Below are 57,671 nucleotides of genomic sequence, written 5' to 3' on the forward strand. Positions count from 1 at the left end.
GTTCGTCAAGCAGCTGGTTGATGCGGTGCTGGATCTCTCCAATTTGCCGTTCGACCGTCTTCTTCACGAACACATGCTGCAGCTTGCTAGCCGTATCCTTTTGTTCGTATACGATTCGCGTCTCGTCTCCCTTGTTCTCCACGATCTTGGTAACTGAACCATCCTCGTAAAAATAAGTGATCGTAAATCCAGCAAATACCCGATTCACAATCGCTTCTCCACGGAAAGTAGACATAAGCTTCTGCATAATTTGAGTAAGTATTGGATGCCGCAGTCGGCAAGATGTCGCACAGACATACCGACTCCCTTGCTTTTCAAACAAGAAAGTAATCTCATCGCCCTTTCCGTCCTCAAGAACCACTTCTTGAGATCCATTTTCCAATACTTTAACATGCCAGCCTATCGGCTGTCCGACTAAAGATTGCAGTAACCGGGTCAACTGAGCTTCTGTCAACTGCATTCGGGCTTTCACATACTCTGTGGCTAATCGTCTAGCCATAAATATCTCCTCAATTCCTTCATGCTTAATGTGCATGCAATCATTATACTACAGCCGTTAACTCAATTCCTGTTTACCGGCCTTGATAATTGAGTAGATTCTTCAAAAAAACGGAACAATTCCGAATTCCGCTCAAATAATCACCGTTTTATTTACGCTCAATCCGTTCCTCCACGTATTTCCATGCAGTGTTGCGAATTGTTTTGCATGCTTGTCCTACGCTATACATGAGAATAAGCCGTTATTCCGCCGTTTCTTGCTCCACCTGCTCGCCAGTTCCAGCAGCTTCAACGATCACTTCCCACAACTCATCTCTGCCTGCTCCTGTCTCAGAAGAGAACATAATTAATTTGTGATCAGGACGCATCAGCAGCGATTTGCGGATCTCTTTGAGATGGGATGCCCATTTGCTGCGCGGCAGTTTATCTGCCTTCGTGGCGACCACACACAATGGAATGTTGTAATGGGACAACCAGTCATACATTAGAATATCATCCTTGCTCGGCGGATGGCGGAGATCAACTACCTGTAGTGCAAGCTTAAGCGGCTCACGGTCCTGGAAGTAGGCCTCAATCATTCGTCCCCACTCCTGACGCTGTGTCTTGGACACTTTGGCGAAGCCATAACCCGGCACGTCTACGAAGTAGTAAGCATCATTAATCCGGTAATAGTTCAAATGCTGCGTCTTGCCCGGCTGAGAGCTGGTACGCGCGAGATTACGGCGTTGAATGAGACGATTGATGAGTGATGACTTACCGACATTAGAGCGCCCTGCGAGTGCGATTTCCGGCAAACCATCTTCTGGATATTGAGCAGGTCCAACTGCGCTAATAATAAAGTCTGCTTGAGTAATTTTCATGTATGCTTTCACCTCGAATGATATGAATAACTGCGTTAACAGCATAATTGATTTATTGCATGAACAACAGCGGGCGCCTAAAACAGCGCCCGCTGTATAGATGCTATATTGAACTGTCCTGATCCTCCAGAATCGCATGCTCCAGCACTTCATCCAGATGCTCCACAGGCACAAAGGTCAGCTCTTGACGCACACTCTCTGGAATCTCTTCCACATCGCGCACATTATCGCGAGGGAATACAACCTTCTTAATTCCAGCTCGATGCGCCGCTATAACCTTCTCCTTCAAGCCGCCGATCGGCAATACTCTGCCGCGCAGAGTAATCTCCCCCGTCATCGCGACTTCCTTCGATACATAGCGCTTCGTCAGAGCAGATACTAGCGCGGTAGCCATCGCTATGCCTGCAGACGGACCATCCTTCGGAATAGCGCCCTCCGGCACATGAATATGCACATCCAGCTTCTCATGGAAGCTAGGATCAAGATGCCATTGCTCGGCTTTTGCCCTTACATAGCTGAAGGCCGCCTGAGCGGACTCTTTCATCACGTCTCCCAGCTTGCCGGTAAGCAGCAGCTTGCCGGAACCTGGAACGACGCTTACCTCAATGCTGAGCGTATCCCCGCCGACTTCCGTCCAAGCTAAGCCGGTCACCATGCCAATCTGATCATCCTTCTCCGATTGGCCATAACGATAGCGCGGAATGCCCAGATACGATTCCACCTCATCCGCCGATACCGTCACCTGCTCGACTTTTTCAGATACGATTCGTCTCGCCGCCTTACGGCATAATGCCGCTAAGCGCTGCTCAAGCTGCCGCACGCCAGCTTCACGGGTATACAGACGAATGACCTTGCGAATCGCTTCCTCATCCAACTGTACCTGCTGTTCCTCCAGCCCATGATCACGCTTCTGCTTCGGCAGCAAGTGTCGAACCGCGATCTGCAGCTTCTCCAGCTCCGTATAGCCGGACAATGGAAGAAGCTCCATCCGATCTAAGAGCGGCCGAGGGATATTATGAACCGCATTCGCTGTCGTTACAAACATCACGCGTGACAGATCGACCGGAAGCTCGATGTAATGATCGCTGAACGAATTGTTCTGCTCCGGATCCAGTACTTCCAGCAAGGCTGAAGCAGGATCGCCTCTAAAGTCAGCCGCCATCTTGTCGATCTCATCCAACAGCATCACCGGATTCACCGTGCCAGCTGTCTTCAAGCCTTGCACGATCCGTCCTGGCATCGCTCCCACATAAGTGCGGCGATGACCGCGAATTTCCGCTTCATCCCTCACACCGCCGAGCGAAATACGGACAAACTGTCGTCCTAGCGACTTGGCGATCGATCTCGCCAACGAGGTCTTACCGACACCCGGAGGTCCAACTAGACATAGAATGGGTCCTTTCATGCGCTTCACCAGCTGTTGCACAGCCAAGTATTCCAGCACACGTTCCTTGGGCTTCTCCAGGCTGTAATGATCCGCTTCCAGAACAGCTTCTGCCTTAGCCAGATCCAGATCATCCTCTGAGCTCTTGCTCCACGGCACGGATAATAACCAATCAATATAATTGCGAACAACGGAGCTCTCCGCTGAATTAGGCGGCATCTTCTCCAGTCGATCAATTTCCTTCGCAAGCTTCTCTTTCACCTTATCAGGAGCTTCAAGCTCCTGCACCTGCTGACGGAGCTCATCCATCTCGCCAGTTCGGCCTTCTTTATCACCGAGCTCCTTCTGGATCGCCTTCATCTGCTCGCGCAAATAGTATTCCTTCTGCGTCTTCTCAATCTGCTTCTTGACCTGCGAATTGATCTTGCGCTCAAGCTCCAGCACTTCGCTCTCATTGTTCAAGAGCGACAACAGCAGGGATAATCGTTCCTTCACGTTCTTCGTTTCAAGAACCTGCTGTTTATCCTTTATCTTAAGCGGGAGATGACTCGCAACGACATCAGCAAATCGTCCAGGCTCCTCAATATCGGATACCGTCGCCAAGGTTTCCGGTGTTACCTTCTTGGATAACGTGACATAGCTCTCAAACTGAGCGAGCAATGTCCGCATCAACGCTTCTATCTCTGCAGTCTTGTCATTGATATCATCAATCACTTGAACTTGCACTTCAAAGAATTCCTCGTTCGATACGTATTCCATTATCTCCGCACGCGATACTCCTTCCACCAATACGCGTATCGTACTGTTCGGAAGCCGCAGCATCTGGCGCACCTTCGCCATCGTACCGACTTGGTATATATCTTCTGTAGTCGGTTCCTCTACGCTAGTTTCCGATTGTGAGCAGAGCAGCAGCATCTGATCTTCCATCATCGCATGCTCTAACGCCTTCACGGATTTGTCGCGGCCGACATCCAGATGAAGCACCATGCTTGGATAGACGAGCAGTCCTCTAAGCGGAAGCAGAGGCAAGGTCCGTCCCTTTGCAAGTTTAAGCCCCATGGATATGGCACCCCCAAGCTATCTAGATAGATGTCTATTTCAATTTCTACTATATATTCACCAATTGTACCAAATTGAGTGACTCAACGCCAATGAGCAATCCCGCCGTTAATCAGCGGGACTTGCTTCGGAAGCGTCAGCGTGCATAAGCGGCATAGAAGCGCCTGAAGTACGTTCAAACGGTTTAGGCAGCTCCAGCGATTCTTCCTGCCATTGCGAACCGAACGTGTGACGCAGCACTTCATCAAAATACTCAACGGGAACAACCTGCAGTCCTTCTAAGCCCGCAAATATTTCCTGCCAATTTTCCTTCGGAATAATGACCTTCTTCGCCCCAGCCTGGAATGCGGCCTCCACCTTCGCCAGCACGCCTCCAACCGGCTTTACACGACCATGTACGCTCATCTCACCCGTTATAGCGAGCTCGTGATCCACCGGCCAATGATTGATGGCGGACGCAATCGCTACGGCCATGGCTATACCAGCCGAAGGGCCATCTACAGGAGAACCGCCTGGGAAATTGATGTGCAGATCGAAATTAGCCGTTTCAAAGCCGCTGTTTCGCAGCACGGTGAGCACATTTTCAATAGAACCCTTCGCCATGCTCTTCCGACGCAGCGTGCGTGATCCACCGCCCAATTCCTCTTCCTCAACCACACCTGTAATCGTATATTTGCCTTGACCGTTCTTTACACGGATCGCGGATACTTCAATCTCCAGCAGAGCACCCATGTTAGGTCCATACACCGCCAGTCCGTTCACTAGACCGACTTGAGGCTCGCTTCCTACCTTCCGATCCGGACGAGGTGAGATCTGACTGCTGTTGATGACCCATTCCACATCTGCCGCACCAATACTCGAACGTCCCTCTGACAGCGCCAATCCGACCGCCAACTGAATGATATTAACGGCCTCACGTCCGTTCGTCGCATACTTCTTCAGTACGCTGACCGATTCCGGTGAAGGCGGGAATCCAATCTTCTTGATCGCATGCTCGGCAATCGTTTCGATTTCTTCTGCTAGCAGCGGTCTAAAAAATATCTCCATGCAACGAGAACGCAGAGCTGGTGATATTTCCTGAGGTGAGCGCGTAGTTGCCCCTACCAGACGAAAGTCAGCAGGCAGGCCGTTCTGGAAAATATCATGGATATACGTCGGAATATGTGTATCCTCCGAATTATAATAAGCGCTCTCCAGGTACACTTTGCGGTCCTCCAGCACTTTAAGCAGCTTATTCATCTGGATAGGATGCAGTTCGCCTATCTCATCGATAAACAGAATGCCGCCGTGCGCCTTTGTCACTGCGCCCGGCTTCGGCTGCGGAATGCCGGCAACCCCCATCGCGCCTGCTCCTTGATAGATCGGATCGTGCACGGAACCGATGAGCGGATCCGCTATGCCTCGCTCGTCGAATCGCGCCGTTGTCGCATCGATCTCCGTGAACTTCGCCTCCTGCGTGAATGGCGAGCTTGGGTTCTTCTTCGCCTCCTCGAGAATAACGCGGGCGGCCGCAGTCTTGCCCACTCCCGGCGGGCCGTAGACGATAACGTGCTGCGGATTAGCGCTGCAAAGCGCAGCCTTTAGAGCGCGCAGGCCATCGCGCTGACCGACGATGTCATTCATCGTCACGGGGCGCGTCTTCTCGGCGAGCGGCTTCGTGAGTGTGATCGAGCGCATCTTGCGCAGCTTATCCATTTCCTTGCGCGATTCACGGTCAACCGCGCTGCGATTAGACTTCTGACTACGCAGCAGGTTCCAGAAGTATATACCGATCACGATCGCAAAGAAAGCGTTGATCAGCATTAAGATCATACTTAAATTCATAATTGTTCATCCTCCCGAAGGGTACCTTATCCATTTACTTTCTCTTCAAAAGCACTATAGGCACAAAAAATCCGGCAAAGTTTAATACTTGGTAGTATTGCCCTTAGCCGGATTCCTTATAAGCAGGTTACAAACAATTAGCCTGACTGCTCAATAATTTCATATTCAGTTTAGTTATTCGGACGATCCCAACATTCTACATTTTTCAGACCAGGAACGGAATCCTTATAAAATTGCGGCTCTTTCCCTTGCTTCCGCTGTTCCCGATAATCCTTAAGAGCTGCAAATGCAAACTTCCCGAGGAACAAGATCGCTACCAAATTGATCACGGCCATTAAGCCCATGAACAAGTCAGCCATATTCCATACGAGTGAAATTTTCGCTACCGAGCCAAACATAACCATGGCAACAACGCCGATTCGATAGACCGTCAGCCAGCCTTTCTTCTTCGTTATAAATTCAATGTTGCTCTGACCATAGTAATAGTTACCGATCAGGGAACTGAACGCAAACAGGAAGATGGCAATGCCGATGAAATATTGTGCCCAATCGCCTATTTCTGCTGCAAGTGCTTGCTGCGTCAATTGAATTCCATTCATTTCGCCGGTTGTAGGAACACCAGAGAACAAAATGATAAACGCTGTCGCGCTGCACACGAGAAGGGTATCTACAAATACGCCAAAGGATTGAATCAAGCCTTGTTTAACAGGGTGGCTTACAGTTGCTGTCGCAGCAGCATTCGGTGCGCTACCCATACCTGCCTCATTCGAGAACAAGCCTCGCTTAACACCGTTCATCACAGCGGCACCGATACCACCAGCCACCGCTTCCTCGAATCCAAACGCATTGCTGAAAATGAGACTGAACACTTCAGGAATCTGTTCATAGTTCATAATCATAACTACTACCGCAATCCCGATGTATCCAAGTGCCATAACTGGAACAACCACTGACGATACTTTCGCTATTCGCTGAACACCGCCGAAGATCGTCAGAATGACCATTATGGAAAGAATGATACCTATCGTCACAGGATTAATATCAAACAAATCGCCAAACGATGCACTCACTGTATTTGCCTGCACAGAGTTGAATACGAAGCCAAAGCTGAAGGTGATCAATAGAGCAAAGATAATTCCCAACCAGCGAGCATTGAGTGCTTTTTCCATGTAATAAGCTGGTCCGCCGCGGAACGTTTCACCGTCTCGAACCTTGTAAATTTGCGCGAGTGTAGATTCGATAAAGGAAGAAGCGGCGCCAATAATCGCAATAAGCCACATCCAGAACACAGCACCAGGTCCCCCTAGTGTAATCGCAATCGCAACGCCCGCTAGGTTTCCGGTACCAACTCGTGATGCCGTACTCATCGCAAATGCCTGGAATGAGGAAACGCCTTTCTTATTCTTCTTCTCTGATGGTTCTGTCGTATCGTCATCATCTTTTTTAGTGTCACGACCCAGAAGGATTCGGAACGTTTCGCCAATCGCCGTTAGCTGGACAAACCCCGTTCGGAACGAGAACCATACTCCCGCAACAATCAAAACAACAATAAGCATCAAGTACATCTTATCATTGAATAATAAGATGAAATCATTAAGTTTATCCATCATGCATTGCACCCTTTCTAGTAGTTAGTTATCGCATTTATGGTGTAATGTCATGTTTCCTTACATAACACATTTTTTGATTGTACCTTATCTTTGTGGAAAGTGAAAGTTTTTGCCCTATTGAAACTTAATTAAGTTCATAATACCAGTGATAATTTTTTTTGATCGTTATGTAAAATTTTCTAAATCGCCAATTGAAACCGTGTTCAATTGGCATTTTTTCTTGTATTATGGAAATAATGTTCAATTCTTGTCGTATGACGATCATTCGAGTCGTATCCTTTACAAATAGATCCGACGCTCATGAGGAGGAAGTTTCGTGTATAAGCAGGGAACAACAACTTGGAGATGGGTCTGGATGCGGGGACCAAACCAGCCCGCTGTTCAGTTTTCTATCTCTCCTCGAATCGCCATCAGCGCGATTATTCTGTTGGTCTGTCTTATAATATCGCTCATAACAGGGCTTATCATGTATGTTCAGCATAATCGTGAACTCACAGAGATTAATGCAGCCCTGCAATCACAGATAGAGCAGCAGCAAACTGCAATCGCCGCTTTAGAAGCCGATCTAACTGTACTGAATCAAGAATCTGCTCTCATGCAGAGTCAAATGGATAAGGTCTCTAAGCTGGAACAACAGCTGCAGCAATATATCCAGTTATCTGCAGACAGTGTCGCTGCCAAGCTTGCTCTTCCTACGGAAGTTCAATCAACCGAATCCAGCGAGAAACCAAGACTGCATTCCTTACGTATAAACCCAACTACTCTATCTCAAGAGCAGGATTCAGTTGGAGGTGAATTCGTTTCACCGCCTGCTCCCACAGGTTCTCAAGCACCTCATTCATCAACTGATGACATGCTGCAGCAGCTCGATCATATGATGACGACCATTCTACGATGGGATAAGGATATACCCGAGCTGTTAATACAAGCTGAGGTCATAAAGAAGGAGCTGAATGCAATACCAACCTTATGGCCAACTACAGCCACGCGCATCACATCGACATTTGGGACTAGGGATGATCCATTTAATCGAAGAGAAGCGTTTCATAACGGCCTAGATATCGGAGGCTCTATAGGCGAGTCAGTGCTGGCAGCCGCAGATGGGACTGTCATAGAAGCAGGGTACGATTATGCCAGAGGAAATTACATCATTATTCGTCATACTGCGAATATAACAACACGATACTTGCATCTGTCCGAGATTCTGGTCGAGAACGATCAAGCTGTGAAGATGGGAACCCAGATTGGCAAGCTGGGGAATTCGGGCCGCAGCACAGGACCTCACCTGCATTTTGAAATTCATAAGCTCGATATGCCATTGGATCCCTTGTCAATGCTCGTTTCCCCCTAATATTTCATAGTTCATAGGAGTAGGAGGATGTCCATGTTTAATAAGAATACGACCAACAAACGCCCTCCCGGCACAGACACTATTGTTGGACAAGCCAGCCGCTTTGAAGGCAAGCTTCATTGCGAAACGGATCTGCATATTGAAGGGAAGATTGTCGGAGATATCACTTGTACGAGAGATGTTATGATCGGGGACACCGGCTCTGTGTCGTCCAATATACAAGCAGCTAATCTTATTGTAGCCGGCGAACTTAACGGCAACGTGAACGTAAGCGGGAGCTGCGTTATTGAGCCTACTGGCAGACTTAACGGCGATGTCGTGAGCGCTACTTTCATTATTAAAGAGGGCGGAACCTTCAACGGAACAAGCCACATGGATAAGAAGCATGCCTCAGGCGGTCAATCCAAACCTGAACCAGCCGCTTCAACCAGCGTCTAAGCTGGAACAGCAAAAAACCTCCAGTCTCACCGCTTCTAAGCAAGCGTGACTGGAGGTTCTTTATTGATATTAACTTATCATGACGATTCGTACTTCAAGATCTCAACTTATTGATGCAGATGCTGCTTGCGCCCAGGAATCTCACCCGTACGCTCGTACACCTCTACAATGTTGTCGATTTCCTTCTTCAACTCGTTCAGCAGCTCAGCCTCCGGCACTTTGCGGATCATCTGACCGTATCGGAACAGCAATCCTTCTCCGCGAGCGCCCGCAATGCCGATATCAGCTTCGCGCGCCTCACCAGGTCCGTTAACAGCGCATCCGAGAACCGATACCTTGATCGGAACTTTGACGTTAGCAATGTATGCCTCAACCTCGTTAGCGATGGAGAACAGGTCAATATCCAAGCGACCGCAAGTCGGACAAGATACCAGAGTCGCAGCATTCGTGATCAAGCCAAATGACTTCAGCAGTTCACGCGCAACCTTTATTTCTTCAACAGGGTCAGCGCTCAAGCTAATGCGCATCGTCGACCCGATGCCCATCGATAACAGCGCGCCGAGACCTGCCGCACTCTTAACTGTGCCGGAGAACAGCGTGCCGGCTTCAGTAATACCCAAGTGCAGCGGATAAGGAATTACCTCAGCTGCTTTCGTATAAGCTGCGATTGCCATCGGCACGTCTGAAGCTTTCAAGGATACGATGATATCGTGAAAATCAAGCTCCTCTAATATGCCGATATGGAACAAGGCACTCTCCACCATCGCCTCTGGAGTCGGATACCCGTACTTCTCCAGCAGATGGTTTTCGAGCGAGCCTGCATTAACACCGATACGAATCGGAATACCTCGCTCCTTACAAGCTTTTACAACCGCTTCAATCTTCTCGCGCTTACCGATATTGCCCGGATTGATCCGAACTTTATCGATTCCGTTCTCAATTGCCTTCAACGCAAGTCGATAATCGAAGTGAATATCTGCAACAAGCGGGATATGAATCTGCTTCTTGATCTCCTTGATCGCTTCAGCAGCTTCTGGATTGTTGACAGTTACACGAACTAATTGGCATCCAGCTTCTTCAAGGCGGAGAATTTCCGCTACTGTAGCTGCAACATCAGCGGTCTTCGTCGTACACATACTTTGAATAAGTACTTCATTGCTCCCGCCGATTGTGAGGTTGCCAACTTTAACCGGTCTAGTCTGTTGACGCAAATACATGTTCATTCTCCCTCCTATCGGTTGAACGACGGAAAAGCGCCCTTAGGCGCTTTCCTCTTTCTTCTTCTCCGTCGTTAATTCCGGAATGATTCGTTCACGAACAACCTGCTCTGTTATACGGCAAGTCGTAATATCATCACGCGAAGGCACTTCATACATCACATCAAGCATGATTCCTTCGATGATCGCGCGTAAGCCGCGTGCGCCCGTGTTGCGTTTAATCGCCTCACGCGCAATCGCTTCTAGTGCGCCCTCTTCGAATTCCAGCTTCACGTTATCCATCTCAAGCAGCTTCTGATACTGCTTCGTCAGCGCATTCCTAGGCTCGCTCAAAATGCGAACCAATGTATTCTCATCGAGCGGCTCGAGTGTAGAGATGACTGGCAGACGTCCTACGAACTCCGGAATAAGACCGAACTTCAGCAAGTCCTCTGGAAGCGTCATCGATAAGTATTCTCCAGCCTTCAGATCTTTCTGTCCGCCGTCAGCATTAAAACCGATTACTTTCTTGCCGACACGGCGCTTAATAATTTGCTCTAGGCCATCAAATGCTCCGCCGCAAATGAATAAGATATTCGTCGTATCGATCTGAATGAACTCTTGATGAGGATGCTTGCGTCCACCTTGCGGTGGAACAGAAGCGACTGTGCCCTCAAGAATCTTAAGCAATGCTTGCTGCACACCTTCGCCAGATACATCGCGTGTAATCGAAGGGTTCTCTGACTTGCGGGCTACTTTATCAATCTCATCGATGTAGATGATGCCTCGCTCAGCCTTCTCCACATCGTAATCAGCTGCTTGAATGAGCTTCAGCAAAATATTCTCAACGTCTTCACCGACATACCCGGCTTCCGTCAAGGAGGTTGCATCCGCAATCGCAAATGGAACGTTCAAGATCCGAGCCATCGTTTGAGCCAACAGCGTCTTACCGGAACCCGTAGGACCTACCAGCAAGATGTTACTCTTCTGAAGCTCAACATCCTCGACCTTGCTCTGAGAATTAATTCGTTTGTAGTGATTATATACGGCTACAGACAGAGACTTCTTAGCTTGCTCCTGACCAATTACATATTGATCCAGGATAGAGCGGATCTCCTTCGGCTTCGGAATATCCTTCAGATCAACCTCGTCTTCATGACCGAGTTCTTCCTCTACAATTTCATTGCAGAGCTCTACACATTCATCACAAATATATACGCCTGGGCCCGCAACAAGTTTGCGAACCTGCTCTTGTGATTTACCGCAGAAGGAACATTTCAACTGGCCCTTCTCATCATTAAATTTGAACATTCGCTTCCCTCCTTACTTCGGCAATGAAGATCCCGGATGAAGCACCATATCAACGATGCCATATTCCTTCGCTTCATCTGCACTCATGAAGTAGTCGCGGTCCGTATCCCGTTCGATCTTCTCAAGCGGTTGTCCGGTACGGTCCACATAGATTTGATTGAGTTTCTGTCTTGTCTTGAGAATCCAATCAGCGTGAATCTTAATGTCCGCCGCTTGACCGCGAACACCGCCGAGAGGCTGGTGAATCATAATCTCGCTGTTAGGAAGCGCAAATCGTTTGTTCGGTGCTCCCGCTGTCAGCAACAATGAACCCATGCTGGCAGCCATGCCAACGCAGATCGTGGATACATCGGGTTTGATGTGATTCATCGTATCCATAATCGCCATACCGGCTGTTACCGAGCCGCCAGGGGAATTGATATAGAGATAAATATCCTTCTCCGGATCATCTGCCGCCAAAAACAACAATTGAGCAATGATGCTGTTCGCCACGTCATCATCAATGGCGCTGCCAAGGAAAATAATACGATCCTTGAGCAATCGGGAGTAAATATCGTAAGAGCGTTCGCCTCGATTCGTCTGCTCGATTACCATAGGTACCAGGTTCATGATTCTAACCTCTTTTCTTTATCAAGCTTTACAATCCTATACAATTGTATTTTATCATGTTCCAGCAACAATGTCATTTTCACACTGTTATTAAAGTGAAGTTCGTGCAAATATGTAGTTCCTTCGCTGGTCTTGCGACCATTACTAAGCCTAGATAGCAAAATAGAGTCATCTCGACTCATCATATGCCCATCTAAATATGTATGCCCTAACAAATATGTACCATACTCATGAAATGTGCAACATCACATGTTCTAAGGCTGCAAATGATGTTGCTTCGATATCGCTACAGCCGCTATCGTGAGGAAAAAATAAGGCACGCAATTTAAAATTGACGTGCCTTATCCTGTTGAACCGGGGGTATTATCCTCAGCCAATATATGCGATTAGTTGTTGTCTACCAAGAATTTAACTGTTTTGTGGATCAACGCTTCTTCACGAAGGTTCTCCAGGTTGCCGTTCTTCTCCAAGATCGTGCGGATTTCTTCTGCACTGCGTTGGTAAGCTTGTGCCATCTTCTCAAGCTCTTCCGCCAACTCTTCGTCAGAAACAGTCAGGTTCTCTTCTTTAGCAACTTGCTCGAGAACGAGGTTGTTCTTCACGCGCTTGTCAGCTTCTTTTTGCATTTGCTCACGAAGGTCAGCGATTGTTTGACCGGAAAGTGTCAAGAACATATCGATGTCCATTCCTTGCATGCGAAGACGGTTGTCAAGATCCTTCACCATGTGCTGAATCTCAGTTTCGATCATGGAGCGAGGAATTTCAACCTCAGCATTTTCGGAAACTTTCTCAACGACAGCAGCTTCACGAGCTTGTTCTGCTTCACGGTTCTTGCGATCTTGAATCTGCTTGGACAAGTCAGCCTTGTATTCTTCAAGAGTGTCGAACTCGCTAACATCCTTAGCAAACTCATCATCCAATACAGGAAGTTGCTTGCGCTTGATTTCGTGAACTTTAACTTTGAAAGTTGCAGGCTTGCCAGCAAGATTCTCAGCATGGTAGTGCTCAGGGAACGATACTTCAACATCTTTGAAGTCGCCTGTTCCAAGGCCAACTAATTGGTCTTCGAAACCAGGAATGAAGGAGTTGGAGCCGAGCTCTAGGTTGTAGCGCTCACCCTTGCCGCCTTCAAACGCTTCGCCATCGACAAAGCCTTCGAAGTCGATCACGACAGTGTCGCCATTCTTAGCTGTATCTTCGTCAACTACGATCAACTCAGCTTGACGCTGTTGTACGCGCTCCAGTTCAGCATTCAAGTCCTCTTCTGTTACTTCAACAGCAGTCTTTTCGATGTTCAGACCTTTGTATTCGCCAAGCTTAGCTTCAGGCTTAACTGTAACTTTAGCTTTGAACTTGAATGTTTGGCCTTTACCGAATTGCTCAACATCAACTTCTGGCTGGTCTACAGGTTGAATGTCGTGTTCTTTAACCGCTTGTGTGTAAACATCTGGAAGCAAGATATCAATGGCGTCTTGGTACAGACTTTCCACACCGTATTTTGCTTCGAAAATTTGGCGAGGCACTTTTCCTTTACGGAAACCAGGAACGTTCGCACGCTTTTGAACTTTCTTAAACGCTTGATCCAACGCTTCCGTTACGCGCTCCGCATTGACTTCTACTTCCAGAACACCAACGTTCTTCTCTATTTTTTCCCAGGTTGCTTTCATTTTATGCCTTCCCCTCCAAAAAGATCGCATGGCTAGAGTGTACCCTTGCACGTTCGAATAACCACTATATTATATCGAACAATAAATAGTTTTTCAAGGCAAGTCCTTCTACCATTGATTTCGTGCACATAATATTGTACGAATAGTATCCACTCATATACACGTAAAATGATTAAATCATACTATAGTATCAGCGCGCCTTTATCAATTCCTTCAACGCCTGATCATAACGCATACGTTGCTCGTCGCCGACCGCGTACATGCGCTTCACCTCAGTCTCTTCCTCTTCCAGATGAAGGAATCCAGCGACTAGTTTATGCAGTGCGGCAGCCCAGACATTCGAATCCGAATTATCATTGTCCTGCAGTTGATCATACAACACTGAGCCGTAGATAGCTCTTAGAAATTGTTGCCACATCTCCTCAGCAAAATAGGCTAAAGAAGGTTCTCGCAAGGATGCCGCATCATGAACATACTGAGCGGGCAATCGCAGCCTGTCTGGAAATGAGGCATAGTCCATCGGTGTGTGCTCTATATGAACGACAATCTGCTCACCTGCCCGCCAGAACGTAACCGCACCAGTGGCTCCTCTTCGCTTGAGTATCTGCAGCAATCCAAATTGAATGAGCGGATGAAGCGGCTCTGTCTCCATTATGAAGATAAGATCATCATTCAGATCCTCATCATCGACATTAGCCAGCTGCTCCAGCACGAGCCATTTGCGTTCATCTAATGTAATATCCTTGAGTGAATCCATCAAGCGACGAACATATTGGTCGTCCGTTTGCAGTTTCTTAGCGACTTGAGCTTGCAAGAGCTGCTCCTCAGACTCATCCTCAAGCTCTGTCTCATCCGGCCCCATATGTGTGGTCTGTGCCTGAGCCTGAGCTTCACTTCGGTTCCTTATTTCCGGAAACACCATTTGAAGCCAATCATACAACGCGCTCCATTCACTGCGAGTATCTTCCTCTTCCCCATCAAATTGCAGCAAAAATTCCAGAAGCTCCGCAGCTTCAGCATATCGTTCCGATTCGAGGAGTCGTGTCAGTTCTACCTGATAATACTGATACGTTTTGGGAAATAAGACAACATTATGTTTTCGGGCATGCTCTTCTTCTCTGTCTGTTATAAGTAACACCTGCCTTTACATGGAAGTTGCTTTTGCTTGTTATGTACTGTATTTATTGAAGAGAGCCCGTCACTTCTTATAGTGACCATTCCTTCATAAAATATCGCCGTATGCCTGCATTATACCATAATGTGCTTGACTTCTGCTGAGACGCAAACATACGCACTTACCACCACTTTACCCATTTCCCACAATATGAAAAACAATAATTTCTTCAATTTCTATTGCACAACAACAGTAATTTTGATAAATTCATAAATGTTCTTCAAAAAAAGCTTATATGTCCCAGTAGCTCAGCTGGATAGAGCAACGGCCTTCTAAGCCGTCGGTCGGGAGTTCGAATCTCTCCTGGGACGCCATACTTAATTACTCAAGCCCCCGACATGTCGGGGGCTTTTTTGTTGTCTAAAGAGATATTTTAAGTTCAGCATTAGTACCATAGGTTGTCCAATCCACCTAGTACGATCACTGTAGTGGATAAGCGCGGGCGTGATAACTTGGTTTTTCCCCGTTACAGCGTGCGGTGCACGCAGCAATGTGCGAGCGGAACAGAACTCGATAAATCACGTTGGTATTTCGCGGATTACAATCGGACCTATTTGGGGACAGTTGAATTCGGAGTGTTTGCGAGATATAAACGTTTGTTTTACGGTGCGGGCAAATCAATAACGGAAGATGGGAACGCCATATACATCGAGCCTGTCGCATGCAAAGTAAAGCATCGGGGTTATTTTAATTGCGGCATACTGTTTACACCTGTTTTGAAACGTTTATTACATATAAATGGGGCTGTCCCAAAAGTGGGGTTTTTCTACCTAAGGGGCCGGTAGCGGACACACGAGCCGCTATTTGCAGCAAACACCACTAATTCGCCATACTAGCGGACCGTAGAGCCGTTATTTGACCCGAATGAGTAGTTTAGTGCTGGTTTTGAAGCAAATAGCGTCATCTGTGTCCGCTAGCCCTCAAAAAATGCCCCGAAATCATGAAATAGCGGCCCCTGTGTCCGTTCAAGTGCAGGTTATACGGCCTTGCTGTCACTGTATGTGCTATCGGACAAAAAAACCGCTGATCCAGTTCACAGTCTCATCGACTAGGTAAGCAGTTTCTTATTGGTGTAGAAACAAAGAAGGGTTGACCCAAAAGACATGAGAAAAATGACTTTTAGGACAACCCTATTTTCCATACTATCTTATTTTATATTGATATTCTTTACCTTCGATGGTTAATAGTGCAGTAATGCTCTTATCAGATGTCTCAACTTCTTTAGGGACTTCCGCCAAGAATATTAACGTCCCCTTTTTTAAGGGCTCAATGCTGGTGATATTCGTATAAGTAAAATCTTCCCCTCCTCGATCCTCGATTGTAGAGAACATACTATACTCATACTTGTCATCGTACTTAATCTTACAATCTAAGAATGAATCTGCTCTCGTTCCTGAGCTACCAAGATTTTTCACTTCTATCGTTATTGCTAAATAAGTGGAGTCAGCCTCTTTTGATTCATAATACGTATAGAAGCTACCTGGTTTAGATGGTTCTACTTTCTTCCCGAATTTTGTATTAGTAATGGTATATTCGGCAACACCGTCAATTATCAATGCTTCATTCTTATTCATTGCCAGTTTCTCATCTTTTTGTTCTGTTTCTGCTGAACTAGGAGCGGCAGAAGTTGATTCCGAATTACTGTTAGAAGTACTTTTTAGTTGATCAGTAAGTTTCTGATTCTCCTTCTTTAGATCTTCTATCTCAGTTTTTAGTTCTTCTATTTCTTCATTATTATTGGGATTGCTCGCACTATCACCAGAAGAACATGCTGACACAAGTATTAGAGATGTAAGCATTAATACAAATAATATCTTTTTCTTTTTCTTTTTCATTTTATCCCCCTCGATGGCTTCTTGCTCATCCACGACAACACGATACGATGCTTTCCGCTTGCTATATGGATTCGTGAGTCATTATATTCAGTGTGTATTATCGCATATATAGGAATCTTCGAGAAGTAAAATTTTACATAATAAGACATGTTACGTGTAGTTAATGTGACATATCATAGAAGGTCTGACTCGTTCACCTTTACATGTATCGGTAGTAAACGGTCGGTCTGCGTCAGAATCATCAACAAGATACCAAAAAGTTTCCGATCCCTACGAATTGTGACAGCGGTGCAGAATAAATCGAGATATTTACATCGGATCACAACGCCGACAACACGAAAAAGCCCCGACATCATAACGATGACAGGGCACGATCTCTGTTGTGATTAAATATAGGATCTAATTAAATCCTTATACACTTTACTATAGATTTCATCTGGGATTGTTTCCTTGGCATGCTTTAATGGATCTTCGTAGCCCCTATCAGTTACAAAAGCTATAAAGTCATCTGTTTTATTTAGTAATTTTATAACGGGTTCCAGATCTTTTAGAACATCAATGAGAGTCATAGTAAATCTCTCACAATGATAATCATATAATTCATCTGAATAATTTGGTCCATCGCACAGGGCACCTGTATATTTGTCAAATTGTAAGCAAAGCTCCCAAACACGAGATTCATCAACCCCAATACAATCATCCACATGCATGAAATCGCCAATGCTGTATTTAATGCCATGGACCGTGTGTTTCGTATCAGCATAGCGTTCCTTCATCACGTAGTCCAGTTCATTTAGATTATTCCAGTAAATATGAACATCACTATTCCCTACATCGGACTCCAGCACTAACGCATAAACATTATAATTGTCTTCTGAAGCAGAAAAGTTCTCTAGCACTTTTGTGTAATATTCAACAAGCTCTTTTCTAAAAAGTTTATAGTCAATAGCATCTTCCATTCAGTCAGCACCTTTTCCTTTTTACATTTTATTTTACCACCCAAATTATCCCACACAAGTTATAATATTAGTTTTATACGATTAAAAAAATCTTATGGGAATCAAAATATTCACTGAACAACTCAAACTACCAATTCCCTAACAAATAATATCTGACACCTCTTGAAATCTCCCAAGCTTGGATATATATTCAATTATCGTTCATGATAAAATAGTAGAGTAAATGTTGTAAAAACAGATTGATGGAGGAGAAACCTTTGGATAAAAGTTTAGAGCAATATTTAAATGAGTGTGAGAGCAAGTTTCCAGTGGGTGGAGCCATTGTAATTTCTAAAAATAGTAATGTAATATACGCCAAAGGGTTTGGCAAAGCACGTTTAGGTGAGGATGCAATAGATTTTACACCGGATACATTGGTTAGTATTCAAAGTGTATCAAAGAGTTTCGCAGCGGCATCTATTATGAAATTAGTTGAGGACAATCTTGTATCGTTAGATGCTCCTCTTGTTGACTATCTTCCTTACTTTCAAACAACGGATAAAAGCATTAGCGATCAGATTACGGTTAAGCAGTTATTGTCACATACAACAGGGCTCCCGGGAGATCTAGCGATTGGTAATCTAATTACTCCTAATAGGCAGGAGTTTACCGCATTCGATACCTTGAAAAGTCAATTTGGGATTACGGATGACGATCTCGAGAGAATTCATACTCCTGAAGATGTGACCAGGTATTTAAGAAATGTCACATTAGAATGTGAACCAGGCAAGAAGTGGAGTTATTGTACAGATGGTTATATCGTTGTTGCAGATTTATTTGAGAAAGTCAGTGGTATGAGATGGAACGATTATTTAGAAAATGAGTTAGTGCCGAATTTGAACCTAGATCGAACAACATTGAACTATAAAAAAGTAATGCAGGATAGCAATAGCGCATCATACTACACTAATAATGGAGATGCTTTTGTCAACATAGTAAGACCTGATGCTCATATGGATGTATTCAGTACGCCCTTTCCGATTAATCCAATAGGGGCACCAATGGGATTTATATATTCTACTGCGAATGATCTCACTACATATTTATCTTCTTATATGCAGGAAGAATCTTTTCTGACGAAGGAATCAATATCCGCCATGACGGAGTCTATAGGGAAAATAGATGATGATGGGAGTTACGGATTAGGATGGGCAACTTGGAACAATAACGGATACAAGGTAGTTGAACATGGTGGCGGATTTATAGGAGTCAGTTGCAATATAAGCATGGTTCCGACGGCGGGAATAAGCATTGTTGTGGTGTCTAATCATGACCAAACCCCAGCTTATCTGATCTGCAAGGATATTGTAGATATATTGTTAGCAGATTCTTAATAAACCGGAATTTAGGTAAGATCCTGACATGTCGAGACTTTCCTGATAGCCTGAGGAGCTGTATACGCAGCTCCTTCTTTTCATTAGAATGGTTTTATTTTCAATATATCTATTAACTGTTTAATGTCATCTTGCCTAATCGATCCATGCTGCTGCTGAGCATCATACATCACGTCTATCGACCTGCTATCTGATGAAATCCATATCATATACACAACACTTGGAGCTGTATTCGTTGATTCCACCTTATAATCTGCCTGACGCTCTATAGCAAGGTTTCCATCTACCCATGATGCGTTATTCAATATCGTAAATAAAGATAATGAGAGCTCATCAGTCAAGATTGGCTTATGTTCAATATATTCGGTGCCATCCAGTGAACTAACCTTAAACTTAATGATTTTATTTTCCATCTGAGGTTTTGAACTACAAGCTACACTAGTAATCAAGATACATATGAAAATGGCAAATAGTATCCTCTTCTTCATATTTCTAAATCCCCCCTCTCTCTACGGTATATAATGACCAAAGATTTGTACAACGGCACCATTTTGAACGATGAAATCAAAATACGTGTTAGAAAAGTCATCTGTGGAAGATGCATACTCACTTGCTAATTGCCCCTGATCATCAATCCAAATACCAATATTCGGTGTCGTGTACAGTCCATAACTGACATTGTCGATAAGCGGCGCTACTTCGCATCCAGGCTGCACATCCACGGTGCGAATCTCGTTCAAATTCTCAATCCTGAATCCATTAGGATTCTTATTAACCGTCGCATCCGTATCGGGTATGAACTTCATCAGCTCAATATTGACAGATACAGGTTCACCATCCTGCATGTTAAAGCCTTTAATCATGCCAAACCATTTCTCTGCACCCATCTGCACATATCGCGCGGCATTCGACTGCATTTCAATGACCGAGTGTGCACCCCCACGAAATTCAAAGCTTGCAACAATCTGCTTGAATGTATGCTGGTCAACTAAACTTGGAATCACGTCGACACTTGCTTTGGTATAGTCCATAATCATGGATTGATAACGCGTATGCTCATTCTCAACTAAGGCTGTCTTTCCATCCCAAACTTCATAACGAATCTCACCTACATGCTCATCGCCCTGCATTAAGCTCCAACTCAAATCATTGTCTGATCGAACAATTGTCCATCTCTCAGGAATTTCCGCTTTGAAGTATCCCGTTCCAATGACTTTAAAGCCCTGAGTATGCGCAATAGGTTGTTCATTGCCTACTGGTTGAATTGACTTTAACAGCTCATCCACCCCGCCATACATCGTTCGATATTCGCGAATGGCTTCTTCTCCTTTTTCCACAGGGACTTGAACATCCCCTGACATATAAGATACATAAGTAAAACCATTTCCTTGCATAACGATCTTCATAGGTGGGATTGCTGGTAGTTCTTCTTGCTGAATGTGTTCCCCTTCGATTCTCTCAATTGAAAATAATACAAACCCTCCATTGTAGCTAAATTGGACGATGTTCTTATCGTTGTTTGGATTAGGACCAGCTGTAAATTTGTCTTGCCAGCTTGGAGGTATGGCGAGCGCAAACCCAAGCTCTTGATTAACATATTGCTGCTCCGTTTCGATCTGCTCTGGAGAATTCGTGCTAACAACAGGATTAGGACGATCCTTGCAGCCTACCATGAACCCAACCATTACCACGCACAAGATTAAAATGATAAATCCCCAGATGCCGCGTCTTTTTCGTTTGGTATTCAAGATATGGAAGAAACGCTCTTTAAGCATTTTGGCACCACCATCAAAATCAGTTGAAAGAACCGTATGACGGCGCTTCACTTGTTCGTTGATACTGTTCAAGATGACTTCTGTATATTGCTTACGATCTTTATAATCCGCGGTCTTCAGCACTTCATCATCGCAGGAGATTTCTAGATCCTTGCTCGCTTCACGGAACATGAGATAGACAAATGGATTAAACCAATGAAACGCGTTAGCGGTGAGCAGCACTAACTTATACCACATATCCCGCCTTTTATAATGAATGAGCTCGTGCTTCAAAATGTAATACAACTCTGTTTCTGAGTAACGAATATCGGGAATGAGCAGGATCGGCTTTAGAAATCCCATCATCATGGGACTGTGGGTACTCTCACTAATCATGATCGTAATCTGTTTTTTGATCTTTAACTCGTCTGCTAGGTGTTGGTATATGAGGTTGAGGTGCTCTTGTTGATTGGGATAGCCCCAACGTAAGACTCGCTTCTTATAAACTAGATAGCCGCTCACATGATAGAGCAGAAAAATGATAATTCCTATAAGCCAGAATAACGCTGCAATTTGAGGTAAAGTAATTGATTCTGCTGCTGTGGTCTCTGGGATAGGAGTGTTAACAGGTTGAATAGGTCGGGTGTCTGGAAAGACAGGTAGTACAGGTACAACATCAATTGTTTTAGCGGGAGCAGCAGGCGATGTTGGGGCTGGTGTTGGCGGGAAGATGACCTGCGATTGAGGTATCGCAATCTGCACAGGTGCCTGCGGTAAAGTAAGATTAAACGGAAATAGCAAGCGAACGGCGATTACAAGCCAGATCCAATATTTCCATTTGGCGATGAACCTTTTGTTAATTCTGGAGGAGATCATCAATAGAACGAATATGACAATTGAAATGGATAAGGAAATTTCGAGAATCGTCAAAAAAAGATCCGTAAGCACAACTAATCCCCCTTCTCCATCTGATCGAGGAATTTGCGTAAATCAGCAAGATCATCCTTATCAATTGCTTTGCTGCTATAGAGAGAGTTAACAAGACTCTTGAAGGAATTGTCGTATAACCTCTCCAGAAAGGTCGAGCTCTCTTTATTCTTATAATCGCTTTCATTAATTAGCGCTGAATATAGATTCGTACCTGTAGAGCGATCGCAGAGAACAAAATTTTTCTTCTCCAGTCTTGTAAGGGATGTCATCAGCGTGGATAAAGCCCATTTGCGCCTGCCTTGCAGTTTATCTAAAATGAAATTTGAAGTCACTGGCTGATCACCGTGCCATATGGCCAGCATGATTTCGAGTTCTGCATCTCCGAGTCGTCCGATCTTATCATCCAAGATCATTCACCTCCTCATACATTAGGATTATACGGCCGTATAATGCCTTTCATTACCATTATACAAACGTATAACGGTGAAGTCTACAATTATTTCCAATTTAAAACCACCCTCAGTTCAATATCCTATTGATGCAGCTCCAATGGTTGCTGCAAACATCAACAGATTTACATCGAGATCTTCTTCATGGATGAGAGTTTTCAAGCCCTCCTTTGCTTTAGCATATCCACCAATTATGCCCTTAAAATGCAACATGCTGCTTCCTGGATCCAGGAAACAGCATGATAAAACAAGCAAAGATTAAATTTTGATAAATCCTATTGAGTATTAGTATCAAGATTTCAAATATCATTTGTGATCAGATGATAACTTCATACTGTGATTCGTAGGTATTGAATCGTGATATACTAAATTCCCACCATAGTGTCCTGTGAGAAATACTAATGTGCCCCCAGCTAATGATAATATAAGTAATACAGGAATAAACACCTTTGAAAAGCTATACTTTGCATACTTCTTAAGTCGCGGAATGTAGGGGAGTGCCTGGTAAAGTTTTATGATGATTATAAACCCAAATATGAGCAAGGTCATCTGTGCAAATGTTTCGTGTATTCCAATTGCTGATCCTTCCGCACCAAATACTTCCTCTGCATATCTTTCTCCACCATCACCTGTCATAAAAGCTACTATACCTGTCAACCATCCTAATATCAGAAAAACATTCGCGATATTGTTTAATAGTTTCGGCTTCCATAGAGCACTTATTTGAAGAACAGCACCAATTACCAACAATGCAATAGGGAAATGAACGATTAACGGATGCAACGGTGTACTCATATGATCCTTCTCTCCTTTTGTTCGAAGACCTTCTTCTCATCACTTCAATGATACAATTGGCATTACAATAATAAACGTACTTCCTTCCCCCACTTTGCTTTCAACTTTAATCACCCCTCGATGAGCCTCCACAATCCATTTCGCAATGGATAGGCCTAAACCTGCATGTCCTTGAGCTCGATTACGAGATGCATCTAATCGATTAAAGCGTTCAAAAATATCCTTCATTTTATCTTCTGGAATACCAATTCCCGTATCCTTCACTCGCAGCGTAAGCATTCTTCCTTTCACTGCCGTTTCGATCGTAATATGTCCACCTTGGTTCGTGTACTGCATAGCATTATCAAGCAAGATAACTAGTAGTTGCCTAAATCTCTCCTGGTCGGCATGTAGTAGCACTTTTGACTCTCCAGTCTTAACAATTTCTATCGATCGCTGCTCTGACATGGGCTGGAAATTCCTAAATACTCTTTCCAACTCCTCATCAAGTTCAAATTCAATGAAGGACAGCTTCACAGCAGAAGCATCTGCTCTAGCTAATGTGAGGAGATCTGAAACCAATCGGGTCATACGCTTAACTTCATCTTTCATGTCCTGTAAAACTTGTTTGCTGAATAGAGACCGGTTCTCATCTCCCTCACTTTCCAACACTTCAATCGAAGAGTGGAGTACTGCAAGGGGTGTTCGTAATTCATGAGATGCATCAGCCGTAAATTTTTGTTGCTTCTCGAATGATCGCATAATGGGCTTCATTGCTCGACGTGACATCATATAACCTATAGCAATGGACACAATTAAAAAGACAATAGATATAATGATCTGAGTAAACATAACCTGTTCGAGCAATCGATTCTGCTCAGTTACATCCATTCCCGCTATAATATTGCCAACATATTCATCTCCGCTGTAAACAGGCTTACCTGCTAGTAGAAGATGGATATTGGAATCTTCAATGTTATACACTAGATGTAACGTTTCGTTTTCCTTCGGAATCCAATCTTCAAGTTCATCGCTAATGTCATGAGCAAGTTCCCCATTAACTGCGTCCGTTTTTACAATATGTCCTTTATGGTCAAGTACCAAATAGAAAGGACGAAGTGGAATCTCAATATCATCATCTGATTCATCCTCTTTTTCCTTATGTTTACTCCCCTTCACTTCCTTCTCTCGTTTAGCCAGCAATTCAACAGCGTGCTCATTCCATTCATTACTCACGATCGTTTCTAACTTTAGTTGTTGCTCTCTATAAATAATCGATGACAGCAGAAAATAACTAGATATATTTACAGCTAGCAAAAACAGTATCATCATGACTGCAAAAAACAACATCAGCTTACTACTCGTTCGAGCAAACATCCGAAACCTCCAGCTTATACCCTGTACCTCGTATATTGTTGAGATGCATGTCTCCCGTTGAATACTCTAACTTCTTTCTTAGTTGCTTGACTAAAGCATCTAATGTATTGCTATTCACATCCGTATCATATCCCCATATTCGATCAATGAGCACTTGTCTAGGCAGTACTTTCCCACAGTTTCTCATTAACAGCTCTATCAACTGAAATTCTCGAATCGTTAGTCCGAGCTTCATATCTTCACAAGCAAGGGATCGTTCATTTATCAACAGCCGATAGGAGCCAATCTCGATCCATTCATCTTGAATCACTTGTACGATTCGTCGTGACAGCGAACGAATCCGCGCAAACAATTCAGTGAACTCAAATGGTTTCATGATATAGTCATCTGCCCCAGCGTCCAAGCCATTGATTCGATCATTTAATGTATCTTTCGCGGTCAACATAATAATACCGCCTGAATAGGAATCCATTCTTAATCGTTTGCATAGCATTACTCCATCCATTCTAGGCATCATCCAATCAAGAATAACTAAATCATAGCTAGTCGTTTCCATATAATCTAATGCTTCTATTCCGTCTTTCACCCAATCAACAGCATGCCCTTCTTTACTCAGCATATGAACAATGAGCGGTCCAAGTCGAAGATCATCTTCTGCCAGTAGTATGTGCATGGTTATGCTCCCTTTCATTTGATTGATTTCTCCATCCCATACGAACTACCATAACCACAATAAATAAAATGCCAGTTACAGCATAGATCATTTGCATTGCTGTTTGCGATGAATCTGATCCTACTAGTAGTCCATGAAGTAAAGAAAGAATGTAAGCGACAAAAGGAAAGTAGTGCACGGTCCTCCAAACCTTTTTTCCAAACATTTTCATCCAATCAGACGTCACCAATACAGCAACATATATGTATAATGCAAGAATGCCTAAGCCTGTACCTGCTGATTTGTAATGTGAATAAAATGGAATCAACAATTCCGTAATTGTGAAAGGTTCATACGTATCTATTAAGAGTACGGTTCCATGTAGTACTCCAAGTAAAAATCCAAACCACCCTGTCCATTGATGAAAGAATAATAACAGGCTTCGATACTTAGCAGGTACTAGCTTACTATAACCGAACGTTCCCATAATTACCGAGATGAATAACATCAAATAAGAGCTTATTCCAGCAGCCTTAATGACACTCCATGTAGAGAATACATTCGTCACTACCACTTCAGCTCCTCTATATAGTTTTTCACTTCGCGATTAAGCTTGATCTCCCCACTTTTGGTGATGAAAATATATCCGACTCCTTCTAAGTGCGAAGATACCCATTCATTAACTTCAGATGCCTGTAGCATACATATCACCTTGGACACAACTTCAGCTAATGCCGTTGATGGTGCCAATACGGTTGCTTGCACAACATCCGTATTAGCTGCTTGTAATGTTTGACCATCTATGATGTGATGGTAGACATGTTCAAGATGAATCCATCTACGATACATTACATTAGATGTTGCTATTCCTCCTTGCTTTACCCAAAGCTGAATCAATTCCTGCTCTTCATTCGTTGGATGCTGGATACCTACCTGCCAAGGCTCCCCATCACTCCAAACCCTAATATCCCCGCCTGCATCGATAGCCCCTGCTTGAAACTGAAGCTCATCTCTCAGCAATCGATAAGCAAGATCAACTGTCCATCCTTTCCCGATTCCGCCAAGATCGACAATCACTTGTTTATGCTTGGTTACCATCTGTTGATCACTTAAAAATGATAATGCATGAAGTCCAACCATATCTTCCATCGGAGTTGTCTCTAAAGGATAAGTTCGATCAATTTCTTGCTTTACACGCTCAAGCTTTTCAAAGGAACGATCATACCCCATTTCGTTTAGAACCGTTCCAACAAGGGGATTGAATTTAAAATCAGTTTGCACGGCGCATTCCCATGCATACGCTAACAAATTGTAGAACTGCTTCGTTAGCAAATAAGGTTTACCAATAGGCGATGCATTCCAACGTGATAATTCGCTGTTTACTTTAAACCTAGAAGCTATTTCTTCAATTTCAAGAAACAGATTATGAACCTTATATTCCCAATCAGTGAAAGCAGGAACATCTTCGACTGTCACGTGTACGTTTGTATTCATTGCACGAAATATAGTTTCCATCATTTAAGATCTCCGTGTTCGCAATGGACTCCTCTGTTCAGTAGACAAAACTTTTCTTGGCGTAATTGTTAATTCCTTTTGCTCCCAATCCAAGTCAGAAATCCATGATTCTCTCTGTTCTTGTTGTTCTGGATTCATATTTGTCAGCTTCGATATATCTTGTTCATCGGTAAAAAATCCTGTAAGCAAATCCTTGCTACTATTTGAATGAACATTGTAATTTACGCCATTTGAAATGCCTCTGGCCTCAAGACCTGTATCTGTCTGGTTCTTACCGCTAATTTGACCTTCCGCATACAGTAAACCCGTAAACAAAGCCACACTTGAAACACCTATAACCCATTTTGTAATATTGCGATTCATATCAGTTTTCTCCTTTCCATGTCATCAACCAGCCATCCGATTGAGCCACCTTTGTCATCTGATAATTCGTTAATAAAGCTAGCGTTTTAGCAGAGACATATAATTGATTCCCCTTCATCAAAGGGGCTAATCTCATCTCGTATTTATTACCATCAACGAATATTACATTCTGTTCAGAACGAAAAATACAATCTTGCATTCTACCTGAAGCTGTTTTTTCAGGGATAAACATTTCCAAGGCATCAATGTTTTCATACCAAACGTATTCGATATTTAGCTGCTCTAAAACTGATACAGCAGGTAAATAAACAATGCTATCTTGTATAAAGCCAGTCAACTTTACTGGATCGTGAGTATCCACTTGAAGGGTTACTGCCGCATCGGTTTGAGTATTGTAACTATCTTGAGACAATGGAGCATAAGAAGCTTGATCTTCATCATATTTATTTTCTTCTTTAGTTTTCTCATCTCTATCATACTCACGTTTTTCATTGTGATCTTTATGCTCTTGTTTCTCATCGTGATCTTCGTACTCATGTTTTTCTTTGTAATCTTCATGCTCTGCTTGTTCATCTTTGTCGTGATCCGCATATATAAGTGATTGATTGTAATTAAACACAATTCCTAACATCATCACGACAGCAGCGATCAGAGCAACACGTGTTGCCATTTTTTTGAATACTGAATTAAGTAATCGAACGTCTTCTTTCACATGTAATCCCCCTTTATCGTTCAAATTTTATAGTCAGTATAAAACTTGATTCTGATAATTACATGAGAAACCATCCATTATCTTACTACCAATAAGGGATATTGATCGAAAAAGCTATTTAGAGAGGAACCTAACCTTAACTATGAGGATATGGTACAGTTGTGGTACTCCATTTTATGCGAATCAACATGAACCATTTTTTTATTTAATGGTAACTGTCGCACTTCATATTACAATAAGACATATAAAAAAAGACTGTCCGCAGACAGTCTCTCACACAGAAGCAAATCGAAATTAAATCGATCCTGCATTCGTTCTTTGCATCATAGAGTTGTTTCGCATCATGCCTTGAGTATCCGCATTTCCTGCTCTTTGATGACAATTGTTATACATTTGCTCTAACTCGGAATCATTGAGATTCGGATGCATTTCTTTCATGAAGGGAAGCATGTCATTGAATGTAGAAGGACCTACCCCCGCAGCATAAGCAGCCGTTCCAATACCAAGCGTCAGAACCGCAGCTCCTACGATAGCGATAATTTTCGTTTTCATGATGTTCACCTCCTTTCATCCGTACGATAAACCTGGTTAAGATGGAATCTTACTTAATGAAATCCATTGACCGTCTTTGGAGGGAGCGAGTTTACGAAACAATAGCATCTAATCCATCCTCATCGCTTGGGGTATCGCTGACGATAGTGATGTACATGCGAAGCGGCAAACAAATAATCTCTTCATTTGGCTTCGTAATATGTCCATAAGAAAAGCATATCTTTTCCGGGCAATCTGACTCTACAACTTCGATGCCATAATCACGAACTCGAAGCAGATCATAGCCTCTATTGGTATTAATCTCAATCCACTGCGTCTCTTGTGTGAGTTTTACATTCTGATAGATCTCGCCATCCACTTGAATTTGTGCGTAGGCTTCCCCTGAAGGAATCTCCTCAGGAGCGGGTTGAAGAGCATAGATCCCGTAAATGATCGCCGCAACAAACAGTACTGTGGATATCAGGATGTAATCTCCTTTTTTTAATTTCATAGCATTCAACTTCATCACATCTCTTCTTATAGCTCAGCACTTTCAAGGCGGGATAGCTTATGAATACACGTATAAATGAACCTACAAGATTCCTTGTGCTCTTATCTTACTTCAAAAGTATGTTGAAACTGTGTAGATCGAAACTTTCTTTTATTTAGACACAAGAAAAGCGACTCCGCAGCGAAGTCACTCTTTCTTTCCTTTCCGTTGTTTAAATCGAAGAAATCGATAAATCAGATAGATGACTACACCGATAATCGCCATCCAGGTACACGTTGATCTGATCATTCCGAACCCGCTCGCAAGCGAATCAATTCGATAGTAGGAAGCTGAAACGGTTAAACACATCAACCCGATCGTTATAAAGAACAAGGCAATGAACCAGTCTGATTTCTTCATTATGATTCCTCCTGCATCGTCGGGAGAACGAATTGAACCGTAAAACAAGTGCCCCTATCCCTCTTGCTGTTTACTTGAATAGAGCCTCCTTGCAGCTCGACCAACCTCTTCACGATCGACAGACCAAGCCCCGTACCGCCCGTCTGCCGTGATCTCGACTTCTCCACCCTATAGAATCGGTCAAATATATAAGGCAGCTCATCCTCAGGTATCCCAGCGCCTGTATCCTCTATTGAAAGAGAGAGCGTGTCAGATGTACATCGAAGATGAACATCAATATGACCTTTTTCGGTATAACGGACCGCATTCTCCATTAGATTGAGAACAATTTGCTTCATACGTATTTCATCGCCGCGAATTAACGGAATAGTTACTGAAGGATGAACAACCAGCTCTAATCCTTTATCTTTCGCAATCAGTGAAATCGTCTGCGCCGCCTGAGCGACAACATCTTGCAAGTCCACCCATTCCATGGACAGACTGATCCTTCCTTCTTCCATCTTAGCAAGTTCAAATAGATCGTCCACCATGCGCTGTATACGTACACCTTCTTGATAAATAATGTCCAGGTAGCGGTCCTTCTCTTCTTCTGTCGTATACAAATGGTTCTTTACAACTTTGGTGTAACCTTGCAGGTAAGTGATTGGCGTTCGCAGCTCATGCGAGATATTCGCGAAGAACTCTTGCCGTGTATCTCGATACCGCTGCAGATCGGCTGCTAAATTATTGATCGCCTCAGCCAAATCACCGATTTCATCTTTGCTATGGATGTCGAGTCGGGTTTCTAACTCTCCGACCGCAATTTTCTTGGTTGCCTGCTGCATCATAATGAGTGGTCGAGAAAAGAGCAAAGCCATGATCCAGGTGATACCAATTGCAAGTAAGAATGCTCCTACACCAGAAAGAAACAGCAAATTCCGCACTGCATTAAGGGATTGATCCATACTTTGCGTCGATGCCATCACATAAATAGCAGAAGAAATCTGATTATTTTGATAGATCGGTTGGCCAATCACCATATAGCGATTGCCTAATGGATCTTCGTGTTCTAAGTTAATGGTTGTCCCTGAAAAGATCTGTTGTAGATCCTCTGGTCGGATAAACGACCGATCTTCAGCGTCGTGCTCACCTGTATGATGGGTGATCTCGCCTGCTGCATCGATATAAAATATACTTACATTAGAAAAATCGGCGAACGTCATGATCATTTCCTCTGAGGGGGCATCTGTAGTCTCCACCATCGTGATGAAATGAGAGGTCATCTCTGTAACCTCCGTTCGCATCTCGGTGTGATAAAAGTTTGAAAACATCTGATAGAGGCTTACACCAAGAAAAAGGAGGACGATTAAAAAAATCGCTGCGATGATTGATCCTAATTTCATCCCGATCCTATTGCGTCTCATCCTTCTCCTCCCTGCGCTAAAAACTTATAGCCAACTCCCCAAACCGTTTGAATGGGGTCATAACCCAGTTCTGCACGCTGCATTTTTTCCCGAATATTCTTAATGTGGGTATCTACGACACGAGCATCTCCCGAGTAATCATACCCCCATAATCGCTCAACCAACTCTTCTCGTTCAAACGTGCGATGATTATTTTGTGCCAGATGGAGGAGCAAATCAAACTCTTTCGGAGTAAAGTCAATGCATTCATCATAAATACGAACTTCCCGTGCATCTGCATGTATGTTAAGGTGCTGGAAGGTTAGAATTGTCTCTTGAAGTTTTTGCGCTTGACTGATCATCGAACGCCGTAATAGCGAATAGACACGCGCCACCAATTCCTCAGGCTCAAAGGGCTTCGTCAAGTAATCATCGGCTCCAATTCCTAATCCATGAACTTTGTCCTTGGTTTCCGAACGAGCTGTAAGCATGAGAATCGGCATGGTTTCGGTTTCTCGAATAGTTTTACATAGCTGCCAACCATCCATACCTGGCATCATAACATCCAATATCAGAAGATCAAACGGTTGCTGCTTGATCAGCGACAAAGCCTCATAACCTGACGAAGCCTCCCTGACCTCAAATCCTTCTTTCATAAGATAAATGCGAAGCAGATTCCGCATATTCCATTCGTCGTCCACCACTAGCACTTGATTTTTAGCCACTGCAATCACCTTCTTTATATGCGAATCCTTCCCTCAATGTAATCGATATAACTTTTCCATTCAAGATTTAGTTGACTCGTTCACTAACTCCTCTATATCCCATAAAGGTTTTGTATATAGGTATTGTAGAACAAGAATGTGTGGAAACCATGGAGAAACCATTCAACCCATACAAAAACTCCTGCAGGCGAAGCAGCTTGCAGGAGTTCAATCGTTATTTGACATTGTCAGCCCATTCTATGAGATCCACACGAGGTCGATAAGATCATAAACTGAGCCGTTTGCCGATCTCCCAATGATACCCAAACGGGTCAGCGATGCGTCCAATCCGCCATCCGTGTCCTTCGCTGACAGGTGCGACTTCGGTTGCTCCAGCGGCTAGAGCCTGTTCAAATGTTGAATCCGGATCATGAACGGTTAGAATCATTCGAACCGTACCTCGAGCTACCACCTCAGGTCCGCAGTCAGGATCTTCTTGTATCCAGAAATTCGCCCCATTGATAGAAAGTTGTGCGATAGCAAGCTTACTGTTATCGTCCTCAAGGCGGTACAACTCGACCGCATCGAATGCTGCCTTGTAGTAATCAACAGCACTCGCTGCATTATTCACTGAAAGCCACGGCGCGATATTGGTCTCTAGCCGCTCTGAACCTGACTTATGGATGCTCATCCCTGTATGCCTCCCTGTATAGGTGTTCATATAACCCAACTTTTATAGATAAGAAATTATTTACATTATACTACAACCCATAAATGTATTATCTATACCTGCCACCGTGTACTTTAATAATCTATAATCGCAAAAATACTCAATCCAGTCACAGGCATTTGTCGATAATATTGATATAATCCATCTAACCACCTTAAAGCTTAACACACTAAGGAAAAAGTGACTGGAGGAGCATTCATGTACACACCTATTCCGATCCCTGCCATAACGGCAAAGATTAAAGAGTTGAGCGGTCTTGAATTTGAGCGTTTTGCACATGCAGTCCTTGGTTGGAGCAATCCTTTGGAATACCGCAGGACACGTCAGATCCAAGATTATGCCATAGTTGGCCTTGGAATTCATAAGCATTATAGCCAGACCGTGTATTCAGCCTACGGCTCTGAATCGAGTACACATTGGATAGATGCTAAGAATACACTTGATGCTGAGGTCAAAGGGTTAAGAGCTTATTTTACGCGCAATCAGGTGCAGTTGGAGAATTGGATTGTTCTTCTTAATCAAGAATTGTCTGAGGATGAATATGAATGGATTCAACGAGTAGGTATGGAAAATGAAATCAGTTCAGTTCAAGTGATGACTCCGGTGGAATTGGGACAACTGATTGTTCAATCCGCCTTATCCTATCCTGTGGGTCGGCTCTTTGGACTGCTCCCTCTTGATCGCCCCCAAGATGAATTGCAGCCCTATACTGTGGCAAAGAACATCTTATTGAAGCTGCCGCAGCTGCGAGATGAACCTGTTGAACACAGAAAAGAACAGCTTTTCCAGATGATAGGTGAGATTATTGCAATAGCTTCTGCGACACCTGAGGACTTTACGGACAACGAACTCACCCCGATTCAGCGCTTCATTTCATATACTCGAATAAGCGATCCGCACATCAAACTGTATGTTTATGCTAATGGCGAGTTTATGGAGTCTCAGGAGGATCATCGCAAATCCTATTCCATATTGGAGGCAGGAGAACAGGGTGAGATCATATTCAAGGTTGTCGATCTGTATGGTATCTATCGGATCCTGAATATACTGACCAGGGACGTAGAGAAGTATCAGATTCAAGATGCTTTCGAGGAATTAATGGGGATCAGTTATTTTTCGCTGACTAGACTTACTCGAATTTAACAGAACAGGTACAACTAATCCAGGTCACAATGTCGTCAATGAGGTCGAGAAGAAGATGCCATAAATCGGTAAACAAGTGCTATACTTATAAGAAAGAGAAGCAATCAGTGAGTCCATTCCATAACAAGCTCACTGATTTTTTTCTTGATTATTGGCATAATCCATATATCACTAGGAGGGTAAAGATGAAGAAGAGACTGTCTTGGATCTTGGTTGTCGCTCTTGTGCTGACCATGCTTGTCCCGGTTGGAGCTTTTGCTGCTGAAAGCAGCACCCCTTATGAGGCAACACAACAAACGGCGGCGCAGAAGGCTGAACTGCTGACAGGCACTTATGGTACGACCAGCTTGCAGTATGCACTTATTGATAATGGAAAGATCGTTGTATCCGGACATTCCGGTGTCAACCGTGTGTCTGACAACAAGGCGCTGACGGCAGATACTATGTATAACATTGGCTCTACGAGCAAAATGTTTACTACAGTGGCTGTTATGAAGCTGGTGGATGAAGGCAAAGTAGATTTGGATAAGCCTGTGACCACCTATATTCCTGAATTCACCATGAAAGATGAACGCTATAAACAAATCACACCGCGCATGCTATTGAATCATTCTGCTGGTTTTGGCGGCTCCACTCTTAGCAATGCCTTTTTGTTTGATGATAATGATACATACGCACATGATAATCTGCTCAAGCAGCTATCTACACAGAAGCTTAAAGCTGATCCAGGAGCATTCTCGGTTTATAGCAACGATGGCTTCACATTAGCGGAAATTCTAGTAGAGAGAGTTAGCGGAATGGACTTTACGAGCTTCATTCATCAATATATTACAGAGCCGCTCGGTATGAAGAATACGAAGACTCCGCTCGATAATGTGAAGGATGACCAACTGGCTGGTCTATACAATCCTGCAACTCAACAACAGCTGCCTAAGGATTCGATTAACGTCATCGGAGCCGGTGGTATTATCTCAACTGCGGAAGATCTGGCTCGCTTTGCACAGATCTTTACGGGGAACGCTAACGGAATCATTTCAGAGAAGTCCGCAGCCGCGATGAGTAAGCCCGAATATGCAAATGGAATGTGGCCAGAAGAGGCCGATTCGACGATTGCATACGGATTAGGTTGGGACAGCGTCAACTTGTTCCCATTTAATGATTATGGAATTAAGGCGCTTACTAAAGGCGGGGACACGCTTCTCTCCCACGCTTCACTGGTCGTGCTGCCTGATCAAAAGCTTGCTGTCGCGGTCGTATCCTCTGGCGGTGCCAGCATGTTGAATCAGATGATGGCGAATGAGATACTGTTAAGTGCACTGCAGGAAAAAGGAATCGTTAAGGAATTGAAGCCTGCCAAATCATTTGGTGTTCCTGTGAAAGCAGACATGCCGCAGGATGTAGCTAAGCATGCAGGTATCTATGGGGCGTTAGGTCAATTGTTGAAGCTGGATATCAGCAAGGATGGAGAGTTATCCATTAGTACCGTAATGATGCCTGATCTCCCTGCACAAACATTCGCGTATACAAAGGACGGTTCCTTCGTCAATGCGGACGGCAGCATAAAGGTTAGCTTTGTAACAGAAGATAACGGACGCACTTACTTATGGGTAAGAGGCTATCAGACAATACCAGGTCTTGGGCAAACGGCTTTATCCGAGTATCAAGCAGAGAAGCTGGAGGCTAATGAATTGTCTGAGGAAACAGCTGCCGCATGGGCAGCGCGTGAGGGCAAGATGTACTACCTCGTCAATGAAAAGTATACGTCGCAAGTCTACTTGATGGTGCCGCCAGTCAGCGGTGTAGCAACCTTCAAAGATATGCCGGGGTACCTGATGACGAACAAGATTACAGGTGCTAATGAAGCCATCAGTGTGCTTCAAATCCCAGTAATGGCGGGTAGAGATACAAATGATTTTCGTTTCTACACCGAAAACGGTGTGGAATATATGCAAGCTGGCGGCAGTCTTTTAGTTGGTCAAGAAGCTGTAAAGCCGCTCTATACAGGACCGCAATCCAAGACGACGATTCAAGCAAATGGACATACGAAATGGTACACTGTTCCGGAGAAGGCAGCGGGCAAGAAGATGATCGTTGACATGCCTAAGGCTGGCTCCTTTGCGGTGTATGATGCCAATGGGTTGTGTGTGAATTACACGGTAGTCAGCGGTGTACATGAAGTGGTGCTGCCGGAAAATGCGACAATTGCCTTTATTGGCGAAGCAGGATCGCAATTTGGTATTAAGTTAAAATAAACAGCAATGCCCCATGAAGTCGATGTTGACTTGTGGGGCATTTTTAATGTTGCTTATTTGATTACTCACTGCGCAAAGCCGCAACCGGATCCTTCTTCGCCGCCATCTTCGCTGGGATGAAGCCGCCCAGCATCGTCAGGACGACACTAATCACGACCAGCAAGACGGCATGGACCGGGTTAAGCTGTGCAACATTCGTAAGCTCGGTTATCTTATACATCACCGAATTGACAGGGAAGGTCAACAGATACGCGATGCAGATCCCGAGTATTCCTGAGCAAGCGCCGATAATAAAGGTCTCTGCATTAAATACGCGCGTAATATCCTTCTTCCTAGCACCCAAGGCGCGGAGCACCCCGATCTCCTTCGTTCTTTCCAGCACGGATATGTAAGTGATAATCCCGATCATGATAAGGGATACCACAAGCGATATCGCCGCGAATGCGATGAGCACCAACGTAATCCCATCCATGATGCTGCTTGATATTTCCGTTACGACGGCTGCCATATCTGTATATACCACTCTGTCTTTTTCATCCTTACCTGTATTCCACGCATCCAGATAAGCCGTAATCGATTCCTTCGCGCTAAAATCAATCGGATAGAGCGAGATCGAAGCGGGAATCTCCGTTGCGCCTAATGTGGCAAGCATCTGTTCCTTCGTTAGAGCGTTAGAGGCCATTCCTTCTGGCGCTGGCGGCATTCCATCCTGTGCCGTCGCCAACAACTCGCCTGTGATAACGTTAACCTCAGACTCCTGCTGCGCCTTAACAATCTCTGATTTCTTCGCGTTATCGATAAAAGCTGTAGCAAGCTCATCAGAATAAGCGATGCCCGCAGGCAGTGAAGCCATCTTGGACTGTTCCTGAGCACGAATAACACCGACGATGTTTAGCGTGATCGCCTTATCGCTGTTGTACAGCTCCATCAAACTCGAGGGTGATCTATTTGCCGTGAACCGCCCATCCATTTTCTGATAGTAATCGTCGTTCATCACGAGCTTCAGCTCATGCCCGACCAGATCAGCCAAGTCAATGCTGTCCGTATTATAGTCTATACCAAGCGCCTCAAGCGCTGGTTCACTTAAGCGGTTATATTCATCTACGACCAAGACAAGATCATTCTTGGATGTCGGGAGCCTTCCTTCCAGCAGATCGTAGTATTGCTCCAAGTAGCTCCCTGCTGATTGTCCTGGCTTTCTAGGGTAAGCATAGAAGTTAATATTCCCTTGATTAACTGTTGTCGCCGTAGTCCCATCTGACTTCAACAAGTTCATATTCACCTTGCGCGTATAAGATACACCGTCAAGCAGCGCTGGATCAATCTTCCCTAAATAATTCATATACTCCGTTGTCAGTACATTCGTATGCATGATTGAATTCTCGCTCGGATCATAGGGAAACAGCTTCTTCTCTTCCGGATAAGATTCTAGGTCCGGAACCCCTAATGTAGGGTCCTGTGCAGCATCCATGTTCATAACGGACTCCGTAATCGTAAGCGGAAAGTTCGATAATGCGCTCTTTTCGTAGGAGTTGATCTGCTTGTCGAACCCGTTTGATAAGGAGAGAACCAAGGCGATCTCGATAATACCGATACTGGCTGCAAAGGCGGTTAATCCGGTTCTCCACTTCTTTGTGGCGATATTTTTACCTGAAAGCTTGAGCGCTGTAAAGAAACTCATGCTTGTCTTCTTCAGCTTATAGTCTGGACTTACTTTCTGTTCAGCAAGTGCATTGGTATCAGCAACCACCTGGCCGTCGGAGAATCGGATCACGCGATCCGCGTATTGCTCCGCCAACTCGGGATTATGCGTAACCATGATGACCAGCTTGTCTTCCGCGATCGACTTGATCAGTTCCATGATCTGTTCACTGGTCTCGGTATCCAAGGCACCGGTCGGTTCATCCGCCAGAATAATGTCCGGATTGTTAGCCAGCGCGCGCGCGATCGCGACACGCTGCATCTGCCCCCCTGACAGCTGATTCGGCTTCTTATGCATATGGTCTTTCAACCCGACCTTCTCCAGCGCTTCTATCGCCTTGCGACGCTTTTCAGATGAAGGGACTCCACTCAGCGTCATTCCCATCTCAACATTGTCTACGATGCTCAGATGCGAGATCAGATTATAACTCTGGAAGATGAAGCCTACGCTGTTATTCCGATAAGCATCCCAATCACTGTCTTTAAAATGTGTAGTTGACTGTCCATTGATGATCAGCTCGCCGCTGTCATACTGATCCAGTCCGCCAATGACATTCAACAGCGTGGTTTTGCCAGATCCACTCTGTCCAAGGATCGCAACAAACTCGCTTTCTCTGAAGTTAAGGTTGACCTTGTTCAAGGCTACTTGAGTAAAATCTCCGGTCTTGTAGCTCTTCGTAATCTGTTTCAACTTCAGCATGTGAAGAGTTCACTCCTTTCTATCTATGTATAGGTTGATGCATGCTTAAGGAAATTTCAACTCATGTAGTCTTTCTCATTATGCTCATATCCACTATGATTATGACGCTGTTGGTATTTCTCACATGATAAAAAGCCGCAGGGAGGATCCCGCGGCTCGCTTCAATGATCAATGATGATTATTTGATGCTGCGAGACAAGATAATGGTATTCAACCATGTCAATTCCGATACGGTAAGCGTTCCCTTCTCCGCTTTATCGACCCACGATGCATCGGAAATGACACCTTTCTGAATTAATGCAGCAAGCGTGTCCACCAACTGTTTTCGTTGACTGTCCGTTAAGTTCAATGTGTCGTCCTCCCCCACGTCGAATTCGTATAGCTTGTACTGCTCGATCAGACGGATCAGCAGCTGCGGGTACTCCGGGTCAGTCGCATAACCACCAGCTCGAATCGCATATGCAGCCGTCTTATAATCAGCGCCCAGCACACCGTGATAGCGATTGGGCTTGTCACTAGTTCCTGCAAGAATAAGCTTGCTATGGTCAGCAATACTTTCGCCCCAGTTATGGTAGTGCCGGAACTGAGCGTCAATCGTCACCCATTTGCCATTCACATGCTCCTTCGTGCTATAAGTGCCGCTTCCAGCAGTGCCAGCGCCTTTGATGCCAAATAGATTATTGCCCGACTTCGTTAACCCGGACTCTCCCCAAGCGCTCTCTAATATCGCTTGAGCGATAGTCAGAGAGGCTGGAACGCCTGTACGACGCATATCTGCTACAGCATAAGCAGAGATTCTTGATATAAATTCATTAGGCTTCATATCATTTCTCCTTTCTTCTGGAGTTGTACTACTAGTTTATTAATGATCTCCAGAAGAGGAACGCCGCATATACCTGTCCATTCCAACAAAAATATCGCTAGTCATCTTATGACAGCGAGGTTGAATGCACAGCTAATAATAGATGATGCATGCAACCGGCTGTCATACCTCAATGGCTTTAGACCCTATGGCTTTGTGTCCCTGCCTTTCGACAGGTTTACCCATTATTCAGATTTGTTCATTGCTCATCATCAAGCTTTCATACTCTTTCCATGGCATCGGCTTGGCAAAGTAATAGCCCTGTGCCAAATCACAATTAATATGGCGAAGAAATTGAGTTTGCTCCTCGGTTTCTACGCCTTCTACTACTACTTTCATATTAAGATCGGTCGCCAAGTTAATCATATTGGTAACTACAATCTTGCCTCTCTCATCATCTGCAACGCTCATCATAAATCCACGATCCAGCTTGATGACATCTGCAGGAATGGATTGGAGTATATTCAGACTGGAATATCCCGTTCCAAAGTCATCTATCGCGATAGAAAATCCTACTTTCTTAAGTTGTGATAAGATATCGCATAGATACTTGATATTCTCGAATACGATAGACTCCGTCAACTCCAACTCAATGAACTCAGCGGGAACATCATACTTCTTAATGATCTGCTCTAAACGGAGCACAAAGTGTTCTCGAAATAGATGCATACGAGAAATATTGACTGAGATCGGGTGAGGCCTAATCCCCTTATCTATCCACATTCTAAGCAGTCGGCATACCTCTTCGAACACCATTAAATCCAAGTTGACAATGAATCCATTGCGTTCAAATACAGGAATAAAATCACCCGGAGGAATTAATCCCCTTACTGGATGTATCCATCTGACCAATGCCTCCGCACCATATATCCGGGCGTGTTTCAGATCGTACTTGGGCTGCAGGTATACAACAAATTCACCGTTATTCAATGCGGCATGCATGCTGCTGACAAGCTCTTGTACCTTAATCTCTTGATACAGCATTTCTTCATTAAAGAAAAGACAAGTACATTCATCTTCCCTTTTGATACACTTGCAGGCCATCTCAGCGCGATCAATCATGATGTTGATGTCAGTCGTACGATCGATAATAGAGTAGATGCCGCACTTGATCACTAGTCGGTATCTTGCTGTAAAATCACGGTGATAATCACTCAACTGCTTAGTCAGATTATTCATCCGATCCATTAACTCATGTTCATGTTCGTATGTGGCAAGGAGAATAAATTGAGCACCATTACCCCTCCCTACTTTTTCCGTAGGTAAGAGATTGTCCGATATGGTCTTTGCTATGTACATCAGGATCTGATCGCCCGCTTCGAAGCCGCAGATTTCATTAATATATTTAAACCGATCAACATTGAATTCTACGATAGCGAAACGCTGTTCTGGATATTTCATAATCTGGTGCTGTGCATCCAATCGAAATTTAGACAGACTCGGTATTCCAGTCAATTTGTCTACATATGCGATCATTTCAATCTGCTTTTGATTCCTGCTTTTACTTGTGAGAATGTAGAATAAGATAGCAATCAGGAACACTAGAGTCATTAGGCATAACAGGTAGCTGAATCGAATCACATACTTCGTATCACCCATTACCTTGTCCTTGGAAATAATAGACATCACATACCAGTCATTGATATCCTCGATTGCATAATAACCGATGAGATAATCACTACTATCGATCTCTAATGTATTAATCCCTTCCTGACCATTTGCCACATTATCTTTAAATGCCTGAAGTTGTTCCTCATCGTGAGAATAAGTGCTGATTTGATCGAATACATGCTCTGTTGCTATATGATGTTGAGGATCATGAGGTTGAAGGATGACCTGGCCTTTCTGATCTACAATATAGAGAGATCCTTGTTGACCAAACAAGGAGACATTGAGAACATCATAAAAGTCCTGAACAGATATGCTCGCACCTACAGCAGCTTGAACGATACCATTTACCACAATCGGGCTCGTAAACGTTATCATCTCTTCATTCGATGCTTCATCCAAGTATGGAGTAGATATATAACTCTCGCCATAAAGCGCGATCTGAGCCCCAATCTCTTCAACTGCATTAAGCTGAGCATCATCGGAAGTGAAGCTTTTTCCATCAGAATTATAGATCGTAATATGTGTATAGTTATTCTTTTGGGCGATGTAATTCAATTTATTCCGAATGTTACCCTTTTTCCCGTATCCTCTTTTCGATAACCTATCCGCTAATTCGTTCAAGGCATACATTTCACCAATGATGATGTTTTGAATGGACTTTGCAGCATGTATGGTGGTCTCAGAAAGGGTACTTACTGCTTCTTGCTTAAGTGATCTGGTAATTTGACTAACATTGTAAGCATAATAGCCTAGTAATATCATCGCAGTGACAATGAGGAATATGATAGGCCCTTGAAAATGTTTTTTAGCTCGATTCATACAAGTTTCCATCCTGTAAGGTGTATGCACTTTATGACTTTAGATGCATCTCTCTCCTGCATGACAGTGCATAAATTGCAAATATTTATTCATAAAGTGAAATTTTTCTCTAGTCTAAAATATTACATGAGGCTATGGACGGTTACAATGTACAATTTTGTGAAGTTAATAAATGTGAAGGGGAGGATCGATGGTTCCTTTGAACTATACTTTGTTAAAACTCAAACAACGGTTGTTTTTAACAAGCCTCCTCAACTGTAAGTTGTTATTTGCAAATTCACCTCTATTGAGTAAACCAAGTGGTTACTATAGTATTGAGCCATAAGGCGTCTTTGATAATAGATTTATTGAGGAGTGTTATTATGACTTCCACTAATATCGGACGGAATATTGGAGATTTACGAAAATCGATCGGCATCACACAAGAAATTCTGGCAGAAGCAGTTGGAGTTACGGCTCAAGCCGTATCTAAATGGGAAGGCGGCGGTTCCCCTGATATCGAATTATTACCTTCAATCGCCAACTATTTTGGAGTATCCATTGATAGGTTATTTGGCAGAACAATAAATGATTATGCCAATGTTGAAAATGAGTTCGCCAAACAAGTGGCAAGCGAGGGACAAGATACTGCTATACAAAAAGCTTTTCATTTGTGTTGGGCTATGGAAAGGGGATTCGTAGGTGATACACAAATGGAACCTCACACCTCCCTTGATGCCATTCTTAAAAAAGAGACAGGGCATATTTTTTCTCAGATGCTCTTTGATAATGGTATTACCTTAATGTCATTACGAAATGATTTGCAATATTTTGTTATCATACCTGAACCTGATTGCGGATGGTTAAAGGAACTGGGAAACCAAGAGGAATATCTTAAATTATTTAGGCTTCTAGCAGATTCAGATATCCTGAAGTCGCTGTATGTATTGTACGGCCGGGAAAATAAACCGTTCACTCCAAAACTTCTTGAAAGAGAACTTAGCTTAACAGTTGAAAGAGGGACTGAAATTCTTGAGATCCTGAAAGACTACTCCCTCATCACGACATCAGAAATAGAACTGGATGATATCGTTCAGAAGGTTTACAATTTTCGCCCTAATCCTGCGTTCATTGCCATTCTGGCCCTGTGCTTAGAAATGGTTAAACGTCCAAATTTCTTTTATGGCAATATTAACAATCGAAGTCTACCCTACCTGCAAACTAGTAAAATTCCCTCTTCAATTTGACAACTAGAGGATATACTCTCTGCAACAGTAAGCTCTTATGAGTAGCAAATGAAGCAACCGTGCCAATAATCATTATGGGCACTTTGTTGTCATCCTAGTATGGGTACTCTCTTCTCCTTATATAAGAATAGATTTTTTTCTCTTGATGTAGCTTAGGGAAACATAATTATTTCATCATCCTTTTGATTTGTTTTAACTCATTGATTATATAGTCTATCTGCTTTTGCATGGTGTCTGACTGTTTTGATTGTTCATCAAGATTTTTAGAACCTTGATTACTTTTTTTTTCTAAAGCTTCTAGTGCAAGACCAGCAGCAATTGCAGTTATACCGTCTCCTAATGTAGTGATAGAGGCCCCAATAAACGCAAGTCTTGCGATCTGAATATCTTGTGAGTCAGAGGATTGTTTTGAATTTTTTTCATTCCTAATCATTTCATATCCTCCTTACAATCAAAGAAAAAAGTGATTTGCCTTAACTGCATCATATGTATTTTTTTAATAAAGGTTATGGTGTTTATGAAATAATTTAGTTGATGATCAAGTTTAAAACAAAAAACAAACTGGATTAAAACACTTTTCACACTAAAACAAAACCCACGCATTTTGATCAATCTTTTTCAAAATGCGTGGGTTTCTTTTATTTTATAAAATCAATGTCAGACCTTGTCCAATGCTAAATTATCGGCTCACTGTTGCAGATCGCTTAAAGCTAAATTCATTCCAGATCGAGTCCTCTTCTTTCAGCAATTCTTCTGCTTTAAAAATAATATCGTTAATTTTACCCTCGTAAGCAATGGCTCGGCCAAATGCAAATGAAATAAAATAGTCATTCCAGGATTGGAAGATAGGGCTGGCGGCGTCAGCAGCTCTCTCTATATAGCCCCATGCCTGTTCTTCGGTTATATAACCAACTATGTAGCTCCATCTTGCAATATTTACAGCTCGGTCAAAATCCCAGGCAGCGATGGTGTTCACCTGATCAAAATCGGATTTCGTAAAGGAAAACCTCTTCATCATCCCTTCTTGGGCTGATTCATAGCATTCCTGCGATTTCCCCACTTCCTCCACTGTAAAAGACTGGCCAGCTTTCAGCGCCAAAAGAAGCTGATCAAACTTTGCACGATGCCCTTCCGTAAGCAGCCATTCCAGGGTTTGTACAGCCTCCTCTGTATTGCTAACCTCCCAGGCAGCAGAAAGGCCATCCTTCAAAATTTCATGATTTTCCTTCACCTGCAGGATCCGTGGCGACTCAAGTCGGTAAAGAGCGATAATAGCACCGTAGGCAAGCAAATGCTGTTTCTCCTTCGGTAAAGTGTAAGCCTTCTCCATTTCTGCTCGCTGTTCTTTATTCTTTTTCATAAATCGCTTGCTCGATATAACCAAACCCGCGATAAGTAAAATTACAACACATGCAATAATTAAAAAAGTCTTCAAACCATCTCATTCCTCTCCATGCCTTTATTTTACAATCTATGACAAAATAGGATCAAATACTGCATTACAAATTTAAATTATATACATATGAACATATTAGATAAAGTCCAAAAGTAGTCCATAAATGCTGTGTTTTCTGGTGTATAAGGAAGTCGGAGATAACGTCCCCTTTTCAGATGGGTTAAAGCCGATCATAGATACGAGGCATGAAGAGATTAAACTATACAGAGTAATTGAAGTTGTAAGATCAAAGGTTAAAATAAAACAGCTGCCCCAGAAGCCATACGAATGACTCAGGGACAGCCTTTATGCATCATGCTTCGAGCAGCATGGCTTCATATTTTTGAATGTCCCCGGCTCCCATGAACACGAGAACAGAATCGTTGTATACAGACAAGTCAGATCTAATATCGTCAGATACGAGTCGGGAATTCGGGATTCTCGATCTAAGATCGTCAAGCGATACATTTCCATGACCTTCTCTAGCCGAACCAAATATCTCACATAGCCATACATTATCGGCTCCCTGCAAGGATAGTGCAAAGTCATCGAGCAGCTTCTCTAATCTGCTAAATGTATGTGGCTGGAAGATAGCGGCTACCTTCTTATCAGGGTATTTGCTCCTCACCGCTTCAATGGTGGCGCGAATCTCTGTCGGATGGTGGGCGTAGTCATCGATCACGATGTTGGTGCCCCATGCCTTTTCGGTAAATCTGCGCTTTACTCCTGAAAATGTAGTCATCTGCGTCCTGATTGCTTCCAGATCCACATCTAGTACGAGTGCCACACCAATGACAGCTAGAGCATTTAACACGTTATGTTTGCCGTATGCAGGAATCGTAAATCGAGCAATATTCTCATTCTTATAAGTCACATCAAAGCTGGAACCCGTACGATCCACAGTTATATTTGAAGCTCTAAGCTCATTGTTCAAGCCAAAGCCGTAGTGCAGTATATCTGTATTCGTTTGCAATAATCGGATTTGTGGATCGTCTCCGCATGCTACGATTTGTTTGCCTACTTGCGAGGCCATTTCTTCAAATGCATGTCTTACATCATCTACATCACTAAAATAATCAGGGTGATCAAAGTCAATATTCATGATTACAGCGATATCAGGCTCATACGCTAGAAAATGACGTCTATATTCGCAGCTTTCAAACACAAACAATCGAGCGTCCGGGTATCCTGTTCCCGTTCCGTCCCCGATTAAACCGCATGCCGGCTCGATCGCTTTCAGCGCATGAACCATCATTCCAGTTGTTGTCGTCTTGCCATGCGCTCCTGTGATCGCGATGCTTGTATATCCCTTCATCCAATTCCCTAGAAAATGGTGATAACGATGAACAGGAATGCCTAATTGCTTGCACTTAACGATAGATGGATGATTTTCGTCAAATGCGTTTGAGGCAATAACTTGCATATCCTGCAACAATGGTGCATTTCCAAACGGATATATCGCAATATTTCGTGCTTCAAGTGGTATTTGTGTAAACAGATCGGAGTCAATGTCCTCTCCCTGCACCGTATTTCCCATGTCAGAGAGGATTTGTGCTAAAGCACTCATTCCACTGCCTTTAATGCCGATAAAATGATAATGCCCCATAGTAACCTCCAGATGAAGTAATCAGGATAGTATATTAGGATCAACCCAATATGCTCCTGTTTATGAAGCCATTATACAGATTAACTCCGTTGTTTCCAATCTTATGCCATTTGAGATGAACAAGACTACAGATGGAATATATTGTCATAATAATTTGAGTATGGTTAATTGAAGATATGTATGGAGGGTAATGAATGGATAGGAATTACATGAATTGTATTTGTCTATAAAATGTAAAACGGAGGTTGGCAGCGTGGAAACAAGATATATTTTAGCTGCGTTAAGCTACTTTAGTATTTTCTTTGGGGGGATAATCATTCCTCTAGTCATCTGGATTGTTTCAAATGATCCTTATGTAAAACGACACTCCGGCCGAGCATTTCTATCCCACATTCTGCCGTATGGACTAACCTTTATCGTCCTAATGTCGTTCTTCTATGGACAATTCATGGCAAGCGCAGCCCTTACCTTGCTGTTCATGTTCGTTATTCTCGTGATGGTCATCTGGAATGTGGCCATGGGCGTCAAAGTGGTGATAGAAGCGAAACGATAATGGGGTTTATCTTCGTGACAGCGTCTAGCCGTCCATTTGCAGAACGAAAGAACAGTAGTCCAGCGGGCAGAACCCATTGAACTACTGTTCTTTTTTTCATTTTACAGCCTCAATTCGGTCCTGCTAGCTTTCCAGATCTTTCTCCCGCTTCAATATTTCAGCCATCGAATTGTTCAGTGCAGCCTGCGGACCTTCAAAGTGTTTGTTGTAATAGGCGAGATCCATAATGACGAGCACGATCATCATCACGATCAGCGCATAGGCCGCATTCTGGTTCGGCGGGATGATCATCATGATGCTGATGAACACGATCCAGATCAGCGACAGCACATTGATAAAGCGACCGTATTTGCCCAGATTCCACGGACCGAGATGCTTCGGCTTGAATCGTCCCTTCGCTTGAGCAATTAAGCGCAGCAGCAGCGGTATACCGTACGCCACGTACAAGCCAACGACACTGATTGCCGTCATAAATACGATCGTCCCCACCGTATTGTCCGGATTAAACAGCTTGATGATATAGTCGATCGCGGCGAGGATAAAGGACAGAACGACCGAAAGCCAGATTGCTTTCGCAGGAGTACGGTATTTGTGCGACACCTCCGCCCAGTGCTTGCTGTATGGCATTCCCTTATCACGCGAGAAGGCATACATCATTCTAGAGAAGGAAGTGATCGAGGATAAGCCGCAGAACCACATCGCAAGTGTAACCAGCCATAGAACAACCTTGCCGAATGTTCCACCAAGTGCGGCCGTAATTACATAGATGAATGCATTGCTTGAACTTGCCGCTGCTTGTGCGTCTTGAATGGACAATGTGACAAACACGAGCATAACGAAGCCGAATACGAAGGAGTAAGCTACTGAGGTGAAGATTCCCCATGGCGCGCGAATTCGAGGATTAATCGTTTCCTCAATCGTGTGTGCCGAGGCATCGTATCCCGTAAATGTCCATTGCGCTTGCAGCAATCCGATCAGAAAGGCGAAGGCGTATGGCTTATCCGAGAACGTTTGCCCTACTTGGAATATGTATTCGAGCGGCTTCAGCCCATCGCTTGTAAAGAACGCCAAGCTGATGACCAGCACACCGACGATAATAATGTGGTACCAGGCGGAAAAATCGTTGAATTTAGCTACTAGCTTAATGCCGACATGGTTGAGGATGCCGTGACTAAGCAGGACTATCGCGAACACAATGAGAATTGATGTATCATTTGAGGTATAACCGAATACCGAAGCCAGCAGGGGATCGGCAAATAAAGATACAGAGTAATCAATACCAGCTACGATACCGATTTGACCGATCAGGTTAATCCAGGCCGTGTACCAGCCCCAACGCTTATTGCCGAGCAGAGATGCCCAGTGATACAGAGCGCCCGCTGTTGGAATAGCGGATGCCAGCTCTGCCATAGATGCCGCAATGAGCATCACGAACAAGGCGACGAGCGGCCAGCCAAAGCCCATCATACCCGGTCCGCCGTAGAGCAGCCCGTGTCCGTACAGCGATACTGCACCTGTCAGTATCGAAATAATAGAGAAAGATATCGCAAAGTTGGAGAAACCGCCCATGCTGCGCAGCAGCTCCTGGGCATATCCAAAGCGATTCAGGTCCTTCTTGTCCGCAAGCCGCTGCTGTTCTGACACTTGGCTCATAGGAACCTCTCCTTTTTCTTAAGGTCAACTCTGAGTGTCTGACAAGAAGTTCTCATGCTTGTTCTCATCGTATTTGCGTATGTTGCTGTTGGCTATCCCTACGATAACCAGAGCGACGACGCACGTAAACGCGACCAGCAATATGCCGAGAAATAAGTTCATTCTCTCACCTCCCGTCCGATAAGCTCTGAACCAGGATGCTACATCACCAGCTTCACGCCGCTTGCGCGCTGTTCGAGCATCTTGTGCAGCACCGTGCCCATATGCGCGCCTGCTTCAATAGGCGGAGTGCCGCCTCGATGAATATTAGAAATGACCGTACGGTCTGCTTCAACCGTCCCAGCATGCGGACGATAGCACATATAGGCGCTCATCGATTCGGAAGATACGAGCCCAGGACGCTCTCCGATAAGCAATACTAGAACCTCCGGCTGGAGAATCTCGCCAATATGATCCATACAGCCGACACGGCCACCCTTCACGAAGAACGGGGTACCGCACGTCAGTCCATATACCTTCAGCGAGTTCAGCAGCGCAGGCATCACATCCGCTAGATTGCTCTCAATTGCGTTTGCGCTAAGTCCGTCCGCCACGACGATTTGCACCTGCGGTCGCGGAACGCATGTTGCTCGCAGCAGCGCGACGCCTTCATCCGTAAGCCTGCGTCCCTTATCGGGACGGCGCAGAAAAGTCTCGATATTCTCGTAATGCGTTTCCACCGAGAACAGATTCATCCGCTTGAGGAAATCAGGCGATACCTCGCTGTATACGGCATCAATCGCCGCCGCATGCGCATTGCGAAGCGCCAGCATCGTCGACGTCAGCGGACGCGTTCCAGCACGCCATACCCCGATACGCGCGGGTGTGCTGGCAAGCAGTTCATGTATCCCTTCCTCCCATTTGGGTGAAGGGATGTTCGATACCGCTGACAGAGACTGCTCTATCTCGGTTAGCTCATAACCGTTAGACTCCCTCGCGATCGGCATTGCTTCCCATTCAACCTGCTCCCCTGTTCGCTGGTCCTTATAATCATCGAGCACCTTCATGACCTGATCCACTAGCCAATCCAGTGCAATCGGTTCTTTCATGGACACCTTCCCCCTTCCTCTCGCGCTAGCAAGCTACATGAACATCGTTGGATCGCCTGCCAGCGCGGTAAGCTTGCCATTCTGCATAAGCCCGCGCTCCACAAGCCATCGCTCAAAGTCCGGCGCAGGGCGCAACCCTAACAACTCCCGCACCGTTGCAATATCATGAAAGCTTGTGGATTGATAATTCAGCATGCAATCATCCGCCATCGCCACACCGATCAAATAATTCACGCCAGCTGCGGCTAACAACACAGCCAGATTGTCCATGTCATTCTGATCCGCCTTCATATGATTCGTATAGCACACGTCCACCCCCATCGGAAGCAGATGCATTTTCCCCATAAAATGATCCTCAAGTCCTGCGCGCACAACCTGCTTGTTATCGTAGAGATACTCCGGACCGATAAACCCGACAACCGTGTTGACGAGAAATGGCTTATATCGCCGCGCAAGCCCGTAGCACCTGGATTCAAGCGTCACCTGATCGATCCCGCTATGCGCTTCGGCAGACAATTCCGAACCCTGCCCCGTCTCGAAATACCACAGATTAGGTCCAGCGGCAGTACCTTCTCTTCGAATCAAGTCATCGGCTTCATCAAGCAAGCCAGCATGTATGCCAAACGCCTGATTGCCCGCTTCCGTACCCGCTAAGCTCTGAAAGATGAGATCTGCAGGCGCGCCCTGCCGAATCGCCCGCATCTGCGTCGTGACATGCGCTAATACACAGTTCTGTGTCGGAATGTCCCACTTATTCATAACTTCCTTCGTCATCTTCATCACTTCACGCACGCTGTCCGTCGTATCGATGACGGGATTGATTCCGATAACCGCATCCCCGATGCCGTAACTGAGCGCTTCGAACAGCGCGGCTTTAATCCCGTTCAGATCATCGGTCGGATGATTGGGCTGCGCTCGACCTGAGAGCACGCCTTTCTGACCGATCGTGTAATTGCAATGCGTCAGCACTTCGATCTTGGCGGCGGCCTGCATCAGATCCAGATTGCTCATCAGCTTCGCAACTGCGGCAATCATCTCGCTCGTAAGGCCGCGGCTTAAGCGAATAATGTCCGCCATGCCGGTGCTGGGAAGCAGCAGATGCTCGCGCAGCTCGGCGACAGACCAATTTCGAATCTCCGAATAGATCTTCTCATTGACCTGCTCCTCGATGATTCGCGACACCTCATCCTGCTCCGGAGGAAGCAGCGGCTCATTGCGAATATCTGCGAGCGTAGCATCAGCCAGCACCGCCTTCGCCGCCATTCGCTCACTGGCGTCCTGAGCCGCAATGCCCGCGAGCTGGTCGCCGGACCTCTCCTCGTTCGCCTTCGCCATAATCTCTTTCAAGCTTCGAAATTGATAGGATTTACCCAGCAGCGTAATTCTGGTCTTCAACGGCAACCTTCTCCTTTCAACAAACCGCAGCTATGATCGCAGTTACATTGCTAACGTCTTAACGATGACGGGAATTGTCGTTCCGTTCACCGGCAAGCCTAGATCGATATAATCGCCATGCTCGACTCGAATCTGATCGATGCAGATGACAGATGGATTACCCTGACATGCCAGAACTAACAATTGGCCAAGCGCCTTTGCCATATCGCGCTCACACACGAGGACCATCGTCCTTGTGTCTGGAAATGAATATCTAAACGCCAGCACCAAGCATTCCGATAGATGCTGCAGCTCAGCATAGGTGCAGGCTCTAAGGCCAACAATGGCGCAGCCGAAGGCTGAACCCTTCGGCTCCTTAGCTGCCAGCGCAATCGTCTCACCGTACAACGCTGCTCCCTCCAGAAATAGACGCTGCACGCGTTCAGCCATCTGGCGCCAATCCTTAGCCTGCTTGAAGTCCGATAGCTCCAGCTCGACAATCGGCACATTGCGGAGCGGCAGGATACCCCCGTCGATGTACACCGTCGAGCCGCTAATCTCGGTGCTCTGCATGCCGGCGCCGAGCACCGTCGCGCGTGAAGTTTGCAGCGGCTTCAGCGGCTCCAGGTCGCGCCGTTGACATTCTCGGCGCATCGCATAAGCCAGAAGCGGACCGATATCGCCATAAACGGCAACATCCTCTAGCGTTTGAGGTGCAGAAGCCGCGTAATAGTACCATTGTCCGATTCCGCCGGAGATGACCAGCTTTCGGCACGCTGGAGACGCCGTGTTCGGTTGACGAGCAGCATAGCCTTCCGCTAGCAATAACCGCACATGTTCGTCCGCTTCACCGGCGAAAGCCGACAATAGGCTCCGACTCAACGACTCCGCAAGAAGGGCAAGGTCGGCATACTCAGCTTGATCTCCCGCACGAATGTGAATATCACGAGCCTTAAGCCACATGGATAAGGCTGAGGAAACATAAGTGATCGTGCCGTCAGGCTTCAAGCGTATCAATCGCCCGCCAACATGATACGTCTCGGTATGGATCACTTTGCCTCGATAGCAATAGGCGATATTTGCCGTTCCCCCGCCTATATCGACGTTAGCGATCACTTCTTTCTGCTCGAGCGAATAGTGCAGCGCTCCGGACCCTTTGGCAGCAAGCACCGCCTCCAAGTCATTCCCTGCCGCCGCCACTACAAACGCGCCCGAATCCTGCGCCAGCATATGAAGAATCGGCTCTGCATTCTGCTTGCCCGCGCTCTCTCCCGTGAAAATGACCGCACCCGTTCTTACCTCAAGCGGTTTGACACCAGCGAGCTCGTATTGAGCCAGCAGCCATGCGGCAATGCGCTCCGCATCGATCAGCGCTTCCGATAGCAGCGGCGTCGTCAGCATCGGGCTTTCATATATGACCTTGCGCTCCACGATATCGTACCTTGGTAGAGCAAATGGACTCGACATGCGTGCGATACGCAGACGACTGATGATCATCTTCGTCGTACTCGTACCGACATCAATCCCCACGCTCGTTAACCATTGATCCTTCATTGGAATCACCCTCTGCGAATATCCCTTGAACTGGATGATGCATGCCGTACAGTATAGGAATCGATCACGCGCTCAGCCAGCTCCCTTATCGACAAGCGGCGCTTCATGCTCTGATCCCGCAGCCATTCATACGCCTGCTCCTCATTCAAGCCCTGCTGCTCCATCAGCAATCCCTTGGCCCGCTCGATCCGTTTCCGATCCATTAACGTTTGCTGCAGGGCAGCCATTTCCCGATGCATGTGGAGCATCATGTCACGCTGATTGCATGCCACCTCGATCGCTGGAATCAGATTCTCCTCTGATACGGGCTTTACGAGATAAGCGGTCACACCAGCCTGCTTCGCCTCCTCAATCCACCGAGCCTCACTATATGCGGTAAGCAGGATCACAGCGGGGGAGCCGTTCGGCCAAGAAGCGCTCAGCTTCCGAATGCTCTTAGCAGCTTGAAGACCGCTGCAGCCGGGCATATTCACATCCATCAAGATAAACTCCGGTTGATACAGATGCGCAAGCTCTATGGCCTCTTCGCCATTACGCGCTTCCGCGACCACATCATAGCCGTACTCATGAAGCATTTCCCGCAGATCCATTCGAATCAACGCGTCATCATCCACGATCAAGCTCTTGCGCAGGCAAACGTTCAGCGCCGCTGCTGTTTGGCTCAATTACACCGCCTCCCTTTTACGAAGCTCCATCATCTCTGCCTCAGCTAGTTTGAACTTAAGCGTTGCCGTCGTTCCATGGCTTGAACCTGTGATCTCAAACGTTCCATTGAACTGGCCTTGAATCAACGTGCGCACCAAGTTGAGGCCGAAATGCATCCTGGGACTGGAGCATGAGCTTGAGCTTGAACTACCCTCTCTCACAGGCTCTTGAATCCCTATACCGTTGTCGGCAACAACGAGCGTAATCATGTCCTGATCGCGCCGCACTTCCAGTCTGATATGAGGTGATCCATCCAGTTTGTCTTCAAATCCATGCACGATGCTGTTCTGAAGCAGCTCAGTAACGATCAACGCAATCGTTGTCGCATGTTCAGTTTCTAGAAACAGCCGCTCACAGGATTGAATGCTGAACTGAATACTCTGTTCGGAGTGAGTAAGCGAGCTTAATAGTATGGGACACAGCCGCTCCAGAACCTCCTGCAGCTCTACCCGCTCCATCCCTTTGCAAGCTAGAATGTCATGGACAAGAGCGATGCTGTTCATTCGTTGAATCATGTCATGATAGGTTTGTTTGACTTCCTGGTGCGTGGTGCGCCTGCTCTGAAGCCGCAGCATGCCTGACAGGGTCTGAATATTGTTTTTGACACGATGATGAATCTCTTGAATGAAGGCTGACTTCATCACAATCTCTTTTTCTTTCTCTTTTAATGCCGATAGATCGCGAAGAAGCAGTAATCCTCCCACCTGCTGCTCCTCGCTGTAGAAGAGCATCGACTTTACTTCCAGCACATGCTGACCGTTCACATACTCGTGACTTGCCATTCGATTTGGAGCTGACTCTAGGCTTTCCAAGCCCTTAGGGAGCAGCAGCCCGATCGTTTCACCGATAGCGGGGACAGGATAGTCCAGACTAGCCAGCCACTCATCGGCTCTCCGGTTGGTATACGTAATCCGGCGTCTCTGGTCAAATAAGATCATGCCTTCGTCCATCAGACCAGTAACCTGATCCTCGCGCAGAGCTAGTCGAAGCAGTGTCTCACTTAGATGCTCTGTCGTCTCCTGCAGCAATGCGATGCTCTTCTCTTGCTCCACAGTCTCACTGATATCACGCTCCATAATAAGAGCACCGATCACCTTTCTGCTGCGGTTTAAGATAGGAACTACATTCTGCTGCATCTCCCTCTCCTCTTGGGAGAAGCCGCGCGCGCCGACGACATGCTGCCCTGACAGCAGGCAGTAGAGCACAGCAGGTTCATGCCGTGCATAGGCCATCTGACCGACTACCGAGTTGGAGTACAAGCTTGCTGCCGTACGCGGCCGAGCCCAAGCGACGACAACAGCGGCATGCCCGTCTCGACTGAGACAATCGATGAATACATCCGCTTGCGCGAGGTCAGCCATCAGCGGCATTTGCTGTGCCACTTGCAGCAAGCAGTCGATATCCTCGTGATCAAGCGGGGTGTATTGCTGGCAGAGTTCAGCGACATACAGTGACGAATCCGACATGAGCCTCTCAAGCTCCTTTCCATCCCTAGCGCGACTATGTAAATGGACACACGATCCCTTATTTGTGACAAAACCGCGATTATATCCTCACTCGCGGACCGTGGTTCCGTTATTTGCATGAATCTCGCACAATATCACTCATTTCGGAGCAAATAACGGTTTCTGTGTCCGTTCAAACTCCTAACGACGCCAAAATAGGTACAATAGCGTCTCCTGTGTCCGTTTCAACAAGGAGGAACTACTGTCTACCATCCGCTCAATGATGCAGCTTGCCACAATGACCTATTTACGATCCTCGATGAACGACAACAGCCGTTCGCGGAGCGGGTCAATATTGTGCCGAGTATGCGACGATGTATGCCACAGCTCGCCCTGCGGCAGCGCGACTCGCAGCAGCTGCTCAGCAAGCGCGATATCCGCATGCGGATGATCGATCTTTGTCAGAATGCCGATCGCCGGAATCGGAAACCCGCTGGCAAAGCCTGGCGGCAGCGTCATCCGCCGCACTGTCGAGTCCTGCACGATCACCAGCAGCCGCGCTTCAAACGAGGTGGCCATCAGCGAGCGATAGTACAGCGGATTCTCGCTGTACTCGCCCGGCGTATCGATCAGCCACTCGCGGTATTCCAGACTCTGCGTCTTGCGCGCCGGCCGCTCATCTTCGAACAGCGCGTGCATCAGCGACGATTTTCCAGCGCCGACTGAGCCAATAATCATGATTCGATTCATCTGCTTCCCCATCTCAGGACCTCGTGAGCAGCGCAGGCGTATAGTGCAGCTTATGGGCTAGAAAGCTGTTAATCGCTTCCATCGCCATCTCAACTGCGGCCACTTCGCCTGTAATGACAAGCGAGCCTGTGAATCGATCCAGATACCCGAGTCCTACATCGGCTGCCTTCGTAGCTATATCCGCGGCAATAATGGAAGTTTCCGTGGGAGTCAGCGTCAGAATACCGATCGCGCCCGCTTCGTTCAGCCCCAGCTTCGTATAAAGCAGCGGGTCCGGATTCGCGATAACATGAGCCAAGGTAACCTGCTTGCCGGGTACATACTCCTGCACGACTCGCTGCTTCGGTTCAGTCATCCGCCTCACTCCCTTCGCTCGGAACACCCTCATGTTCACTGAAATCATAAGCATCCACAATGCCTACGATAATCGCATCAATCGGCACACTGCGGTGGCTGAATAGTGTTCTAGCGGGATTGCCGCGCGACACGATCACCTTCTCGCCGATCCCCGCACCAATTCGATCCGCCGCAATAACGGTGCTGCCCTGCGGCTCATGCCGCCAATCCACTGGCTGCACAATGAGCAGCTTCAGATTCTCCATACCTTCTTCCTTATGTGTCGCCCACACACTGCCCATCACCTTACCTAGAAACATCGCTGTTCACCTCACCTGTGATTCTAAGTTCAGCGCGGTGCTCGCGCAGGACATCTCTCGCGAGCGGTGAAATAATCGTCCCTTGCTTCACCATCACAGCTCCAGACGAACCGACTTGGCGCACCATTTGCAGCGCCGCTTCAGCCGTCAGCAATTTCCCTGTGTATTCGAAACGTGCATCCAACTGGGCGCTTGTAGCTTCCGATGGCAGGAGAAATTGGATCGCCAGCTGCGCGAGTTGATTCATCTCCGCCATCCTGACGCCAAGCTCCTCTAGCTGCTTCAAAACCTGACGGTATCGGCGGTCATAGCCGACAGGCAATTGCAGCGCCTTCAGCGTCCGGCGATCCGCTCGTTTCAAGCCGCTGCAGTCGCTGGCTATGAACACCGGCTTATCTAGAACGAGAGCCGCTAGAATCAGCTCGGACTTGATCGTTCCCTTCAAGCCGAAGGCGACACGCGCCGCTTGGTCCAAGTCCAGCTCTGGAATGACAACCGCGTCATATTGATGCGGAATTTCGATTGGAGCCGGAGCGTGCTCATCAACAGCGATGCATTTGCCCGCTCCTGTACATTCAATGCATTTCGTTCCCAGCCAGCCTGATGCTTCCCCATCGAGTACGAGCAGATCATATTGGATACCGCTTCGTTCCAACGCAACAAATTGATCCATATACGCTTCAGACGCGCGGCTGTCATCGAGCACATACAGCACTTGAATAGAGGGCGATGCGGCAGCTTGCAGGCTCTGAAGCAGTTCACGCACGATCTGTTCTACGGTGCTCGCTAAGTCCACAACCATTGCTCCCTTCCATTCCATCGTCTATCATGAGCACCACTCCACGACATCACCTGTTGACAGAAATGCCGCATTTGCTTCATCCAGATCGATATGATAGTCCAATCTATAACGTGAATCCACTCTTACGATGACATCTGGGAATACGAGTGACCGCCCATTAGAAGCGTCCGCAATCGTTCGCAGCTGAATCCTGTCTCCCTGCTGCACTTGAAACAGCTTGGCATCCGCTGGTGACATGTGAACATGGCGCTTCGCAATGATCAATCCACGCTCAAGCCAGAGTGTATCTGCAGGGCCCAGCAGCATCACTCCCGGCGACTGTGCAATATCGCCAGACAAGCGAAGGGGTGTCTGAATGCCCAACTGAAAGCTATCTGAACGGGATATTTCCACCTGGCTGTGCTCACGTGCAGGGCCAAGCACGCGCACGTTATGCAGCTCTCCCTTGGGCCCCCTCAGAGTAACCTTTTCAGCGGCAGCATATTGCCCTTCCTGCGACAAGGCTCGATCAATCGTCAACTTATGCCCAGCTCCGAATAGCCGTTCCACATGCTCTTGTGACAGATGTACATGCCGATTCGAGACCCCCACCGGAATTAGGGGCAAATGCTGCTCAGCGGAACCGCTAGAACTCCCAGGAACCCCAGAAATCCCAGAACTCTCAGAGCTCCTTGAACCTCCTGTACTCCTCGAATCCTTGTTACCTCGCGCCAGTCGGATGCCCCTAGATTTAAGAAAGTCTGCGGCTGCAGGCGTCAGCCTCTCCTCGTCTCCCAAGGGATACGGATTAGGGATTCCCTTAGCAAGCATCGCGCGAAGTTGCGTTTCGGTCACGAATCCCATAATGGTTCCCCTTTACCCTTCGAGCTTCGGCAATATGTATTCAATATCCGCATGCGGGCGAGGGATAACGTGTACGGACAGCAATTCCCCTACCTTTTCTGCCGCCGCTGCTCCGGAGTCTGTCGCTGCCTTCACAGCGCCCACATCTCCGCGCACCATCACCGTGACTAATCCGCCTCCGACATGCACCTTGCCGATCAGCTTTACATTAGCGGCCTTTACCATCGCATCCGCCGCTTCGACAGCGCCAATCAAGCCTTTCGTTTCGATCATTCCGAGTGCAGACATTTCTCCTGCCATAACAACGCCTCCTCAACCGTATTCATTCAATTCGTCCAAGCTGTTGATCTCATTCTATGAATGCTGCACTTCTGCTAGCACTCTTTTTACAATCGCCAGCACTTCATCGCGACTTATCGATCGTGCATTGCGCTCAAGGTCATGGATGTCAGTAGGCTCCGATAGATTCGTAGTTTCTTGAGGCTTGTTGGATGGAATATCTCGTATCCCAAATGCCACCCGCTTAATATTCATCAGATGCTGCGGACCGATATTATCCGAAGTGATGTTATTGCCATAGGAGCCGCATCCGAGCGTCATAGAAGGGAAGATCCCTGTACTCATACCAATTCCGCCGAACGTCGTCCCTGAATTCACGACAATTCGAGAGGCGGGCTTCTTCAGCCCAAAGGCTTCAATCACCTGCATTTCCTCCGCATGGATACCGAGTGTATGCCCTAATCCGCCAAGCGCAAGCAATTGCTTGCACAGCTCGCACCCTTCTATTTCATCCTCAACCGTATACAGTGCCAATAGTGGACATAGCTTTTCGATGGAAAATGGAACCCCTTTGCCAACCTCATGCTCCTCCGCGATAAGCAGACGCGTATGTGCTGAAATTGTGATGCCGGCCATCTCGGCGATAGCCTGTGCTGATCTGCCCACAATTCGCGGATTCAAGC

Annotated in this window: 55 protein-coding genes, 1 tRNA gene and 1 riboswitch (2 of these 57 cut by a window edge); of the genes, 8 read left to right on the top strand and 48 right to left on the bottom strand. The window is 45.6% G+C overall.

Annotated elements, in window-relative coordinates:
* The 5 genes from ACXX53_RS11480 to ACXX53_RS11500 form a co-directional block, all read right to left on the bottom strand.
* Window positions 1-499 carry the 5' portion of a non-ribosomal peptide synthetase module gene (locus ACXX53_RS11480; RefSeq protein ID WP_458568791.1) on the bottom strand. Its footprint begins 89 nt before the window's first position, so the window shows 499 of its 588 coding nt (coding positions 1-499); it begins with the start codon at window positions 497-499; the stop codon falls past the left edge of the window.
* A 241-nt stretch (window positions 500-740) separates the two neighbouring features.
* Window positions 741-1,358 carry a ribosome biogenesis GTP-binding protein YihA/YsxC gene (yihA, locus tag ACXX53_RS11485; RefSeq protein ID WP_458568792.1) on the bottom strand — a complete coding sequence of 206 codons (618 nt, stop codon included), beginning with the start codon at window positions 1,356-1,358 and terminating at the stop codon, window positions 741-743.
* 103 nt (window positions 1,359-1,461) lie between these two features.
* Window positions 1,462-3,801, bottom strand: a complete 2,340-nt coding sequence (gene lon / locus ACXX53_RS11490; RefSeq protein ID WP_458568793.1) for an endopeptidase La — start codon at window positions 3,799-3,801, stop codon at window positions 1,462-1,464.
* Window positions 3,802-3,909: 108 nt separating this feature from the next.
* Complete coding sequence (gene lonB, locus ACXX53_RS11495; RefSeq protein ID WP_458568794.1) at window positions 3,910-5,625, bottom strand: ATP-dependent protease LonB; 1,716 nt, start codon at window positions 5,623-5,625, stop codon at window positions 3,910-3,912.
* 170 nt (window positions 5,626-5,795) lie between these two features.
* Window positions 5,796-7,232, bottom strand: a complete 1,437-nt coding sequence (locus ACXX53_RS11500; protein ID WP_458568795.1) for an alanine/glycine:cation symporter family protein — start codon at window positions 7,230-7,232, stop codon at window positions 5,796-5,798.
* A 319-nt stretch (window positions 7,233-7,551) separates the two neighbouring features.
* Between ACXX53_RS11500 and ACXX53_RS11505 the strand changes: the two genes are divergently transcribed.
* Both ACXX53_RS11505 and ACXX53_RS11510 read left to right on the top strand, forming a co-directional pair.
* Window positions 7,552-8,586 carry a peptidoglycan DD-metalloendopeptidase family protein gene (locus ACXX53_RS11505; RefSeq protein ID WP_458568796.1) on the top strand — a complete coding sequence of 345 codons (1,035 nt, stop codon included), beginning with the start codon at window positions 7,552-7,554 and terminating at the stop codon, window positions 8,584-8,586.
* A 33-nt stretch (window positions 8,587-8,619) separates the two neighbouring features.
* Entirely contained in the window at window positions 8,620-9,024 is a 405-nt protein-coding gene (locus ACXX53_RS11510; protein ID WP_458568797.1) for a bactofilin family protein, read from the top strand.
* A 107-nt stretch (window positions 9,025-9,131) separates the two neighbouring features.
* On the opposite strand, the gene ispG is transcribed toward ACXX53_RS11510, so the two are convergent.
* The 5 genes from ispG to ACXX53_RS11535 all read right to left on the bottom strand — a co-directional run bounded on the left by ispG (window position 9,132) and on the right by ACXX53_RS11535 (window position 14,945).
* The gene (gene ispG / locus ACXX53_RS11515) at window positions 9,132-10,241 is read right to left on the bottom strand and encodes a flavodoxin-dependent (E)-4-hydroxy-3-methylbut-2-enyl-diphosphate synthase (protein ID WP_458568798.1); all 1,110 of its coding nucleotides are present in this window, start codon (window positions 10,239-10,241) and stop codon (window positions 9,132-9,134) included.
* 42 nt (window positions 10,242-10,283) lie between these two features.
* The gene (clpX, locus tag ACXX53_RS11520) at window positions 10,284-11,531 is read right to left on the bottom strand and encodes an ATP-dependent protease ATP-binding subunit ClpX (protein ID WP_458568799.1); all 1,248 of its coding nucleotides are present in this window, start codon (window positions 11,529-11,531) and stop codon (window positions 10,284-10,286) included.
* A gap of 12 nt (window positions 11,532-11,543) precedes the next feature.
* A complete protein-coding gene (gene clpP, locus ACXX53_RS11525; RefSeq protein ID WP_458568800.1) occupies window positions 11,544-12,140 on the bottom strand; it encodes an ATP-dependent Clp endopeptidase proteolytic subunit ClpP in 597 nt (198 codons plus the stop codon).
* Window positions 12,141-12,526: 386 nt separating this feature from the next.
* The gene (tig, locus tag ACXX53_RS11530; RefSeq protein ID WP_458568801.1) at window positions 12,527-13,807 is read right to left on the bottom strand and encodes a trigger factor; all 1,281 of its coding nucleotides are present in this window, start codon (window positions 13,805-13,807) and stop codon (window positions 12,527-12,529) included.
* A 190-nt stretch (window positions 13,808-13,997) separates the two neighbouring features.
* On the bottom strand, window positions 13,998-14,945 hold the full coding sequence (locus tag ACXX53_RS11535) for a hypothetical protein (protein ID WP_458568802.1): 948 nt from the start codon (window positions 14,943-14,945) through the stop codon (window positions 13,998-14,000).
* Between the two features lie 273 nt (window positions 14,946-15,218).
* Between ACXX53_RS11535 and ACXX53_RS11540 the strand changes: the two genes are divergently transcribed.
* Window positions 15,219-15,295: transfer RNA gene (locus ACXX53_RS11540), tRNA-Arg, on the top strand.
* A gap of 828 nt (window positions 15,296-16,123) precedes the next feature.
* On the opposite strand, the gene ACXX53_RS11545 is transcribed toward ACXX53_RS11540, so the two are convergent.
* A complete protein-coding gene (locus tag ACXX53_RS11545; RefSeq protein WP_458568803.1) occupies window positions 16,124-16,849 on the bottom strand; it encodes a bZIP transcription factor in 726 nt (241 codons plus the stop codon).
* Between the two features lie 353 nt (window positions 16,850-17,202).
* Window positions 17,203-17,775 carry a hypothetical protein gene (locus tag ACXX53_RS11550; RefSeq protein WP_458568804.1) on the bottom strand — a complete coding sequence of 191 codons (573 nt, stop codon included), beginning with the start codon at window positions 17,773-17,775 and terminating at the stop codon, window positions 17,203-17,205.
* Window positions 17,776-18,017: 242 nt separating this feature from the next.
* Here ACXX53_RS11550 and ACXX53_RS11555 point away from each other — a divergent pair, with 242 nt between their 5' ends.
* Window positions 18,018-19,148: a serine hydrolase domain-containing protein gene (locus tag ACXX53_RS11555; protein ID WP_458568805.1), complete on the top strand. Its 1,131-nt coding sequence runs from the start codon at window positions 18,018-18,020 to the stop codon at window positions 19,146-19,148.
* 83 nt (window positions 19,149-19,231) lie between these two features.
* On the opposite strand, the gene ACXX53_RS11560 is transcribed toward ACXX53_RS11555, so the two are convergent.
* The 16 genes from ACXX53_RS11560 to ACXX53_RS11635 all read right to left on the bottom strand — a co-directional run bounded on the left by ACXX53_RS11560 (window position 19,232) and on the right by ACXX53_RS11635 (window position 31,892).
* Window positions 19,232-19,561: a hypothetical protein gene (locus tag ACXX53_RS11560; RefSeq protein ID WP_458568806.1), complete on the bottom strand. Its 330-nt coding sequence runs from the start codon at window positions 19,559-19,561 to the stop codon at window positions 19,232-19,234.
* 96 nt (window positions 19,562-19,657) lie between these two features.
* On the bottom strand, window positions 19,658-21,850 hold the full coding sequence (locus ACXX53_RS11565; protein WP_458568807.1) for a M56 family metallopeptidase: 2,193 nt from the start codon (window positions 21,848-21,850) through the stop codon (window positions 19,658-19,660).
* A 2-nt stretch (window positions 21,851-21,852) separates the two neighbouring features.
* Window positions 21,853-22,239, bottom strand: a complete 387-nt coding sequence (locus ACXX53_RS11570) for a BlaI/MecI/CopY family transcriptional regulator (RefSeq protein ID WP_458568808.1) — start codon at window positions 22,237-22,239, stop codon at window positions 21,853-21,855.
* 348 nt (window positions 22,240-22,587) lie between these two features.
* Window positions 22,588-23,076 carry a DUF2231 domain-containing protein gene (locus ACXX53_RS11575; RefSeq protein WP_458568809.1) on the bottom strand — a complete coding sequence of 163 codons (489 nt, stop codon included), beginning with the start codon at window positions 23,074-23,076 and terminating at the stop codon, window positions 22,588-22,590.
* Between the two features lie 39 nt (window positions 23,077-23,115).
* Window positions 23,116-24,432, bottom strand: a complete 1,317-nt coding sequence (locus ACXX53_RS11580) for a sensor histidine kinase (RefSeq protein ID WP_458568810.1) — start codon at window positions 24,430-24,432, stop codon at window positions 23,116-23,118.
* Window positions 24,413-25,105: a response regulator transcription factor gene (locus ACXX53_RS11585; protein ID WP_458568811.1), complete on the bottom strand. Its 693-nt coding sequence runs from the start codon at window positions 25,103-25,105 to the stop codon at window positions 24,413-24,415. The genes ACXX53_RS11580 and ACXX53_RS11585 overlap by 20 nt, the downstream gene beginning before the upstream one ends.
* Window positions 25,080-25,652, bottom strand: a complete 573-nt coding sequence (locus ACXX53_RS11590) for a ferric reductase-like transmembrane domain-containing protein (RefSeq protein WP_458568812.1) — start codon at window positions 25,650-25,652, stop codon at window positions 25,080-25,082. Before ACXX53_RS11590 ends, ACXX53_RS11585 begins: the two co-directional genes overlap by 26 nt.
* Entirely contained in the window at window positions 25,652-26,599 is a 948-nt protein-coding gene (locus ACXX53_RS11595) for an FAD:protein FMN transferase (RefSeq protein WP_458568813.1), read from the bottom strand. Before ACXX53_RS11595 ends, ACXX53_RS11590 begins: the two co-directional genes overlap by 1 nt.
* 3 nt (window positions 26,600-26,602) lie before the next feature.
* A complete protein-coding gene (locus ACXX53_RS11600) occupies window positions 26,603-26,962 on the bottom strand; it encodes a hypothetical protein (protein ID WP_458568814.1) in 360 nt (119 codons plus the stop codon).
* A 1-nt stretch (window position 26,963) separates the two neighbouring features.
* Window positions 26,964-27,674: a hypothetical protein gene (locus ACXX53_RS11605; RefSeq protein ID WP_458568815.1), complete on the bottom strand. Its 711-nt coding sequence runs from the start codon at window positions 27,672-27,674 to the stop codon at window positions 26,964-26,966.
* A gap of 294 nt (window positions 27,675-27,968) precedes the next feature.
* Window positions 27,969-28,226: a hypothetical protein gene (locus ACXX53_RS11610; RefSeq protein WP_458568816.1), complete on the bottom strand. Its 258-nt coding sequence runs from the start codon at window positions 28,224-28,226 to the stop codon at window positions 27,969-27,971.
* Between the two features lie 91 nt (window positions 28,227-28,317).
* A complete protein-coding gene (locus ACXX53_RS11615) occupies window positions 28,318-28,716 on the bottom strand; it encodes a NusG domain II-containing protein (RefSeq protein ID WP_458568817.1) in 399 nt (132 codons plus the stop codon).
* Window positions 28,717-28,902: 186 nt separating this feature from the next.
* A complete protein-coding gene (locus ACXX53_RS11620; RefSeq protein ID WP_458568818.1) occupies window positions 28,903-29,115 on the bottom strand; it encodes a hypothetical protein in 213 nt (70 codons plus the stop codon).
* Window positions 29,115-30,518: a sensor histidine kinase gene (locus tag ACXX53_RS11625; protein ID WP_458568819.1), complete on the bottom strand. Its 1,404-nt coding sequence runs from the start codon at window positions 30,516-30,518 to the stop codon at window positions 29,115-29,117. The genes ACXX53_RS11620 and ACXX53_RS11625 overlap by 1 nt, the downstream gene beginning before the upstream one ends.
* A complete protein-coding gene (locus ACXX53_RS11630; protein WP_458568820.1) occupies window positions 30,515-31,222 on the bottom strand; it encodes a response regulator transcription factor in 708 nt (235 codons plus the stop codon). The genes ACXX53_RS11625 and ACXX53_RS11630 overlap by 4 nt, the downstream gene beginning before the upstream one ends.
* 265 nt (window positions 31,223-31,487) lie before the next feature.
* On the bottom strand, window positions 31,488-31,892 hold the full coding sequence (locus ACXX53_RS11635) for a VOC family protein (RefSeq protein ID WP_458568821.1): 405 nt from the start codon (window positions 31,890-31,892) through the stop codon (window positions 31,488-31,490).
* A 237-nt stretch (window positions 31,893-32,129) separates the two neighbouring features.
* Here ACXX53_RS11635 and ACXX53_RS11640 point away from each other — a divergent pair, with 237 nt between their 5' ends.
* A complete protein-coding gene (locus ACXX53_RS11640) occupies window positions 32,130-33,074 on the top strand; it encodes a hypothetical protein (RefSeq protein WP_458568822.1) in 945 nt (314 codons plus the stop codon).
* 185 nt (window positions 33,075-33,259) lie between these two features.
* Window positions 33,260-35,326 carry a serine hydrolase domain-containing protein gene (locus tag ACXX53_RS11645; RefSeq protein WP_458568823.1) on the top strand — a complete coding sequence of 689 codons (2,067 nt, stop codon included), beginning with the start codon at window positions 33,260-33,262 and terminating at the stop codon, window positions 35,324-35,326.
* A gap of 61 nt (window positions 35,327-35,387) precedes the next feature.
* Here ACXX53_RS11645 and ACXX53_RS11650 read toward each other — a convergent pair whose 3' ends face one another.
* From ACXX53_RS11650 to ACXX53_RS11660, 3 genes are all read right to left on the bottom strand, one after another.
* Entirely contained in the window at window positions 35,388-37,727 is a 2,340-nt protein-coding gene (locus tag ACXX53_RS11650) for an ABC transporter ATP-binding protein/permease (RefSeq protein ID WP_458568824.1), read from the bottom strand.
* A gap of 178 nt (window positions 37,728-37,905) precedes the next feature.
* Entirely contained in the window at window positions 37,906-38,550 is a 645-nt protein-coding gene (locus ACXX53_RS11655) for a glycoside hydrolase family 73 protein (protein ID WP_458568825.1), read from the bottom strand.
* Between the two features lie 147 nt (window positions 38,551-38,697).
* Window positions 38,698-38,782, bottom strand: a riboswitch (cyclic di-GMP riboswitch).
* Window positions 38,779-41,019 carry a bifunctional diguanylate cyclase/phosphodiesterase gene (locus ACXX53_RS11660; RefSeq protein ID WP_458568826.1) on the bottom strand — a complete coding sequence of 747 codons (2,241 nt, stop codon included), beginning with the start codon at window positions 41,017-41,019 and terminating at the stop codon, window positions 38,779-38,781. (Overlaps the previous riboswitch by 4 nt.)
* Before the next feature lie 362 nt (window positions 41,020-41,381).
* On the opposite strand from ACXX53_RS11660, the gene ACXX53_RS11665 reads away from it, so the two are divergent.
* Entirely contained in the window at window positions 41,382-42,245 is an 864-nt protein-coding gene (locus ACXX53_RS11665) for a helix-turn-helix domain-containing protein (RefSeq protein WP_458568827.1), read from the top strand.
* Between the two features lie 166 nt (window positions 42,246-42,411).
* On the opposite strand, the gene ACXX53_RS11670 is transcribed toward ACXX53_RS11665, so the two are convergent.
* The 3 genes from ACXX53_RS11670 to murC form a co-directional block, all read right to left on the bottom strand.
* Window positions 42,412-42,678 carry a translation initiation factor 2 gene (locus tag ACXX53_RS11670; RefSeq protein WP_458568828.1) on the bottom strand — a complete coding sequence of 89 codons (267 nt, stop codon included), beginning with the start codon at window positions 42,676-42,678 and terminating at the stop codon, window positions 42,412-42,414.
* A 246-nt stretch (window positions 42,679-42,924) separates the two neighbouring features.
* Complete coding sequence (locus ACXX53_RS11675) at window positions 42,925-43,605, bottom strand: DUF1266 domain-containing protein (protein ID WP_458568829.1); 681 nt, start codon at window positions 43,603-43,605, stop codon at window positions 42,925-42,927.
* Window positions 43,606-43,993: 388 nt separating this feature from the next.
* The gene (gene murC, locus ACXX53_RS11680) at window positions 43,994-45,286 is read right to left on the bottom strand and encodes a UDP-N-acetylmuramate--L-alanine ligase (protein ID WP_458568830.1); all 1,293 of its coding nucleotides are present in this window, start codon (window positions 45,284-45,286) and stop codon (window positions 43,994-43,996) included.
* Between the two features lie 253 nt (window positions 45,287-45,539).
* Here murC and ACXX53_RS11685 point away from each other — a divergent pair, with 253 nt between their 5' ends.
* Complete coding sequence (locus tag ACXX53_RS11685; RefSeq protein ID WP_458568831.1) at window positions 45,540-45,839, top strand: DUF4870 domain-containing protein; 300 nt, start codon at window positions 45,540-45,542, stop codon at window positions 45,837-45,839.
* A gap of 123 nt (window positions 45,840-45,962) precedes the next feature.
* Here ACXX53_RS11685 and ACXX53_RS11690 read toward each other — a convergent pair whose 3' ends face one another.
* From ACXX53_RS11690 to ACXX53_RS11755, 14 genes are all read right to left on the bottom strand, one after another.
* On the bottom strand, window positions 45,963-47,492 hold the full coding sequence (locus ACXX53_RS11690) for an amino acid permease (RefSeq protein ID WP_458568832.1): 1,530 nt from the start codon (window positions 47,490-47,492) through the stop codon (window positions 45,963-45,965).
* Window positions 47,493-47,516: 24 nt separating this feature from the next.
* Complete coding sequence (locus tag ACXX53_RS11695) at window positions 47,517-47,654, bottom strand: hypothetical protein (RefSeq protein ID WP_458568833.1); 138 nt, start codon at window positions 47,652-47,654, stop codon at window positions 47,517-47,519.
* Window positions 47,655-47,692: 38 nt separating this feature from the next.
* Window positions 47,693-48,580, bottom strand: a complete 888-nt coding sequence (gene eutC / locus ACXX53_RS11700; protein WP_458568834.1) for an ethanolamine ammonia-lyase subunit EutC — start codon at window positions 48,578-48,580, stop codon at window positions 47,693-47,695.
* Window positions 48,581-48,613: 33 nt separating this feature from the next.
* Window positions 48,614-49,975 carry an ethanolamine ammonia-lyase subunit EutB gene (locus ACXX53_RS11705; RefSeq protein ID WP_458568835.1) on the bottom strand — a complete coding sequence of 454 codons (1,362 nt, stop codon included), beginning with the start codon at window positions 49,973-49,975 and terminating at the stop codon, window positions 48,614-48,616.
* A 42-nt stretch (window positions 49,976-50,017) separates the two neighbouring features.
* Window positions 50,018-51,508, bottom strand: coding sequence for an ethanolamine ammonia-lyase reactivating factor EutA (locus ACXX53_RS11710; RefSeq protein WP_458568836.1), 1,491 nt, complete (start codon window positions 51,506-51,508; stop codon window positions 50,018-50,020).
* A 5-nt stretch (window positions 51,509-51,513) separates the two neighbouring features.
* Entirely contained in the window at window positions 51,514-52,173 is a 660-nt protein-coding gene (locus ACXX53_RS11715; RefSeq protein ID WP_458568837.1) for an ANTAR domain-containing response regulator, read from the bottom strand.
* Window positions 52,174-53,679, bottom strand: a complete 1,506-nt coding sequence (locus ACXX53_RS11720; RefSeq protein ID WP_458568838.1) for a sensor histidine kinase — start codon at window positions 53,677-53,679, stop codon at window positions 52,174-52,176.
* A gap of 282 nt (window positions 53,680-53,961) precedes the next feature.
* Window positions 53,962-54,420, bottom strand: coding sequence for a EutP/PduV family microcompartment system protein (locus tag ACXX53_RS11725; RefSeq protein WP_458568839.1), 459 nt, complete (start codon window positions 54,418-54,420; stop codon window positions 53,962-53,964).
* A 1-nt stretch (window position 54,421) separates the two neighbouring features.
* Window positions 54,422-54,763 carry an ethanolamine utilization microcompartment protein EutS gene (gene eutS / locus ACXX53_RS11730; protein ID WP_458568840.1) on the bottom strand — a complete coding sequence of 114 codons (342 nt, stop codon included), beginning with the start codon at window positions 54,761-54,763 and terminating at the stop codon, window positions 54,422-54,424.
* On the bottom strand, window positions 54,756-55,064 hold the full coding sequence (locus ACXX53_RS11735) for a EutN/CcmL family microcompartment protein (RefSeq protein ID WP_458568841.1): 309 nt from the start codon (window positions 55,062-55,064) through the stop codon (window positions 54,756-54,758). Before ACXX53_RS11735 ends, eutS begins: the two co-directional genes overlap by 8 nt.
* Window positions 55,051-55,884, bottom strand: a complete 834-nt coding sequence (locus ACXX53_RS11740) for a hypothetical protein (protein WP_458568842.1) — start codon at window positions 55,882-55,884, stop codon at window positions 55,051-55,053. The genes ACXX53_RS11735 and ACXX53_RS11740 overlap by 14 nt, the downstream gene beginning before the upstream one ends.
* 6 nt (window positions 55,885-55,890) lie before the next feature.
* Entirely contained in the window at window positions 55,891-56,709 is an 819-nt protein-coding gene (gene pduL / locus ACXX53_RS11745) for a phosphate propanoyltransferase (protein WP_458568843.1), read from the bottom strand.
* A gap of 12 nt (window positions 56,710-56,721) precedes the next feature.
* Window positions 56,722-57,009, bottom strand: coding sequence for a BMC domain-containing protein (locus ACXX53_RS11750; protein ID WP_458568844.1), 288 nt, complete (start codon window positions 57,007-57,009; stop codon window positions 56,722-56,724).
* Between the two features lie 54 nt (window positions 57,010-57,063).
* Window positions 57,064-57,671 carry the 3' portion of an aldehyde dehydrogenase family protein gene (locus ACXX53_RS11755; protein ID WP_458568845.1) on the bottom strand. 883 nt of this gene lie beyond the right edge of the window, so 608 of the gene's 1,491 nt are visible here — the last part of the coding sequence; the start codon falls outside the window, past its right edge; its stop codon occupies window positions 57,064-57,066.

It is taken from the genome of Paenibacillus marinisediminis, from assembly GCF_054343325.1.

What these genes read in the sequence shown, in the direction of transcription:
- yihA (WP_458568792.1), bottom strand. Translation starts at nt 1,358, where the DNA reads ATGAAAATTACTCAAGCAGACTTTATTATTAGCGCAGTTGGACCTGCT.
- lon (WP_458568793.1), bottom strand. Translation starts at nt 3,801, where the DNA reads ATGGGGCTTAAACTTGCAAAGGGACGGACCTTGCCTCTGCTTCCGCTT.
- lonB (WP_458568794.1), bottom strand. Translation starts at nt 5,625, where the DNA reads ATGAATTTAAGTATGATCTTAATGCTGATCAACGCTTTCTTTGCGATC.
- ACXX53_RS11500 (WP_458568795.1), bottom strand. Translation starts at nt 7,232, where the DNA reads ATGGATAAACTTAATGATTTCATCTTATTATTCAATGATAAGATGTAC.
- ACXX53_RS11510 (WP_458568797.1), top strand. Translation starts at nt 8,620, where the DNA reads ATGTTTAATAAGAATACGACCAACAAACGCCCTCCCGGCACAGACACT.
- ispG (WP_458568798.1), bottom strand. Translation starts at nt 10,241, where the DNA reads ATGTATTTGCGTCAACAGACTAGACCGGTTAAAGTTGGCAACCTCACA.
- clpX (WP_458568799.1), bottom strand. Translation starts at nt 11,531, where the DNA reads ATGTTCAAATTTAATGATGAGAAGGGCCAGTTGAAATGTTCCTTCTGC.
- clpP (WP_458568800.1), bottom strand. Translation starts at nt 12,140, where the DNA reads ATGAACCTGGTACCTATGGTAATCGAGCAGACGAATCGAGGCGAACGC.
- tig (WP_458568801.1), bottom strand. Translation starts at nt 13,807, where the DNA reads ATGAAAGCAACCTGGGAAAAAATAGAGAAGAACGTTGGTGTTCTGGAA.
- ACXX53_RS11550 (WP_458568804.1), bottom strand. Translation starts at nt 17,775, where the DNA reads ATGGAAGATGCTATTGACTATAAACTTTTTAGAAAAGAGCTTGTTGAA.
- ACXX53_RS11555 (WP_458568805.1), top strand. Translation starts at nt 18,018, where the DNA reads ATGGAGGAGAAACCTTTGGATAAAAGTTTAGAGCAATATTTAAATGAG.
- ACXX53_RS11560 (WP_458568806.1), bottom strand. Translation starts at nt 19,561, where the DNA reads ATGGAAAATAAAATCATTAAGTTTAAGGTTAGTTCACTGGATGGCACC.
- ACXX53_RS11575 (WP_458568809.1), bottom strand. Translation starts at nt 23,076, where the DNA reads ATGAGTACACCGTTGCATCCGTTAATCGTTCATTTCCCTATTGCATTG.
- ACXX53_RS11580 (WP_458568810.1), bottom strand. Translation starts at nt 24,432, where the DNA reads ATGTTTGCTCGAACGAGTAGTAAGCTGATGTTGTTTTTTGCAGTCATG.
- ACXX53_RS11585 (WP_458568811.1), bottom strand. Translation starts at nt 25,105, where the DNA reads ATGCACATACTACTGGCAGAAGATGATCTTCGACTTGGACCGCTCATT.
- ACXX53_RS11595 (WP_458568813.1), bottom strand. Translation starts at nt 26,599, where the DNA reads ATGGAAACTATATTTCGTGCAATGAATACAAACGTACACGTGACAGTC.
- ACXX53_RS11600 (WP_458568814.1), bottom strand. Translation starts at nt 26,962, where the DNA reads ATGAATCGCAATATTACAAAATGGGTTATAGGTGTTTCAAGTGTGGCT.
- ACXX53_RS11610 (WP_458568816.1), bottom strand. Translation starts at nt 28,226, where the DNA reads ATGAAAACGAAAATTATCGCTATCGTAGGAGCTGCGGTTCTGACGCTT.
- ACXX53_RS11615 (WP_458568817.1), bottom strand. Translation starts at nt 28,716, where the DNA reads ATGAAATTAAAAAAAGGAGATTACATCCTGATATCCACAGTACTGTTT.
- ACXX53_RS11620 (WP_458568818.1), bottom strand. Translation starts at nt 29,115, where the DNA reads ATGAAGAAATCAGACTGGTTCATTGCCTTGTTCTTTATAACGATCGGG.
- ACXX53_RS11625 (WP_458568819.1), bottom strand. Translation starts at nt 30,518, where the DNA reads ATGAGACGCAATAGGATCGGGATGAAATTAGGATCAATCATCGCAGCG.
- ACXX53_RS11635 (WP_458568821.1), bottom strand. Translation starts at nt 31,892, where the DNA reads ATGAGCATCCATAAGTCAGGTTCAGAGCGGCTAGAGACCAATATCGCG.
- ACXX53_RS11640 (WP_458568822.1), top strand. Translation starts at nt 32,130, where the DNA reads ATGTACACACCTATTCCGATCCCTGCCATAACGGCAAAGATTAAAGAG.
- ACXX53_RS11645 (WP_458568823.1), top strand. Translation starts at nt 33,260, where the DNA reads ATGAAGAAGAGACTGTCTTGGATCTTGGTTGTCGCTCTTGTGCTGACC.
- ACXX53_RS11650 (WP_458568824.1), bottom strand. Translation starts at nt 37,727, where the DNA reads ATGCTGAAGTTGAAACAGATTACGAAGAGCTACAAGACCGGAGATTTT.
- ACXX53_RS11655 (WP_458568825.1), bottom strand. Translation starts at nt 38,550, where the DNA reads ATGAAGCCTAATGAATTTATATCAAGAATCTCTGCTTATGCTGTAGCA.
- ACXX53_RS11660 (WP_458568826.1), bottom strand. Translation starts at nt 41,019, where the DNA reads ATGAATCGAGCTAAAAAACATTTTCAAGGGCCTATCATATTCCTCATT.
- ACXX53_RS11665 (WP_458568827.1), top strand. Translation starts at nt 41,382, where the DNA reads ATGACTTCCACTAATATCGGACGGAATATTGGAGATTTACGAAAATCG.
- ACXX53_RS11670 (WP_458568828.1), bottom strand. Translation starts at nt 42,678, where the DNA reads ATGATTAGGAATGAAAAAAATTCAAAACAATCCTCTGACTCACAAGAT.
- ACXX53_RS11675 (WP_458568829.1), bottom strand. Translation starts at nt 43,605, where the DNA reads ATGAAAAAGAATAAAGAACAGCGAGCAGAAATGGAGAAGGCTTACACT.
- murC (WP_458568830.1), bottom strand. Translation starts at nt 45,286, where the DNA reads ATGGGGCATTATCATTTTATCGGCATTAAAGGCAGTGGAATGAGTGCT.
- ACXX53_RS11690 (WP_458568832.1), bottom strand. Translation starts at nt 47,492, where the DNA reads ATGAGCCAAGTGTCAGAACAGCAGCGGCTTGCGGACAAGAAGGACCTG.
- ACXX53_RS11695 (WP_458568833.1), bottom strand. Translation starts at nt 47,654, where the DNA reads ATGAACTTATTTCTCGGCATATTGCTGGTCGCGTTTACGTGCGTCGTC.
- eutC (WP_458568834.1), bottom strand. Translation starts at nt 48,580, where the DNA reads ATGAAAGAACCGATTGCACTGGATTGGCTAGTGGATCAGGTCATGAAG.
- ACXX53_RS11710 (WP_458568836.1), bottom strand. Translation starts at nt 51,508, where the DNA reads ATGAAGGATCAATGGTTAACGAGCGTGGGGATTGATGTCGGTACGAGT.
- ACXX53_RS11720 (WP_458568838.1), bottom strand. Translation starts at nt 53,679, where the DNA reads ATGTCGGATTCGTCACTGTATGTCGCTGAACTCTGCCAGCAATACACC.
- ACXX53_RS11725 (WP_458568839.1), bottom strand. Translation starts at nt 54,420, where the DNA reads ATGGGGAAGCAGATGAATCGAATCATGATTATTGGCTCAGTCGGCGCT.
- eutS (WP_458568840.1), bottom strand. Translation starts at nt 54,763, where the DNA reads ATGACTGAACCGAAGCAGCGAGTCGTGCAGGAGTATGTACCCGGCAAG.
- ACXX53_RS11735 (WP_458568841.1), bottom strand. Translation starts at nt 55,064, where the DNA reads ATGTTTCTAGGTAAGGTGATGGGCAGTGTGTGGGCGACACATAAGGAA.
- ACXX53_RS11740 (WP_458568842.1), bottom strand. Translation starts at nt 55,884, where the DNA reads ATGGAATGGAAGGGAGCAATGGTTGTGGACTTAGCGAGCACCGTAGAA.
- pduL (WP_458568843.1), bottom strand. Translation starts at nt 56,709, where the DNA reads ATGGGATTCGTGACCGAAACGCAACTTCGCGCGATGCTTGCTAAGGGA.
- ACXX53_RS11750 (WP_458568844.1), bottom strand. Translation starts at nt 57,009, where the DNA reads ATGGCAGGAGAAATGTCTGCACTCGGAATGATCGAAACGAAAGGCTTG.